Here is a 54,809-nt window from a genome sequence, read left to right on the forward strand (position 1 = left end):
GCTGGAACAGCTCCCACAACCCGTCCGGCACCATGCGTTCGACCATCACCACACGGTGCAGATTACCCAACACTCCAAATGAGACGGCGTCTAAGCCCGCGATCGCAGGAGGGCAGGTCGAGCACGATCTCCTGGTAGGCCAATTCCAGGGTGCTCACCTGCTCGTGGGCGCCCTTCTCGACCAGGGCGGCACGAACCACCGAGTGAACGCCGTCGCAGCCGATGATGTGCCGGCATGGGATCCACCGCTCGGCGGTGCCGGCCCGGACCAGCAACGCCGGTGCCTCCAGGTCGACGGCGAGGACCGGGCGCTCGAAGTGGAGATCTACTCCCGGCTCAGCCTCGGCCGCGTCCAGAAGCAGCCGGTGCAGTCGGTTCCGTTCGACCGCCCAGATGGGTGCTCCGTCACGGCTGTAGGGAGTCACTACGGTACTGCCGTCCGGCAGATGACCGCAGCGGGCCGTGAGCGGAACACAGATCCGGCGTACGGCCTCTTCCAGGCCGAGTTCGCGCAGCACACGCCACCCTCGGTGAGACAGGATCACCGTGAGTGACCGGCTCTGCCCGGCCGGGATGCGACGGGTGTCGGCGTGCCGTTCCAGCACGGCGACCCGGCCGAACCGCCGGGCCAGGTAGATCGCGGCGACTGGACCGGCCAGCCCGGCCCCGACCACCACGATGCCGCTCCTAGTCGCGGGCGCGGCCGTGCGCGGGTCGTGCATGTTGGGCTCCTCCTGAGACGGGGCGGACATGGGGTCCGGCTACCAGGCCACCGGAAGCTCACGGACGCCGTAGGCCACACCGTCGTACTTGAACGCGACGTCGGCGAAGTCGGTGGCGAGACGCAGGGTGGGGACGCGCCGGTAGAGCGTGCCGTACACCACCTGGAGTTCAAGGGTGGCGAGGGGGCGGCCGAGGCAGTGGTGGGGTCCGAAGCCGAAGGCCAGGTGGTGCGCGGCGTCGCGGGTGATGTCCAGGCGGTCGGGGTCGGGGAAGTGCTCAGGGTCCCGGTTGGCCAGCTCGCTGGCCAGGATGATCCCCTCTCCCGCGCGGATCGTGATGTCCCCGAGAGGGATGTCCTCCAAGGCCACACGTCGGCGGCCGGAGTGCGAGATGTTGAGGTAGCGGATCAGTTCGTCGACCGCGCGGTTGATCAGTGACTGGTCATCGGTCTCCCGCAGGAGCGCCATCTGGTCGGGGTTGCACAGCAGGGCCAGCGTGCCCAGGGCGATCATGTTCCCGGTGGTCTCCAGGCCGGCGACCAGCAGCGTCATGGAGATGTACGACAGTTGCTCAGGGCTCAGTGCGCCGGTGCGGACCTGGGTCTCGATCACCGAGGAGATCAGACCGTCCGCGGGCTCCTTCATCTGCCGGTCGATCAGTTCCCGGAGATATCCGCGTAGGGCCTCCTGGGCGCCCACGACCATCTCGGGTGAGCTGTCCCGGTGCAGCATCAGGGTGCTCTGTTCCTGGAAGAACTCGTGGTCGGCGTAGGGCACTCCGAGCATCCGGCAGATCACCTGGGTGGAGGTGGGAAAGGCGAACCGGCTGACGAGGTCGGTCGGGTTCGGCCCGGCAAGCAGGTCATCGATCAACCCGTTGACGATGGCGGTGACATCGCCCCTGAGGGCCTCGATGGAGCGGATGGCGAACGGCGAGGAGACCATGCGGCGTTGGCGGGCGTGTTCGGGGTCATCCATGGCCACGAACGAGCGTCCGTCCTTGCGGCGCTCGCGGCTGCCCAGGTCGAAGTGCGGATAGCCGGGCGTGGTCGAGTCGGCGCTGACCCGGGGATCGACCAGGAGCTTGCGCCCGAGGTCGTATCCGGTGACCAGCCACGGCGTGCTGCCGTCCCAGAGCCTGACCTGCACCGGGTCGTCGAGCGCGCGCATGGTGGACGGCGGGTCGAAGGGGCAGGCCGGCTCCTTGAGGATCGGGAACTGGACCAGCTTCTGGGTCACGGAACTCTCCATTTCTGCCGTACCGGGACCGCGGCCCCGGTGCGGCCGATCTTGGTGTGTCACCCGTTCAGGGACTGGGCGATCTCCCGCAGGTCACGCGCGCCCAGCACCACCCGGATGGGCACGCGCACACCCAGCTCCTCACGCAGCGAGCCGATCAGCCGGCCCGCGAGCAGGGAATTGCCGCCGAGGTCGAAGAAGTTCGCCTCGGGGTCGGCCATCGGCAGGCCGAGCAGCCGGGCGACCGTCTCGTACAGCCGGTCCTCCAGCGTGTGGGCCTCCTGTAAGGCACCGGTCCGCTGCCGCGCGGCGGTGGCGTCCCGGGCGGCCAGGGCACCTCGGTCGACCTTGCCGTTGGGCAGTGTGGGAAAGGCGTCGAGCATCTCGATGCGGGTCGGCACCATGAATTCCGGAAGGGTGGCGGCCAGCCGGGCCCGCAGCCCGGAGGGGTCGACGAAGCTTCCGGGGCGGGCGGTGACGTACGCGACGAGACGGGCGTCGGCGAGTTCTCCCTCAACGACCACTGCGGCCAGGTCGATGTCCGGCTGATCCGTGAGAAAGGCCTCGATCTCACCCAGTTCGACGCGAAATCCGCGCAGTTTCACCTGGCCGTCGGCCCGGCCGGCGAAGTGGAACCGGCCCTCGGTGTCCCTTCGGCCCCGATCGCCGGAACGGTACATGCGGCTGCCGGGCGGCCCGAAGGGGTCGGGCAGGAACCGCGCGGCGGTCAGGCCCGGACGGCCTACATAGCCGCGGGCCAGGCCGGAGCCGGCGAGGTACAGCTCACCCTCCTCGCCGTCGGCCACCGGCCGCAGGTGCTCGTCCAGCACGTACACCCGGGCCCCGGTCCACGGAATGCCGATACCGACGCCGTCCGCCTCGGTGACCGGGCCGGCGATGGTGCAGCCGACCGTCACCTCGGTCGGGCCGTAGCCGTTGAACATGCGCCGACCCGCCGCCCACGTGCGCAGCAGCGCAGGGGTGCAGGCATCACCCGTGGACATGATCGTGCCCTGGGGCAGCACTCCCTGGCTCTCGGTGACGCTCAGTGCGGCCGGCGGCAGCACCGCATGATCGATCTCGTACTTGACCAGGGTCTCGTGCAGGGAGTCGCCGGGCAGCAGATCCTCGTCGTCGGCCACCACCAGGGTGCCCCCATGCAGCAGGGCGAGCGCGAGGTCCCAGAATCCCGCGTCGAAGCTGACCGAAGCCCAGGCCAGGACGCGCTCGCCAGGAGCCGGCCGGAAGCGGTCCGCCTGGGTGGCGACCAGGTCGGCGACGCCCTCGTGCGTGACCGCGACACCCTTCGGTGTCCCGGTCGAGCCGGAGGTGTAGATCACGTACATGAGGTGCAGGTCCGACAGCGGCTCGGGACGTTCGGCCTGGCGCACGTCCTCGGTGCTGTACCGGGAGCAGGCCTCGGCGCACGCCCTGGAGTCGAGCACGACCTCGTCCAGTTCCGCCTTTTCGGCCGAGCCCGCTCCGGCACGTACGAGCAGGACCGGGGCTGCGTCCTGGACCATGAACGCCTTGCGGGCGGTCGGATAGCGGGGATCGAGAGGGAGATAGGCGCCGCCTGCTTTGAGAATCGCCAGCAGTGCCACGACCAGTTCCGGAGAGCGCGGCACGGCCAGCGCGACCAGGCGGTCGGGGCCCACGCCCCGGTCGATCAGCAGCCGGGCCAGCTGGTTGGCGCGCTCGTTGAGTGCGCGGTAGGTGAGCGAGGTGTCCTTGTACAGCACGGCCGGAGCGTCTGGGGAGCGCGCCGCCTGCACCTCGAACAGTTCGGGCACCGTGCGGCCGGTCGGCCTCGCGGTCACCGCGTCCCGCCCAGGTGAGGGCGGACCTCGGACGCGAACAGCTTCAGGCTGCGCTCCATCGTCTCCGCGGGCTGCTGACCGTAGTCGAGCTGGAACAGGACGATGTCCGCACCGAGTTCGCGCTCGATCTGCCGCAGCTGCTCGACCGCCCTGTCGGGCGAGCCGATGACCGCCAGTCCGGCGGCCTCGCTCGGGCCGGCCTGGTGCTTGTCCACCACGGCCTCGCGGTACCCCTGGTACGACGTCGAGGTGCGGTTGCGCCACGAGGCGGCGGCCGAGCCGAAGGTGTCCCAATGCCGGCGCAGCGCCGCGGTGCCCTGCTCCACCGCTTCCTCGTGCGAGTCGGCCAGGTACAGCGCGACACTGATCGCGACCCGGGGCCGCTTGCCGGCGTTCTTCGGCGCCGCGGTGAACCTGCTGCGGTACACCTCGATCATTTCGCGCACCTGGTGCACTTGCTCTCGGCTGGGCGCCGAGGCGATCAGGAGGTTGTAGCCGGAGTCGCCGATCCACTCGAAGCTGGAACGGGTGAGGAGCGCGGCGGCCCACACGGGAGGGTGCGGGTCCTGTGTCGGCAACGGCAAAGAGTTGGCTTCCTGGTAACGGAAGTAGGGCGTCTCCTCGCTCACGCCGGCTTCGGTCCACAGCCGGACGACCGCGTCCACGGTGGCGCGGAAGCGCCCCGTGCTGCCGTCCATCTCGATGCCGAAGGAGTCGAACTCGTAGGGCAGGAAAGCACGCGCGAAGCCGACGTCCAGCCGGCCGCCGCTGAGCGCGTCGAGCTGGGCGGTGCGTGCAGCGAGCTGGATCGGATGGTGGAAGGAGGCCTGGATGCCGCCTGTCATCAGCCGGATCCTGCTGGTGCGTGCGGCGACGGCCGACAGGAAAGCGAGCGGATCGGGGCAGTACCCGCCGTAGGGGTGCAGGTAGTGCTCGGTCATCTTGACGTAGTCGAGTCCGAGGTCCTCGGACAACTCGGACACCGTCAGCAGGTTGGCGTAGTAGTCCTTGGCGCTACGCTGCTGCGGGAGGGTGTCCGGCAACAGCGATATCCCGTAGCTCGTCATTCGTTCCTCTCCATGTCCGGGTTCGAGGGGTGGCCCGGTTACGGGTTGGGGCGGGAAGCGGCACCGGTGTGGGCGAGTGACCAGTACTCGCGCATTCCGTAGACCAGCGGGCGTGGCCGTGCGTCGTTGCCAGTGGTGACCCTGAAGACCTCACCGAAGACGACGACGTGATCGGCGACGGGCACCGAGCCGGTGACGCGACAGTCGGCGATGGAGTGGGCGTCGTGGGCGAGATGTGGTCCGCCGCAGCCCGGTCGCGCGGTCCACGCCACGTGCTCGAAGCGGTTGGGCCTCTGGCTGGCGAACAGTTCGGCGACCGCGCGGGCCCGGTCGTCCAGCAGATTCACGGCGAAACTGCCGGTTCTGCTGAGGACGGCGAGGGTGCGGCTGGAGTGCTGGATGCAGACCAGCAGCGTGGGCGGACTGACGGACACGCTGGAGACGGCGGTGCAGGTCATCCCGTGCTGCTGTCCGCCCTCGTCGGCGGTGGTGACCACCGCGACGCCAGCGGGGAAGGCCGCCATCAGTGTTCTGTACGCGGTTGCGGAGACCGGTTCGGCCGTGGTGCGGCTGTCGGGATCCGCCCTGGTGACAGGCATGGGCAACGCACCTCCTGGCAGGCCGTCAGACAGTGGGCACCAGGCGCCCGGTCATGGCGTCATCGAATCCGGCGGCCTGGTGGACGAGGTACTCGTGCTGGCTGGGCAGCCGGTCGATCAGTGCGGAGGCCTGGGCCCGGACCCGCTGGAACTCGCGGCGCGCCGCGGTCGCGTCCAGTCGGCCGAGCGCAGGCAGCGGCCGGACCTCGAGTCCACCGAGTCCGAGGATCATGGCCGTGTACGAGTACGGCTCGAAGCCGTGGAAGCGCGGGAAGACCGAGTTCTCGTCGGGCAGCGTGCAGCGCCACTGCTCGAGGCGTTCGGCCAGGCCGTCGGGCATGGTGCGGGTCTTCGCGTCCCGCCAGTAGGCGTTGTCCGAGCGGGCGGCGGCGTAGTAGTGGAGGAAGAGGAACTCCCGGACGCCGTCCATGACGTCGCCGACCTGGCGGTTGTAGGAGCGGCGCAGCGACTCGTCGTCACGAGTGTCGGGGAAGTGTTTGACCAATTGCTCGACGGCGTTCTGGATGAAGAAGATTCCGGTTGACTCCAGTGGCTCGACGAAGCCGCTGGACAGGCCGATGGCCACGCAGTTCTTCACCCAGGACTCGGCGCTGCGGCCGATCCGCATCTTGATGTGGTTGGCGGGCAGGTCGACGGCCTCGGGACCGACGAATGCCCGCAGCGTCCGTTCCGCCTCTTCGGGCGTGGTGTAGGCACTGGAGTACACGTAGCCGGTGCCGATCCGGTCGAGCAGGGGGATGGTCCAAATCCAGCCGGCATCTTGGGCCGTGGCGGTCGTGCACGGCCGCATGCCGCGGGTCGCGACGTCCACGGGGACGCGCAGGGCCACCGCACTGTCGTTGGGCAGGGACTCCTGATAGGAGACGAACCGCACGCCAAGAGCCTTGTTCAGCAGCAGTCCGCGGAAGCCGGTGCAGTCGACGAACAGGTCCCCGCCGATGGATCCGTGATCCTTCGTCAGCACCTCGGAGATGAAGCCGTCCTGGTCGAGGCGCACGTCGAGGACGTCGTCCCGGATGTGCCGCACGCCGCGTTCCACCCCGTACTCGCTGAGGAACTGGGCGAGCAGGGTGGCGTCGAAGTGGTAGGCGTACGGGAACTGCGTCCCCTGGCTCTCCGGGATTGCCCGGGCCATGTCCCGCGCCTCCCCGGCCTCGAAGGCCTCCTCGAACAGACCGCCGCCAAGGTGGCGGGGCGAGCGCTTGGCGTCGCACAGCGCGGCCAGCACCGAGCAGTCCTGGTCGAAGCGGTCGCTCGGGCCGTCGTGCCGCCACCAGTCGGCGAGCGAGAACCCGTCGACCACGCGGGGACGCTCGAAGGGATGGTAGAAGTGATGGCCCTTCTCCCTCCAGTTCTCGAACCGAATGGCCAGCTTGTACGAGGCGTGACAGCGGGGCATCCACTCCGGCTCGCTCAGCCCGAGGTGCCGGAAGAAGTTCCGCACCGTGCTGAAGGTGGCCTCGCCGACGCCGATCGTCGAAACCGCCTTCGATTCCACGAGCGTGACGCCCAGTCGGTCACCGAAACTCGCCTTGAGATACGTGGCTGACATCCAGCCGGCTGTACCGCCGCCGACGATCACTATGTCCTTGACCATGATTTCCGTCCTGATGGTGCGGCCAGATCCTTGGACGTTGCACGCAGACTTTTGCACGTGCCGCAGCAGGGCCGCCCCGCAGGAAAGAGATTTACGAAAGAACACACTCCGCCCGGCCGACCGGACGGAACGACGGCGGGCCGCGCTCACGCTTCGGGAAGCAGCCTGATGCACAGACGCCTGAGCCGGGCGGGGTCCGCAACCAACTCGTACTCCTTCACCAAGCCGCCCTCGATGCTGAAGCACACGGCGAGGCGAAGCCGGCCCCCGGGTGCCACGAGCAGGCCGACCCTGCCGTCTATCAAGGCGGGTTCCGAGTGCCGTGCCGCGCCCCCGAACCGGCTGACCTCATGGGCGACCGAGTCTGCGCCGTTCAGCCTGGCCGGGCGGCCCGACGACAGGGCTGCCGCGTCGGCGCGCCGCACCACGTCCGGGGCGAGGCGGGCGGCAATGATCCCGGTGTCCCCGGTGCAGGCCGCGACCTGAAAGGCAGCCACGACCTCGCGGTGCTGGTCCGCCTCCACCAGATGCCGCTCACGCGGGGCACGCACCTTTTGCCGGGCGCGGCTGGCGAGCTTCTTGGCGGTCGTCTGGCTGCGGTCCAGGATCCGGCCGATCTCGTCGAAGGGGACGCCGAACATATCGTGCAGCACGAACGCAACGCGCTCGGCGGGGCTCAGGGTGTTGAGCACGACGAGCAGTGCCAGGCCGACGGATTCGGCTTCGAGCACCTCGTGCTCGGGGTCGCCCTCGCCCGTGGCCGCGGTGGCCGACGTGAGATCACCGTTCCAATCGTCCTCGCATCCCCCGTGCCGACCGCGCAACATGTCGAGGCAGACGCGGGACGTGACCGTACGCAGCCAACCCGGCAGGTTCCACACCGCCGTCGTGTCGGCACGGTCCAGGCGCAGCCAGGTCTCCTGCACCGCGTCTTCCGCCTCCTCATGGGAGCCGAGCATGCGGTACGAGAGTCCGAGCAGGGCCCTGCGGTTCTCCTCGAAGCAATCCGCCAAGGATTGACGCGCGTCCATCGGTCACCTTTCCGGTTCACGGTCCGTCGTACTCATGACCCGTAAATTGCGGGCCGTGTGACGCGCAACCGATGAGGAGAGGCAGTATGACCGAAACGGTTTCCGAGATCATTCCTGGCTACACCGCAGGGACCTGGACCATCGACACGTCCGACTCCGAAGTGCGGTTCGCCGTCCGCCATCTGGGCGTGACTCGGGTACACGGTCGTTTCAACGTCTTCGACGGCACCATTACCACGGGAGAAAGCGTCGAACAGTCCTCGGTGACCGCCCGCATCGAGGCGGACAGTATCGACACCGGGTACGCGGCCCGCGACGGCTACATCCGCGGCGCGGACGTCTTGGCGGCCGACCAGCACAAGGAGCTGTTGTTCCGTTCCACGCGGGTGCGCCACCACGAGGACCGGTTCCTGATCGACGGCGAGTTGACCCTGCGGGGAGTGGCCAAGGGCGTCACCCTGGTCGCCGAACCGGGTGGATTCGGTACCGACCCGGTGCGCAAGCTGCCGGTGCTCGGTGTCAGCGCCTCGGTGACGATCAACCGGACGGACTTCGGTCTCGCCCCGCACATCCCCGCCGCCGTGGTGGGTGAGACGGTGCGGATCACCCTGGACGTCCAGGCCTCGCTCGTGGGCTCCTGAACCAAGGGGGCCCGTCATGGACAGCCCTCTGCCCGTCTGGCGTACGGGCAGAGGGCACACGGAGCGACCGGCTGCTGCCGGGAAAACGCGATGCGCGTCAGGCGGTGGCAGCCTCGAGGATGTAACCCCGGCCCCAGACGGTGCGGATGCTGAGGCCGACCGAGGCGATGCGGCGGCGCAGCCGCATGATCTGCAGATCGAGGGCGTTTCTGGTGATCTTGCCGGTGTCCTTGGCCAGCCGTTGTTCGAGCTCCGACCGGTAGACCACCTCGCCGTAGTGGGCGACGAAATGCTCCATCATTCCGATCTGGGTATTGGAGATGGCCACGGAATCCGTGCCGAAGCAAAGGATGCCGGTGGAGTCGAGGGCGGGTGTCTTCCGCCCGTAGGCACGCTGGGCCAGCGCCTGGATTCGTGCTTCGACGTCGCCGCGGGGCGCCGGTGCTCGTATCCAGTCCTCCCTGGGGTCGACGCAGACGGGAGCGTCGTTACCTGCCTCCACCACCAGCAGCCGGGGAATTCCGGCTCTTCTGCAGTGATTCCGCGCATCGGCTTCTACGGGCCAGCGTATTAACTTGACGCCTTTGCTCAAGAGTGTCTCCCCGTAGCAAACAGGCAATGTTGCGATTTTTGCCTTTTGGACTCGGCGAAGGGTGCACCCGGGACGGCAGAGGTGTCATGGCGGTGCGGCCTGTGTCAGGCGCTCACCGACGTCCTCGGACGGATGGGTCCCGGGAGCGATCGCCTGTTCTCACTGACGCAGTTGTCAAGCCGGGCGCAGGTCGGCGTGCCCGGGCCGTCACGCGGCGCGGGCACGCCGACCTGGCGGATGGATCACCTCCATCCTGCCCTCAAGGATCTCCAGTGCATCGTGATGCGGATCACTGGCTCGCCCGATGGGGTTCATTTCCGGTCATGGCGGTCTCCTCCTCGGCCGCCGCCTCCGGGTGCGTGGCGCCCTCCGGCTGCACGGCCCGGTGCCGGAATCCCGTCCAGGCGAGGCCCGCGGCCACGGCGGTGCAGGCCGCAGCGATCCCCACGGCCAGCTGGTAGCCGTGCAGGAACGAGTCCACGGTGGCCTGCCGGAAGGAGCTGCCGAGCGTGTCCACCACCGTGTGCACCCGGCCGCCGCCCACATTGTGGCCCTGCCCCAGCGCCGCCGTGCGGAGCGCCCCGTCCAGCCCGGACACCTTGCCCTGCCAGGCGGAGGTGGCCGCGTTCACACCCACGGTGCCGAGCACCGCAAGGCACACCGAGGAGCCGATCTGCCGTGACGCGTTCAGCACCCCGGACGCCGCACCGGAGACGCCGGAGGGCACGTCCCGCATCGCCACATGGGTCACGGCGGGTACGAATGTGCCGAAGCCGCCGCCGTACAGCGCGTACCCGAGGGCGCTGACGGCGAACGGAGTGGTTCCCGCGCGGCTGAGCAGGAACACGCCGACCGCGGCCACCAACGTCCCCCAGGTCGCCACCACCGATGACCGGAAGCGGGAGTCCAGCCGCCCGCCGAACTGCGCCATGGTCAGGAAGGGAATGTTCATGAACAGCCAGGACAGTCCGGTGCGCAGCACCGACCAGCCCGCGACGTTCTGGAAGTACAGGGTGACCCAGAAGAGCGCGCCGCTCATCCCACCGTAGGTCAGCATGTAGATACCCGAGGCGCTCGCGAAGCTCCGTGCCCGCAGCAGGGCCGGCGGCAGCATGGCGTGCGTGGCACGGCGCTCCCACCAGAAGAAGGCGATCAGCAAGCCCGCCCCGGTGACCAGGGGTACTGCCACCAGGGCCCCGCCCCACGGCCGGTCGGACGATTCGACGAAGCCGAGCGTCAGGCAGACCAGTCCCAGCGAGCTCAGTGCCATCCCCGGCAGGTCCAGCCTGCGGGCCTTGGAATTGCGCGATTCGCGGACCGCGACGGCCGTGCAGGCGATGCCCAGTGCCGCGAAGGGCAGGTTGATCCAGAACACTGACGGCCACGTGAAGTAGGTGAGCAGAATCCCGCCGCCGACGGGGCCGGCGCCGAAACCTGTGCCTCCGATCGCGGCCCATGCCCCGATCGCGCCGGCCCGCTGCTCCTGTGGGTAGGTCTCCGTGAGGATCGAGAGCCCCAGGGCGAGCATCGCGGCGCCGCCTGCGCCCTGCACGGCGCGGAAGACGACGAGGGAGGCGGCGTTCCATGCCACGGCACAGGCGATCACGCCGACCAGAAAGACGACCATGCCGGTCAGGAAGACCCGCTTGCGGCCGTAGCGGTCGCCGAGCGCCCCACTGGCCGGGATGATCGCGGCCAGGCTCAGTGAGTACGCGCTGATCGCCCACTCCAGGTCTGCCGCGCTCATGTGCAGTTCACTCTGCATCGACGGCAGTGCCACGTTCACGATGGTCAGGTCCAGTGAGGTCATGAAGGTGGCCATGCACATCGCGAACAGGGTCAGCCGGCGCCGCCGCGGTTCGGTCAGAGAAAGGCTCATGTCACCCACCCCCGCGAAGTCCGTGTGATATGCAATGAAGAAGTGATCATCAGTGCTCCAAGTCGGGTCCACATGCATCGGGGTCGGCTAGCCGCCCACTAGTGATGACCCGTGACGACCGAGGAGTGTGACCGTGCACGACGACGATCGGCTGGCGGATCGGTTCGAGAGCTTGCGGCCGCGCCTGAGGAATGTCGCGTACCGGATGCTGGGTTCACATGCCGAGGCCGAGGACGCCGTACAGGAGACGTGGATCAGACTCAGCCGCAGCGACGCGGACGCGGTGGACAACCTCCCCGCCTGGCTGACCACGGTGATCAGCAGAATCTGTCTGAACACCCTGAGGTCACGCGCCGCCCGGCCGGAGGATCCGGTTGGCGTGCACCTGCCGGACCCCGTCATCGGGCCCGAGCCGTCCCACGGCCCCGAGGACGAGGCTCTGCTGACCGACTCGGTCAGCCTCGCGCTGCTGATCGTGCTCGACGCGCTCGCCCCGGCAGAACGGGTCGCCTTCGTGCTGCACGACATGTTCCATCTGACCTTCGACGAGATCGCGGCCGTCATCGGGCGTACGACCGTGGCGACCCGGCAGCTCGCCAGCCGGGCGCGGCGCCGGGTCAAGCACGCCCGCGAGGCGGACTCCTGCGGTGACTTCGCCACCCGGCGCATGCTGGTGGACGCGTTCTTCGCCGCGGCGCGCAACGGCGACCTCGACGGGCTGGTGTCCGTACTGGACCCGGATGTCGAGCTCTGCGCGGACGGCGGCCCGGCCCTCGCCTCCGCCACAGCCGCGATCCGTGGTGCCCGGCTCGTGGCGGAGCGCGCCGCGCTGTTCCGTCAGCCCGGCGTGACGGTGACCGCCGTTCTCGTCAACGGCTCCCCCGGCGTCCTGGTCGACCGCGGCGGCGTACCTGTGTCGGTGATGGGCTTCGCCGTGCGCGAGGACCGGATCGCGCAGATTCAGATCCTGCTCGACCCGGAGCGCCTCGCCGCGATCGACTTCGCCGCCTTCACGGCGTAGAACGGGACCGGGCGTCTCCTCAGGAGACGCCCGCCAGGTCCCTCTCGCTCTTGAGACGCGCCCGTTCGTCGTCGCTGAGCGCGATACGGCGCACCGCCCTGCGCAGTACCAGGGGTGCCATCAGCGAAGTGCCGACCGCGACCAATACCACGACGGTGTACGAGGCGGTGTTCAACACCCCCAGCCGCAGACCGATTCCGGCCACGATGATCTGGATGACTCCGCGCGCGTTCATACCGGCGCCGAGCGCCAGGGCCTCATGGCGGTCGAGACCGGCGACGCGGGCGCCGAGCAGCGCCCCGGCGAACTTGCCGACGGTCGCCACGACGAGCGTGCCCAGCGCGGCGAGCGCGATCACCGGGGTGCCCAGCGCGAGCAGATTCATTCGCAGGCCTGCCTCGGCAAAGTAGAGCGGGGCGAGGACGGAGAGCGTGACGGAGCGCAGGGGCGCCAGTGCCCTCCTCGTCTCCGGTCCGGCGGCGCCGACCAGCAGGCCGCCGACAAGGGCCCCGAAGGATGCCTCCAGGGACATCGCCTGCGTGACCGCCGCACACCCGACGATCAGCACGGTCGCCGTGCCCGTCATGGTGTGCTGGTGCCGCGCACGGGCCATCATCCATCGGACCGCCGGCCGGCCGAGGAGCAGGGCACAGACCGTGACCAGCACCAGCCGGATCAGTGGCGCGGCGACCGACCCCAGCGTGAGCGCGTTCGCCGCCGTGGCCGAGGCCACGGACAGCAGCATCCAGCCCGCGACGTCGTCCACCACACCCACGGCAATGGTCAACTGGGCGATGTCGCGGTGCAGCAGCCGCATGTCGGACAGCATCTTGGCGATCACCGGCAGGGCGCTGACGCACATGGCCACGCCGACGAAGAAGACGAACAGCCCGCGCTCGCGGCCGACCGGCCACAGGGCCGCCGGCGCCAAGTACGCCCAGGCGCAGCCGAATCCCAGAGGGATCAACAGGCCCAAGGCGCCCACGGTGAGGGACACCCGGCCGGTACGCCGCACCAGAGTGAGGTCGATCTCCAGGGCTGTCGTCCCCACGAGGAGGACGACACCGAACTGACCCACCGCGTCCAGGAGATGAAACTGGGACGTCTGCGACATCCCCAGCCAGTGGTGCGAACCGGGGGCCAACCGGCCGACCACTGAGGGACCGAGCAGGATGCCGGCCATCAACTCGCCCGAGACGGCCGGAAGTCCGCAGCACATCGCGAGCCGCCCCAGCAGCAGTGCAGCGGCGAGCAGCAAGGAGGCCTGGACCAGCAGAACCAGCAGCGCGTGCCCGCCCAGCGGCGGGGCGATGGCGTCCGTCACCCCGCCTGGGCCCCAGCGTCCCGCTGTGCCGTGATCGCCCGTGAGGGGCAGACCTCGGCGGCACGGCGCACCCGGTCCCGGAGCTCGTCCGGCACATCCTCCCTCAGCAGGCGGACAGCGCCGTCCTCCTCCCGCTGGTCGAACACCTCACCCACGGCGAGGACACACATTCCCGAGCCGATGCAGCGCCCCTGGTCGACCGTCACACGCATGTCGTTCCTCTTCTCGGTTCGCATTTCCGTCGCCCTTGTCCGCCGTGCCCTCATCCCGGGAGAAAGCGCACCGGCAGCGAGCTGTAGCCGTTGAGGAAGTTGGACTCGATCCGGGTGGCCGGCCCGGTGATCTCCACGTCCTGGACCGTCCTGGCGAGGACGCTCAGCAAGGCGCGCAGTTCGGCCCGGCCGAGAAAGGCGCCCAGGCAGTAGTGCGGCCCGTGGCCCAGGGCTACGTGCTTGTTCGGTGAGCGGGACAGGTCGAGGGTGCGCGGCTCGGCGAACGCCCGCTCGTCGTTGTTGGCCGAGATGTTCCACAGCGTCACGATGTCCCCCGCCCGGATCCGCCGACCCCCGATGACCTGCTCACGGGTGGCGGTACGAGCGAAGTGGAACGAGGGCGTCGCCCACCGCAGGGCCTCCTCCACGGCCGTGTCCAGAGCTACGTCGCCGGCCCGCAGGGCCCGCCACTGCACAGGGTGCTCGGCGAGGGCCTTGACGGTACTGACGGCGGAGACCCGCGAGGACTCGTCGCCCCCGATGATCAGGCTGTAACAGTTGAGTGCGACCTCTTCGAGGCTCAGCGGCTCCCCCTGGATCAGCCCGGTGGCGATCGTGCTGATCACGTCGTCACCGGGGTCGGCGCGCCGCCGCTGGGCCAGGTCCATGAAGTACAGGACGAGTTCGTTGCGCGATTCCAGGGAGTCGAGTTCGTCGGCGCCGGTCAGGGCCCCTTTGCTCCACCGGAGCAGATCGGCCCGATCCGCGTCGGGGATCGACAGCAGGTCGCAGATAGTGTTCATGGGCACGTGTTCCGCGACCCGGGTGGCGAAGTCGAAGGGCTCCGGTCCGAGGGCGTCCCCGACGAGCGCGGCCGTGCGCTCCTCGATCTTCAGCGCCACTCTGCCGAGCACCTTCGGTGACAGGGCGCGCCACATCAGGGCCCGCAGTTCCCGGTGGCGCGGCCGGTCGGTGACGGCCAGCATCCTGCCACCGGCGGAGTCGTCGCCGCGCAGCAGCACGTCGAGCACGGTGCCCCGGCCCGAAGCCAGGGCGTCGCAGGCACCGTAACAGGAGATGACGTCGGTGTACCCGGCCACCACCCAGAAGCCGGGGAGGCCGTCCGACGACGCGTGCCAGTACACGGGCTCCCTCGCCCTCACCTCGGCGAAGAACTCGAGTGGATCGTGCTCCATGAAGGTGCGCGCGTCGGTCAAATCGAGCGAAGCGACCGCTGTTCGGCTCATCGTCCGCAATCCCCACTGAAGACGGGAAACGCACTGCTCGCAGTGCCTGGCACCGGCGCCGGTACGCAGATCGTCACAGACGGCCGAACGGGCCCGCTCCAGTTGTGTCAGAAGTCTTTCGTGGCCGGCCGGGGCGGTGACGGAGAGCCGAAAGATTGCTCTGACGGCCCCGTGAGCCGTGAGAGCTTACGAAGACACCCGAACCGGAGGAGCACCTCATGCTTCGTACACGCCGGGATCACTGCCTGCGGACGCTGGTCCAAGCGCCCACACCCATCGCACGGATCGTCTGCCTTCCGCACTCCGGCGGTACCGCGGCCGGATACGGAGCATGGGCCGCCGGGATACCGGCGACCGTGGAGTTGCTCGCGGCGCAGTACCCGGGACACGGCGACCGCTTCGCCGAGCCACTGTCGACCGATGTGCGCGCGCTGAGTTCGGAACTCTCCTCCGAACTGCTGCGCCTGCCGCCGCTGCCCACCGTGCTGTTCGGGCACAGCCTCGGTGCCCTTGTCGCCTACGAGACCGCCCTGACCCTCGGCACGCTGGGCCGAGCACCCCGCGGTCTGCTGGCGTCGAGTTGTCCGGCTCCCGGCGCGCAGGGCCGGATCAGGGCCAGGGGACTCTCCGACGGCGAACTGTGGTCCCTCATCGGCTCCCTGGGCGGAATCGACCCCGCAGTCGCCCACGAGCCGGAACTGGTGGAGGTGCTGCTCCCGGTACTGCGTGCGGACATCACGGCGCACGAGGGGTACCGGCCCGAGCCGGGGGCCGCCCCCTTGTCCTGCCCTGTCCGTTGCTACCACGGCATCCGGGATCCGCTCGTGGACGCCACCCTGCTGGCCGGCTGGGCCTCGGTGACCACCGGGTCGTTCAGCCTGCTCGAACGGGAAGGGCATCACTTCCATCCGTTCCAGAACGCCGAACACCTCCTCGCCGACATCACCGGCTTCCTCGACTCCACACTCCACCCGGACTCACTGACGCGGAGCTGATCATGGCTGAGTTGAACTACTCCTCCTACCTCCAGACGGACGTGCTGCTGTCGCTCCAGAAGACGCAGATACCCGAGACGGCCGACCGGACCGTGGTCCTGGCCGAACACTTCTTCATCGTCGCCCACCAGTCCTGCGAGCTGTGGCTCAAGCAGGCCGTGGCGGACCTGAGCCTGGCCAGGGACCTGCTGTCGCCAACCGGTCAGCCGGCCGACGCGATGGACAGCAGCGTGGAACTCCTCGAACGCGCCGCCGAACTCCTCCGCGTCCTGCACGAACAGGTACTCGTCCTGGAACGCCTCCCGCTGCGGCACTTCGTCCAGTTCCGGCCCTATCTCGGCACGGCCAGCGGGGCGCAGTCGCAGCAGTTCATGCTCCTCGGCAGGCTGCTCGGGGACGGCGGTGAAGAGGGCGAGCTGTACCGGGCGTTCGAGGCCTGCGCCGAAGGTCAGGGCTGCACCGTGGCCGATGTCTGCCGGCTCGGGATCGCCGGCGGCGGCCTGCACCGGGTGGCCGAGGCGCTGCTCGACGTCGGCAACGGCTACTGGCGCTGGAAAGTGGCCCACCTCGGCCTGATGTCAAAGATGGTCGGAGGCCAGCGGGGAACCGGAGGCACGTCGGGTGAGGAGTTCCTCATGCGCCGCATCACTCTGCCCTTCCCCGAGCTGCGGCGGTTGCGCGGCGCCCTGCACGCTGAGGAACTCGCGCCCAGCCCGGCGTGAGACGCACGGCACCAGGACCCCCATCCCCTCCCCACGAGACGAAGGCGGCTTTCATGACAGCGGACGAGACCACCGGCCTCCATCACGTCGTCGTCAACCATGAGCGGCAGTACTCGGTCTGGCCGGCGGGCCAGGCGATCCCGGCAGGCTGGTCGCCCGTCGGGGTCACCAGCACGCTGGACGCGTGCCTCTCCTACATCGACCGCGAGTGGACGGACCTGCGCCCGCACAGCCTTCGGGCTTCCGGCCCGGTACAGCCCGTCGCCGACGAAAACGGCTGATCCATGATGGACATCGACGTAGCGGACATGACGGTGCGGCAGCGCGAGCGATTGCTGCTGTGGAGCGTAGTCCCCCGGCCGGTGGCCATGGTGAGCACGGTCTCCCCGCACGGGGCGATCAACCTGGCCCCCTTCTCGTACTACACAGCGGTGGGATACTCCCCCATGGCCCTGCTCTTCTGTGTCGGCCGCCGGCCCGACGGCAGCGAGAAGGACTCGTGCCGCAACGCGCGGGTGCCGGCCGAAGGGGGTACGGGGGAGTTCACCGTCAACGTGCTGATCGAAAAGCATGCCGAAGCAGCCACCGCCTCGGCGAAACCGCTGCCGTACGGACAGTCGGAGTACGAACCGGCCGGGTTGCGTCCGCTGTCCGGCCGGAGAGTCCGCTCCCCTCGTATCGACGGGTCCCCCATCGCCTTCGAATGCCGGACATCTGCGGTGGTTCCGGTCGGTGACCACTTCATCGTCATCGGGGAGGTGGTCCATGTCACCGCGGAGGAGGGGCTGATCGACGCAACCGACTTCCACGTCGACCTGGACCGGTTGGGATCCGTTGGCCGTATGGGCGCCGCGGACTACGTCCGCACGGCCGATCGCTACGTCGTGGACCGCGCATCGTGACCTGATCACACCACCCGGATGTCACCTCCGATCGTTTCGGACCGTTGAGAAGTGTGCGCTGCTCGGCACAGGGAGCAGCGCGAAGGCGGCGAAACGATACGGGAGGGTGTGGCCGTTGGATGTCTACGATGCGGTGGCCACGCGTCAGGCGGTGCGGGGGTTCACTCCTGATCACGTCCCCAAGGAGGTTCTTGAGAGGGTGCTCTCGGCCGCATCCAGGGCACCGTCAGGGGCGAATCTACAGCCATGGCACACCTATGTCCTCACCGGTAAGCGGCTGGAGAAGCTCAAGGAACAGGCCGTCGCGCGGGCCACGGCGGGAGATCCAGGGGACGAACCGCAGTACGAGATGTACCCGCGTGATCTCACGTCCCCCTACCGAGAGCGCCGTTGGGCTGCCGCCGAGAGGCGGTATGGCGCTCTCGGTATCCCTCGCGACGACCGAGCAGCACGGCACAGGGCGGTCATCGCCAACTGGCACTGCTTCGGCGCCCCCGCTGCTCTCTTCTCTTACATCGACCGTGGCATGGGCCCGCCCCAGTGGGCCGATGTCGGCATGTACCTGCAGACCATCATGCTGCTGCTGCGGGCCGAGGGACTTCACAGCTGCCCGCAGATGGCATGGTCGGTTTACCACCGAACGGTTGCAGAGATCGTGTCTCCCGCCGAGTCGCTCATCCTCTTCTGCGGCATGGCGGTGGGCCATGCGGATCCGGCCAGACCTTGCGTCCGCGTGGACCGTGCCCCCCTCAACGAGACGGTGACCTTCCTTGACTGACTGTCGGCGGCCGGCGCTGCCTCCCGCTGAGCAGGTACCAGCCCAGGAACCTACGCCGGCGGGACGGCCACAGGGTGTCGGCGATGGTTTGCCCGTCTCTTAGATGTAGGCGCAGGGCACAATAGGAATAGGAATACGAAACAGGTTCGAGTCCCGTCACTCACCCTCACCGACCAGCCGGTGACTCCCTCGTAGTCACCGGCTGTTTCGTGTGCGGGCCGTCACCTCTGCGGCAGCCGTCCGATGTCGGACACCGGTCCGAGGTGACCGAGCTTGTCGGGGTTGGAGACGGCGCGGATCGCCCGGACCGCGCCGTCGGCGATGTCGAGCTCGACCACGCTGGCCACCCGCCCCTCGGCGTCGTAGGCCACGGCGCCCGGCCCGCCGTTGATCCACGCCGCCCGCATCGAGGCGCCGAGCATCCGGACTCGGCGAAGGCCCCCGACCAGCAACTGTGCGACGTGCCGCGGGTCGGTCACCGACCTGGCGAGCGCCCGTGCCTTGCCGCCGCCGTCGCCGTGGAACACCACGTTCGGGGCGAGCATGTCGAGCAGCGCGTCCATGTCGCCGCCCTCGGCGGCCGCGAAGAACCTACGGGCCAGCTCCTCGGCCTCCGCCCGACGCACCGGGCCCGACGGCGTCACGACCGGCTGCCCGTCGGGAGCGATGCGCTTTCGGGCCCGGGCGAAGATCTGCCGGCAGTTCGCCTCGGACTTGCCGGTCAGCCGCGCCACCTCCGGGTAGCCGTACCCGAAGACCTCACGCAGCACGAACACCGCCCGCTCCACCGGGGAGAGGGCCTCCAGCAGCACGAGGAACGCCATCGACAGCGAGTCGGACAGTTCGGCGTGCTCGGCAGGGCCGGGCCGGTCGGCGGACACGACGACCGGCTCGGGCAGCCAGTCGCCCACATAGGTCTCCCGCCGTACCCGCGCCGAGCTGAGGTGATTGATGCCCAGCCGTGTCACCGAGGTGGTCAGGTACGCCTTCGGGTTCTCGACCGTGGTCCCGGCCCGGCGCGCCCGGGTCAGGCCGAGGAAGGCGTCCTGCACGATGTCCTCGGCGTCGCCCACGGATCCGGTCATCCCGTAGGCGATGGAGAACAGCAGCGACCGGTATCCGTCCGCGTCCGTTCCAACCGCTGTTGCCGGCACGGATTCCCCCTTCGAACATCCGCAAGACGTCCAGCAGCGTATCCGCTCCTGTCACAGACCGCCGGGGTGCCCTGTCTCAGAGGGCCGACAGCGAACGACGGGAACAAGGGGAACAGGTCATGAACCTCGCACTGTGGATCGTCACCGGACTGCTCGCCCTCGCCTACCTGCTCAGCGGCGGCGGCAAGGTGGTCGTGGCGAAGGAGAAGATCGCCGCGTTCGGGCCCAGTGCGCAGTGGGTCAACGACTTCAGCGGCGGCGGTGTGAAGGCCATCGGGGCGCTGGAGGTGCTGGCCGCGGTGGGGCTGGTCCTGCCCGCCGCGCTCGACATCGCGCCGGTCCTGGTGCCGTCGGCCGCCCTCGGACTGGTGATCCTGATGATCGGCGCGGCGATCACCCGGCTCCGGCGTCACGAGGTCCGGTTCATGCTGGTGGACGTGGTCTACATCGTCCTGGCAGCGTTCGTCGCCTGGGGCCGCCTCGGCCCCGAGTCCTTTGTCCACTGACGATTTGTGCACTGACGAGAGGAGACCGCGGCCATGGGGTTGTCGACGGCGTTCACACGGTTGTTCGGGGTCGAGCATCCGATCGCCCTGGCGCCGATGGGCGGTTCGGCCGGCGGGGCGCTGACCGCGGCGGTCTCGCGCGGCGGCGGGCTCGGACTGCTGGGCAGCGGCAACGGCGACCGGGACTGGCTGGCCCGCGAACTGCCCGTCCTCGCCGCCGAGGGCGCCGGAAAGCCCTGGGGCGTCGGCTTCCAGGCGTGGGCCACCGATGTCGGTGCGGTGGAGTGGACGCTGGGGCACGGTCCGGCGGCGGTGATGCTGTCCTTCGGTGACCCGAGCCCGTTCGCCGGGCGCGTCCGCGACTCCGGTACGGCGCTGATCCTTCAGGTCACCGATATGGAGGAGGCCCGCAGGGCGGTGGACCTGGGCGCCGACGTGATCGTGGCGCAGGGCACCGAGGCCGGCGGCCACGGGGCCCGGCACGGGCGGTCGACGCTGCCGTTCGTGCCCGTCGTGGTGGACCTGGCGGCGCCCGTGCCGGTGCTGGCGGCCGGCGGGATCGCCGACGGCCGCGGGGTGGCGGCCGCCCTGGCCCTGGGGGCGGCGGGCGCCGTGCTCGGCACCCGCTTCCAGGCCACGGCCGAGGCCCTGGTCGATCCCGCGACCGCCCGGGCCCTCGTCGCGGGACGCGGCGAGGACACCGAGCGCAGCCGGGTGCTGGACATCGCTCGCGGCTCGCGCTGGCCGGCCGAGTACACCGCCCGTACGCTCCCGCATCCCTTCCTGGACCGCTGGCGCGGCCGGGAGACGGAACTCGCCGCCGGCCCCGAGGCCGGGCCGTCGTACCAGGACGCCGTCGCACGCGGTGACATCCCCGCGCTCCCGCAGTGGGCCGGCGAGGGCGTGGACCTCATCACCGACCTGCCCTCGGCGGCCGACCTGGTCGCCACGCTGGCGGCACAGGCGGAGGAGGCACTGAACCGGGCCTTGGGCCGCTGACCCGTGTGTGCCGGCGCTGTCCGCGTCCGCCCGGCCACCCTCTCCGGCCCGGCTCGCAGGCGCCCGGCCTCGTGCGGAACGCGAGCGAACACACGCGAGTGAACACACGGGGACGCTCGCAGGCGAGCGAACACACGCGAGCGAACACACGGGGACGCTCGCAGGCGAACGTAGGCGGACGCGACCGGCGTTACGAGGACGCCCGCCCCACCAGCTCCGTCGGCAGCACCGCGTGCCGCCGCTCCAGCCCCCGGGACACGGGCGGGCGGCGGTCGGCGATCTCCGTGAGGAGGAGGTCGATCATGGCGCGGCCCATCTCCTCGATGGGCTGGCGGACGCTGGTCAGCGGCGGGTCCATGTGGCGGGCGATGGCGGAGTCGTCGTAGCCGACCAACGCCACGTCGTCCGGGATACGGCGGCCCGCCTCGCGCAGCACCTGCCGGGCGCCGGCCGCCATCACGTCCGAGCCGGCGAACACGGCGTCCAGGTCAGGGCGCCGGTCCAGGAGCACCGACATGGCCCGGCGGCCGCCCTCCTCGGTGAAGTCCCCCGGTTCGACGAGGAGTTCGTCCACCTCCCGGCCCGCGTCGCGCAGGGCGTCGCGGTAGCCGTCGACGCGGCGCTGGGCGCCGTAGACGTCGAGTCGGCCGGTGATGTGCGCGATGCGGGTACGGCCGCGGGAGAGCAGGTGCTCCACGGCCGAGCGGGCGCCGCCGTAGTTGTCCGAGTCCACCGAGGTGAGCGTCTCACCGGCCGAGCGGGGGCCGCTGATCACGGCCGGGATCTCCAGCTGGGCCAACAGGTCCGGGAGGGGGTCGTCGGCGTGGACGGAGACCAGCAGGACGCCGTCCACCCGGTGGGCCGCCAGGTACTGCGCGAGGCGTCGGCGCTCCCGGTCGCTGCCTGCGAAGATCAGTAGCAACTGCATCTCGGTGTCGGAGAGTTGGGAGCCGACTCCGCGCAGCATGTCGGAGAAGTAGGGCTCCGCGAAGAAGCGGGTCTCCGGCTCGGGGACGACCAGCGCGATGGCGTCGGTGCGGTTGGCGGCGAGGGCGCGGGCGGCGGTGTTGGGGACATAGCCGAGCTCGGCGACCGCCGCCTCGACCGCGGCGCGGGTGGCGTCGCTGACCCGGGGCGAGCCGTTGATCACCCGCGAGACCGTGCCCCGGCCGACCCCGGCCCGGGCGGCGACCTCCTCGAGCGTGGGCCGGCCCCCGCTCCGGCCCCGCGCTCCGTGGCTTGCCATGGGCTCCGCCTCTCTCGACCGACTCCTGGTGCTGGGCTGGAATGTAACAGTCCCGTCCGCTGCAGTGACCGTCCCAGGGGCTGCCGCCCCCGGACCCCGGCTCATCGGCCTTCGGCCTCGTCCTCGATCGCCGGACGGGCTGGATTGCAGCCCAGTTAACGCTCAGATAACTGAACGCAGTTGTCCTCGTCCGTTCCCTTGACACCCCGCCGCCAACCGGCGACTCTTCAACACATCACTCATGGGAGCGCTCCCACACTACCTGGCACCTACACATCCCGCACGTTCCCCGCCCGAGCCGCAGCGAGTACGAACGGGCCCAATTCCATGCAGTTGGCCGGGGGGTCGGCACGTCAGGCAACAGGAGGACGCAATGCGCACGAGCATCCGCCGGTCCCAGCGGCTGATGGCCCTCGCGGCCGTCGCCGCGTTGACCACGGGGCTGCTGGCCGGCTGCGCCAAGGACTCGAACGACGGCTCGTCGGACGGCTCCGGCGGCGGAAACGGCAGTGGCAAAGGCAAGATCACGCTGACCATCGGCACCTTCGGCGTCTTCGGCTACAAGCAGGCCGGCCTCTACGACGAGTACATGAAGCTGCATCCGGACATCAACATCAAGGAGAACGTCACCACCCGCACCGACGTCTACTGGCCGAAGGTGCTCACCCGCCTCCAGGCCGGCTCCGGCACCGACGACGTCCAGGCCATCGAAATCGGCAACGTCACCGAGGCCGTGCAGACGCAGGCGAGCAAGTTCGTGGACCTCGGCAAGGAGGTCGACAAGTCCCAGTGGCTGGACTGGAAGAACGCCCAGGCCACCACCAAGGACGGCAAGCTCATCGGACTCGGGACCGACATCGGGCCGATGGCCATCTGCTATCGGAAGGATCTGTTCCAGAAGGCGGGACTGCCGACCGACCGGACCAAGCTCGCCGAGATGTGGAAGGGCGACTGGGCCAAGTACGTCGACGTCGGCAAGCAGTACATGAAGAAGGCGCCCAAGGGCACCAAGTTCGTGGACTCCGCTGCCTCCGTCTACAACGCGGCCCTCGGCGGCGGCGACGAGCGGTACTACGACAAGGACGGCAACGTCGCCTGGGACAAGTCCGACGGTGTGAAGAACGCCTGGAACGTCGCCATGGACGTCGCCACCAGCGGCATGTCGGCGAAGCTGAAGCAGTTCGACCCGACCTGGGACCAGGGCTACGCCAACGCCACCTTCGCCACGGTCGCCTGCCCGGCGTGGATGATCGGCTACATCGAGCAGAAGTCCGGTGACTCCGGCAAGGGCAAGTGGGACGTGGCGGCGGCGCCCACCGCGGCCAACTGGGGCGGCTCCTTCCTCGGCGTGCCGCTCGCGAGCAAGCACCAGAAGGAGGCCGTCGCACTGGCCAAGTGGCTGACCGCGCCCGAGCAGCAGGCCAAGGTCTTCGCCAAGCAGGCGAGCTTCCCGTCGACCCCGTCGGCGTACGCGAGCCTGAAGCCGGCCGCGGACACCACCGCGTACTTCTCGAACGCGCCGCTCACCCAGATCTTCTCCGACTCGGCGAAGACGATCCCGACCCAGTACTTCGGCATCAAGGACCAGCCGATCAACTCCGCGATCACCGATGTCGGCATCCTCCAGGTCGAGCAGAAGGGCAAGTCGCCGTCCCAGGGCTGGGACGCGGCGTCCAAGGAGATCAAGGACGTGCTCGGCCAGTGACCAGCCCCAAGCAGGCTCTCGCGCATCCCGCGTCGAGCGCCGACACCGCGCCCGGCACCCCGCCGGGCGCGGCGCGGGGCGCTCACGGTCGCGGTGCGCCGGCGGGTGCCGACTCCTGGCGCAGCCGGCTGTACCGCTGGGACATGAAGGCGTCGCCGTACGCGTTCGTGTCCCCGTTCTTCATCCTGTTCGGGGCGTTCACGCTGGTCCCGCTGCTGTACACGGCCTGGTACTCGCTGCACGACGTGCAGTTGTCCTCCCTCGACCACCAGAGCTGGGCGGGCCTGGACAACTACAAGAACCTCTGGTCCTCGGATTTCTTCTGGAACGCGCTGAAGAACACCCTGACCATCGGTGTCATCTCGACCGTGCCGCAGTTGCTGGCCGCGATCGGGCTGGCGCATCTGCTGAACTACCGGCTGCGGGGCTCCACCGTCTGGCGTGTGGTGATGCTGACCCCCTACGCCACCTCGGTGGCCGCGGCGACCCTGGTGTTCACGCTGCTGTACTCGTGGGACGGCGGCATGGTCAACTGGATCCTGCACTTCTTCGGGGTGCACGCCGTCAACTGGCGCGAGTCCGACTGGGGTTCGCAGTTCGCGGTGTCGTCGATCGTGATCTGGCGGTGGACCGGCTACAACGCGCTGATCTACCTCGCCGCCATGCAGGCGATCCCGACGGATCTGTACGAGTCGGCGGCGATCGACGGGGCGAACCGCTGGCAGCAGTTCCGGCATGTGACGATCCCGCAGCTGCGCCCCACGATCCTGTTCACGGTCGTGGTCTCCACCATCGGCGCGACCCAGCTCTTCGGCGAACCGCTGCTGTTCGGCGGGGTCAGCGGGTCCAAGGGCGGCTCGGAGCACCAGTACCAGACGCTCGGCCTGTACATGTACGACCAGGGCTGGATCATCGGCAACCTCGGCAAGGCGTCCGCGATCGCCTGGTCGATGTTCCTGATCCTGCTGGTCATCGCCGCGGTCAATCTGCTGCTCACCCGACGGCTGAGGAAGTCCCGATGACGACGAGTGAACTGACCCTGCCCGCGAGGAAGGCGCCGACGGCCAGGCGTCGCCGGGTGATGGGCGCCGGCAAGCAGCTGCACGCGGGTCCGGTGACGTATGTCGTGCTCACCGTCTTCGCGCTGGTCTCGCTCGCTCCGCTGGTATGGACGGCGATCGCCGCCTCCCGCACCGACCGGCGGCTCGCGCAGACACCGCCGCCGCTGTGGTTCGGCGGCAACCTGTTCGAGAACCTGCAGACGGCCTGGGACCAGGCGGGGCTGGGCACCGCGATGTTCAACTCGGTGATCGTGGCGGGCACGATCACGGTGAGCACGGTGCTGTTCTCGACCCTCGCCGGCTTCGCCTTCGCCAAGCTGCGGTTCCGGTTCTCCAGCCTGCTGTTGCTGCTGACCATCGGCACGATGATGATCCCGCCGCAACTCGCCGTCGTACCGCTGTACCTGTGGATGTCGGACCTCGGCTGGTCCAACCAGCTGCAGACGGTGATCCTGCCGAGTCTCGTCACCGCCTTCGGTACGTTCTTCATGCGGCAGTACCTGGTGCAGGCGCTGCCGACGGAGCTGATCGAGGCGGCCCGGGTGGACGGGGCGAGCAGCATCCGGATCGTCTGGCACGTGGTCTTCCCTGCGGCGCGTCCGGCCATGGCCGTGCTCGGCCTGCTGACGTTCGTGTTCGCCTGGAACGACTTCCTGTGGCCGATCATCGCCCTGAACCAGCAGAACCCGACCGTGCAGGTGGCCCTGAACTCGCTCGGCACCGGGTACGTCCCCGACCAGGCGGTGATCATGGCGGGCGCCCTGCTGGGCACGCTGCCGCTGCTGATCGCGTTCGTCCTGTTCGGCAAGCAGATCGTGGGCGGGATCATGCAGGGCGCGATCAAGGGCTGACCGCCTGCTGCCCAGGGGCCGGGCCACCGCCGCCCCGGCCCCTTCGTACCTCCGCCTCACCTACTACGCCAGGTCTCCTACGACCCCAATGGGAGCGCTTCCATGCCTGAATCCGTTACCTCCGTGACCTTTCCTCCCGCCTTCCTCTGGGGCGCCGCGACCTCGGCGTACCAGATCGAGGGGGCGGTGCGGGAGGACGGCCGCACCCCCTCGATCTGGGACACGTTCAGCCATACACCGGGCAAGACGGCCGGCGGCGAAACCGGTGACATCGCTGTCGACCACTACCACCGCTACCGCGACGACGTGGCGCTGATGGCGGAGCTGGGCCTGACCGCGTACCGCTTCTCGGTCTCCTGGTCCCGGGTGCAGCCCACCGGCCGGGGCCCCGCGGTCCAGCGCGGCCTGGACTTCTACCGCCGCCTGGTGGACGAGCTGCTCGCGAAGGGCATCAAACCGGCGCTCACCCTCTATCACTGGGACCTGCCGCAGGAGTTGGAGGACGCGGGCGGCTGGCCGCAGCGGGACACCGCGTTGCGGTTCGCCGATTACGCGCGGCTGGTCGGCGAGGCGCTGGGCGACCGGGTGGAGCAGTGGATCACCCTCAACGAGCCCTGGTGCAGCGCCTTTCTTGGCTACGGTTCGGGCGTCCACGCCCCCGGCCGCACCGACCCTGCGGCCTCGCTGCGCGCCGCCCACCACCTCAATCTGGCGCACGGCCTGGCGGCGTCGGCTCTGCGCTCGGTGATGCCGGCCCGCAACGAGATCGCGATCAGCCTCAACTCCTCGGTGGTTCGGCCGCTTTCCCAGGACCCGGCCGACCTGGCCGCGGCCCGCCGGATCGACGACCTCGCCAACGGCATCTTCCACGGCCCGATGCTGCACGGGGCGTACCCCTCGTCGCTGCTGGAGGCCACGTCCTCGATCACCGACTGGTCGTACGTCCTGGACGGCGACACGCGCGCGATCAACGTCCCGCTGGACGCGCTGGGCCTGAACTACTACACCCCGGCCCTGGTCTCGGCCGCGTCCGGCGAGGTCAAGGGCCCGCGGGCGGACGGCCACGGCGCCAGCGAGGACTCCCCCTGGCCGGGCGCCGACGACGTGCTCTTCCATCAGACGTCGGGTGAGCGCACGGAGATGGGCTGGACGATCGATCCGACGGGCCTGTACGACCTGCTCCTGCGCTACACGCGCGAGGCCCCGGGCCTGCCGCTGTACGTCACGGAGAACGGCGCGGCCTACGACGACAAGCCCGACCCCGAAGGCCGCGTCCACGACCCCGAGCGCATCGCCTACCTGCACGGCCACCTGTCCGCGGTCCGCCGTGCGATCACCGACGGCGCCGATGTCCGCGGCTACTACCTGTGGTCCCTGATGGACAACTTCGAGTGGGCGTACGGCTACGGCAAGCGGTTCGGCGCGGTGTACGTGGACTACGCGACGCTGAAGCGCACGCCGAAGTCGAGCGCCCGGTGGTACGGGGAGGCGGCTCGGACGGGCACGCTGCCGGGGGTGGAGCCGGCGGCCTGACAGACAGGCGCGGCCCGCCGTGGGGGGGCGGGCCGCGCCGGACGGGGCTACGCCGTGGCGGGGTCGGCGGCTGTCACGCCTGCGCGAACAGTTCCTCGCCGCTCGTGACGGAGAGCGCCCGGTCGAACCAGATGCCCAGGACGTCCAGGTCCTCGCAGCACATGACGCGATCCCGATCGGCTTCGGAGATCTCGATGCCTCGCACATCGAGGATGCGGAGAATGTCCTCGGCACGGCCCTTGGCACGGCCTTCGACACGGCCCTTGACACGCCCCTCGGCAAGGCCCTCGGCAAGACCCTTGGCAAGGCCCTCGTTGAGTGCTTCCTCGATGATGGTGCCGCTGCCGGGGAAACGGGGGGTGTATGTGGCCATGAGTCGCCTCCACAGTGCACGGGCCGGGGTGTCGCCCAGGCCGACTTCGGTGAATTCCGCCCAGCGCTTCGCGGTCTCGCCGCCGGTGTCGGCCACCGCCTCCGCCAGCGCATCCAGTATCGCAGGCAGGTCCGGATCCTTGGCGTGGGCGAGCGCGGAGAAGACGGCGAGGGCGAGGTCCTCGACCGCCTCTTCCGGGTCGGTGACCGCGGGGACGTTGCCCGGGCCCAGGACGAGAGGGAAGACCGCGATGCTGGTGTGGCCGGGCAGGCCGACGCGGACGGGTTCCGCCGCCCAGGCCGCGGTCGCCTTGTCCCGGCAGACCACCAGCAGGACCGGAGGCAGCTGGTACCTGGCGTACACGTGCGCCAGGTAGTAGGTCCAGCTGCTCGGCTTGTCCCGGTCCGGCTTGCCCTGGGCATCCACGGCGAGCAGGAAGCCCCCGTCCTCGGCCGTGTCGACCAGTAAGAGCGTGTCCACACGGCGCGCCAGCGGTCTGATCTCGGTGAGGTCCGTGTCCAGGGGCTGGATCCCCGTGTGCTCGGGGAAGGGGATGCCCGCCCTGGGGAGGGCCCGGGCGAAGAGCCCCGGGTCCTCCCGGAAGATCTGGTGCATCGCCTCGTGCGCTGAACTGACCATGCGACGGAACGTAGGCGAGGTGTCCGGCGCGGCGACGGCGGTTCCGCTGGGGATTCAGCCGTATGGATGAATGTGCCCCTGGCCTATGCCAAGCCCTGGTGTCAACGTCCCGGTCCACAGAGTCAGTTGAAGGCGCCGAACGCCTTCGAGAAAGCGAACTCGTCCTGGACGATGGAGCTGCAGGTGGGGTCGGCGGAGTTCTTCGCGCCGCCTGCGCACTGCTTGTCGCGGGCGGCGGACCACATGGACAGACCGCCGAGGCCCTTGGACTTGGCGAAGTTCACCAGCTGGGTGGCGTCGTCCACCTTGAAGATCTCGGAGGAGACGTCGTTGACTCCGATCATCGGGGTGACGGCGACCGTCTTCCAGGCGGCGGAGTCGGACAGGCCGAGGACGCTCTTGACCTGGGCCTGGGTGGCCGTGGCGGCCTGCTGGGCGTAGTCGCCCATGTCGCCGTTGTACGAGGCGCCGTAGTCCATCGCCATGATGTTGACGGTGGAGATCTTGACGCCGTTGGACTTGGCGTTGGACAGCAGGTTCACACCGTCCTGGGTGAGGCCCTCGGGCATCACCGGGAGGGTGAAGGAGACGTCCAGGTTCGGGTGCTGGGCCTGGAGCTTGGCGATGGCCTGGGCGCGGCGGGTGTTGGCCGCGGTGTTCGGCAGCGCGCCGCCCTCGACGTCGAAGTCGACCTTGGTCAGCCTGAACGCGTCGACCGCCTTGCCGTACGCCGCCGCCAGCGCGTCGGCCGAGGAGCAGGTGGTGGCCAGTTCGGAGCCGGAGGCACCGCCGAAGGAGACCCGGACGTCACCACCCTTGGCCCGCAGGGAGCCGATCTGCGCGGCAACGGCGTCGCCGGTCAGGTCGGTCACACCGCCCCACTTGGGGGTGCAGCCGCCGCCGTCGGTGATGAACGCGAGGTTGTAGTTCTTCACGCCGGTCGCGTCGGCCGCGCCGGCCAGGTCGAAGGCCGGGTAGAGGGACGTGTCTACGTACGGGGCGAAGCCGGCGGAGGCGGTGGTGCCGGTTCCGCTGCCGCTGCCGGTCGTCCGGGAGGCGGTCGGGGCGGGGGTGCCGCTCTTGGTCGGGGCGGCGGTGGGGGTCGGCGACTGGGTCGCGGTGGGGCGGCCGCTGGGCTCCGGCGTGGCGCCGCCGTCCGCGGAGCACTGGGCGTCGTCGATACGACAGCCCGTCGGGTCGCCGCTGCCGTCGACCACGAAACCGACGGTCACCGACTTGCCGGGCGCGAGGCCCTCGGTGTCCCACTTCGCGGGCTGCACGGTGACGTGCGAACCGCTGACGCGCGACTCGCCGTTCCACAGCGAGCTGAGCCTGGCGCCCGCCGGGAGGTCGAACTCCAGGGTCCAGGTCTTCTCGGCTTGGCCGCTGTTGTTGGTCACGACGTACTGCGCGGTGTACCCGGTCGACCAGTCGCTGGTCTTGGTGTACGCGGCGTTCACTCCGGCCGCGTTGGCGGTGCCGGTGAGCAGGAGCGCGCCACCGCCGACCACAGCCGCGGCCACGAGACCGCCGATCGCCTTGTTCCTGCCGCTGATCCTGCGCCGGTGCGTGGTCATGCGCGTGCCTGCCTTCGCTGTTCACGGGGGTGAGGTGCGGCAGCACGCTAGCGATCCGGAATCGGGCAAACCGCCCGATCGGGGCGGCCGTTGCAGACCTTAGGGTTCGCTTAAGGAAGGGATCGGGGACGATTAATGGTCGAGACCAGTGGGGACCGGTTTGCCCGCCCGGCGTCTTCGGACACGACCCCGCGCCATCGGCCGCCGCCCGTCCAGCTGGAACCAGATCCGCACCTCGGTGCCGCCCAGCACCGAGGAGCCGATCCGGACGTCCCCGCCGGTGGACTCGGCGAGCCGGCGCACGATGTCGAGCCCGAGACCGGTCGAACCGGCGTTCCCGGAACCGCGGCCACGGGCCATCGCCGCCTCGGGGTCCGCGATGCCGGGGCCCGCGTCGGAGATCAGCACGATCACCGCGTCCTCGCCGTTGTGCACGTCGACCGCGAAGGCGGTGCCCTCGGCGGTGTGCCGGAACACATTGCCGAGCAGCGCGTCGAGCGCGGCGGCCAGATCGGCGCGGGCCACGGGTATGCGCACCGGCCGCTCGACCCCGGCCACCCGCCACTTGCGGCCCTCGTCCTCGGCGAGCGCGGACCAGAACTCCATGCGCTCACGCACCACTTCGGCCGCGTCGCACCCGGCTCCGGGGCCGAGGGCGGCCGTCTGCGGCTTGGCCTCCCGGGCCGTACGGATGATGGTGTCGACCTCGCGCTCCAGCTGGGCGACGGCGGCCCGGGTCTGCTCGGCGGCCGGTCCGCCGCCCAGGGAGGCCGCGTTGAGCCGCAGCACGGTCAGCGGTGTGCGCAGCCGGTGCGAGAGGTCGGCGGCCAGCTCTCTTTCGTTCGCGAGGAGTTGGACGACCTGGTCGGCCATGGCGTTGAAGGCCACGGCCGCGAGCCGCAGTTCGGTCGGACCGTCCTCCGGCACCCGGGCGCCCAGCTTGCCCTCGCCCAGATCGTGCGCGCCCCGCACCAGCCGCTGGGCGGGCCGCACCATGCGCACCCCGAGCCGGTCGGCGACCGCGACCGAGCCGACGATCAGCGCGAGGCCGACGGCCGCGAGCACCGCCCAGGCCGTGCGGACGCCGTTGGTCATCTCGGACTCGGGGACGTACACCTCGACGACCGCGATGTCACCGGAGCCCAGCGCGACCGGCTGGAGCAGTGTGGAGCCGCCAGCCACGGAGGTGGTGGAGGCCCGGCCCAGTTTCCGTACGGCCTGGATGTCGCGGTCGGCGGCGCGCTGCCGGCCGAGGTCCAGCGCGGACCGGCCGCCGCCGGCGGGCAGGTGCACGGCCATCCCGGAGTCGGCGCCGGCTGAGGCCACGACGCGCTCCAGCTTGTCCTGGTCGGTGGTGATGGACAGCGCGGGCGCGACCGCGGCGGCCTCCCGCTCGGCGTTGGAGAACGCCCGGTCGCGGGCCATCTCCTTGACGACCAGGCCGAGCGGGACCGCGAAGGCGACCACGACCATGGTGGTGACCGCCAGGCAGACCTTGACCAGGGCCCATCTCATCGCACCGGCTCCCCGTCCGCGGCCGGTTCCATGGGCGGTTCGAGCTTCACGCCGACACCCCGGAGCGTGTGCAGATAGCGGGGCCGGGCGGCCGTCTCCCCCAGTTTCCGGCGCAACCAGGACAGGTGGACGTCGATGGTCTGGTCGTCACCGTAGGACTGCTGCCAGACCTCGGCGAGGAGTTCCCTGCGCGGGACGACCACCCCGGGTCGGCCGGCGAGGAAGGCGAGCAGGTCGAACTCGCGGCGGGTGAGGTCGAGGCGGACCCCGTCCAACTCGGCCTGGCGGCGCAGCGGGTCGACCGTCAGGCCGCCCACGCGCAGGACGCTGGACGGCGGGGTCTCGCCACCCGCCGAGCGGGCCCGGCGCAGCACGGCCGCGATCCGCGCGGAGAGATGCTCGACGGAGAACGGCTTGGTCAGGTAGTCGTCCGCACCGGCGTTGAGCAGCCGGACGATCTCCGTCTCGTCGTCCCGGGCGGTGGCGATGATCACCGGCACGTCCGTGATGCCGCGCAGCATCTTCAGCGCCTCGGAGCCGTCCAGGTCCGGCAGTCCGAGGTCCAGGATGACCAGGTCGAAACGGAAATGGGCGACCTCGCGCAGCGCCTCAAGTGCCGTACCGACGCTGCGCACGGTGTGTGCGGCGTCGGTCAGACGCCGGATGAGCGCGGAGCGTACGAACTGGTCGTCCTCGACCACGAGCACACTTGCCATGCGCCGCACCGTACGCCATGCGGCCCACCCCGGACCGGCGGCTGTGGATAACTCGGAGCATGTGCGCACGGCGGTCCCCCTGGGGCAGTATGGCCCGCGATGCGCAGAGGACTCGTACACGTACTGGCGTGGCTGCTCGCGACCGGAGCGGCGGTCACGCTGTCGTGGTGGGGTGTGCACACGGTGATGGCCGGGACGGCGTACGACCCGCCGCGCGCCCTGCCGGTCACGGCCGCCGACGCGACGACCCAGGGCGCGAAGGCCCTTCCCTCGCCGGCACGCCGGCCGGCCCCGTCGCACCGGCCGTCGGCCGGCCAGGCGCCGCCGAATCCGGCCGCCCCGCGGTCCCCGAGCCCTTCTGCCTCCCCCAGCGCGTCCGCGTCCGGCCAGGTCAAGTCGTACAACACCGACGGCGGCCGGGCCGTGTTCGACCTGGGCCCGTCCAGTGCCACGCTCGTCTCGGCGACGCCGGGGACCGGCTGGTCGATGCAGGTGTGGAAGACGGAGACCTGGATCCGGGTGGAGTTCAGCCGGGGCACGGACCGGGTGTCGGTGATGTGCACCTGGCACGACGGGCCGCCGCATGTGGACATCGGCACCTACTGAACCGGTTGAAGGACCGCTGAACTCACCGGAACACCGAGGGCGGTGGGGCCGGCGAGGCCACGGCCGCCGCGTCCGTCACCGGGACCGCGCCGCCCGTGAAGTCCATGAGCGGCTTGCCGTGTTCGACCCGGCCCGGGTGCGGGTCGGAGGCGGCACGGCGGGTGAGTTCGGCGACCGGGAGCGGGGCGTCGGAGGCGACCAGGACGGCGTTGCCGAAGCGCTTGCCGCGCAGCACGGCCGGGTCGGCGATCAGCGCGAGCTCGGCGAACCGGGCGGCGGCGGTGGCGATCTGGCCGCGCAGATGGGCGAGCGGCGGGCCATCGGCGAGGTTGGCGGCGTAGACCCCGGACGGCTTCAGGGCTCGGCGGACCTCGTCCAGGAACTCGGTGGAGGTGAGATGGGCCGGGGTGCGGGCGCCGCTGAAGACATCCGCGATGATCAGGTCCGCCCAGCCGTCCGGCACCTTGGCGAGGCCCGCGCGGGCGTCCGCCGTCCTGACCCGGATCCGGGCGTTCGGGTCCAACGGCAGCTCCCGGCGGACCAGTTGGACCAGACTCGCGTCCCGCTCGACGACCTGCTGGGTGGACCGGGGCCGGGTGGCGGCGGCGTACCGGGCGAGGGTGAACGCGCCGCCGCCGAGGTGCACGACGTGCACGGGCCTGCCGGGCGGGGCGACGAGGTCGATGACATGGCCGAGCCGGCGCTGGTACTCGAAGGAGAGGTACCCGGCGTCGTCCAGGTCGACGTGGGACTGGGGCGCGCCGTCGATCAGCAGCGTCCAGGCGCGGCCCCGGTCGGGGTCGGGCACGAGCTGTGCGAGCCCGCCGTCGACCGCCTCCACGACGGCTTCCTCGGCCGCCGATCTGCGCCGTGTGTTCCTGGACCTGCCCATCCGACCATCTTCGCAGCCCGTCGGGGCGCTCGCCGCATCGGCGGCGGTCGGCTCGGGCGCCGGGCCCGGGCCGCTTCACTGGCAGCCGTCGGCCGCCTCGATCATCCGGGCCGCCTCCCCGAGGGCCCGGCGCAGCACCACCGGGTCGGTGGCGAGATCGGCCTCGCCGGGCGGCAGCAGCCAGTCGGAGCCCGCCACCGGCGGCTCGGGGTTCAGCCTGAGCCCGCGGCCGTCGGTCTCCGTGCAGATGCTGCCCGGCACGTCCCAGCCGGCCGCCGTGCCCGCCGGGACCAGGAAGCCGAGGGTCGCGCAGCCGCCGTCGTGCAGCACGGGCCCCATCGCCTCACCGGCGCCCCGCCGCAGGATGTCGACCGCCTCCAGGCCCTGCCGGAACGGTACGGTCACGAGGTCGCAGGCCGCCGCGTCCGGGTCGTCCCCCTCGCCCGACGACGGCGACGTACAAGGTTCGTTGCTCTGACTGGACTCCCTGGTCTCCATGCCGGCCTCCACACAGCCCTGTCGCGGTCCATGCAGCCCAACGCTCGAGGGCGTCAACGGCTACGGCACAAGTGCGCCGCAAAGGATGGCACTTCATGGCAGATCGTGGATGAGATATCCGGTTTGTAGCTAAACACAGCGTGGCGGGTCCTTCACAGCAGGTACGTTCATGCTCGCCGGAACCAGGGCGTCACTCGGACAACTCGTCCCGAATCCGCCCCGGCACCGGCATGGTTCGACGGTTCGCACGAGAGGACCCGGCCATGGCGTCGTCAACCGAGACCTCGTCACAGCCCGAACGGCCACCCCGGCCGAACCTCGCCTTCCGGCGACTGCGCGGCAGGCGTTCACCGGCCGAGTTCGCGGCGCTCGTACGACGCGCCGCGCGCGAGATCGGTGAGCGGGTGAGCTGTGACGCGCGTTACGTCGGCAGGGTGGAGGCGGGCGAGATCCGCTGCCCCAACTACGCCTACGAACGGGTGTTCCTGCACATGTTCCCCGGCCGTACCCTCACCGACCTCGGCTTCGCGCCCCGTTCGGCCGTCCGCGGCCGTGCGGCGCGTACGGCGGTGGAGGTGCCCGGGGCAGCCGTGGGCGCGCAGGCGTCCGGTGAGTCACGGGGGGCCTTCGAACCGTATGACACGCAGGACCCGTGCGGCGCGCCAGAACCGTACGCGAAAGACCATCTGAACCACGAGGAGAGCGACGTGCTGCGTCGCGCATTCATGACCGGCGGCGGCGCCACGGTGGCCGCCGCCACGCTGGGCCCGCTGGGGCTCACCACGGACGCCGCGGCCGCGGTCCGGACCGCTCGCCGGCCCGGGACCCCGGAGGCGCTCGCCCTGGAGGAGGCCGTCCGCCGGATCCGGCTGCTCGACGACCGGCACGGCGCGGACGGCCTGTACCGGCGCGCGGCGGCTCCGTTGCGCGCGGCCTACGCGCTGCTCGACGCGGGCGCGACCCGGCAGACCACCGCGGAACGGCTCCACTCGGGCGCCGGTGAACTCGCCATCTCCGTGGGCTGGCTGGCGCACGACTCCGGCCGCTTCGACGACGCCCGCTCGCACTACGCGGAGGCGCTGGCCACGGCCCGGATGACCGGGGACCCGGCGCTGGAGGCGCACGCCTTCTGCAACACCGCGTTCCTGGCGCGGGACGCCGGCCGCCCCCGGGAGGCGGTCCGCGCCGCGCAGGCCGCCCAGCGCGCGGCCGCACCGCTGGGTTCGGCGCGCCTGATGTCCCTGCTCGCGCTGCGGGAAGCCGGCGGCTGGGCGGGGCTCGCCGACCGCACCGGCTGTGAACAGGCGCTCGTGCGGGCCCAGACCCTCTTCGCGCGGGGCCGCTCGGAGGCCGACCCCGAGTGGATGAGCTTCTACGGAGAGGCCGAGCTGGAGGGGCTGGAGGCGCAGTGCTGGTCCACGCTGGGCGACTGGCGGCGGGCGGCCCGGCACGCGCGCCGGGCGGCGCATCTGCAGGATCCGCACTTCACGCGCAACATCGCGCTGTACACCGCGGAACTGGCCGACGATCTCGCGCGTGAGGGCCGGCCGGACGAGGCGGCCGCCGCGGGCTTGCAGGCGCTGGCCCTGCTGGACGAGGTCCAGTCCTCGCGTATTCAGAGCATGCTGGCGGGAACGGCGCGGGTGCTGCTGCCGCACCGGCGGGCGTCGGGGGTCTCCGAGTTCCTTGACCGGCATGCCGCCGTGCCGAGAACGGGGAGGGCGTAAGCGGTACGGGAGGGGTACGACTATCCCGCCAAGTGCCCCAAGTCGTTCCAGCTCTCGATCGCCGGCTCCCCGTACGCCCAGCCCAGCACCGACAGCGAGGTCGGGTTCAGGCGTATCCGCGCGGCGAAGTCCAGCGGGAGACCCAGCCAGCGCGCGCCTATGGAGCGCAGGATGTGGCCGTGGGCGAAGACCAGGACGTCGCGGTCGGCCGAGCGGGCCCAGGACACCACCTCGTCCGCGCGTGCGGTGACGTCGGCGAGGGTCTCGCCCGCAGGGACCCCGTCCCGCCAGATCAGCCAGCCCGGCCGCACGGCCTGGATCTCGTCCGGCGTCATGCCCTCGTAGGCGCCGTAGTCCCACTCCATGAGCGTGTCCCAGGTGGTGGCCCGGTCGCCGAAACCGGCGAGTTCACACGTCTCACGCGCGCGTGCCAGCGGACTGGTGCGCACCTCCACCCCGGGAAGTCCGTCCAGCGGGGCCCGGTGCAGTCGCTCGCCGAGCAGCTTGGCTCCCCGCCGGCCCTCCTCCAGCAGCGGCACGTCGGTCCTGCCGGTGTGCTTGCCGGACAGTGACCATTCCGTCTGTCCGTGCCGGGCCAGCAGGATGCGCGGTGCCATGAGAGACCTTTCCGGAAGCGAAGCGGACCTTCTCATCATCGCTCACCCCCGGCCGGGGCAACCCGGGGGGCGATCTCGGCGTCTTTGTGGGCCGGAGCGCCCTCATGGGCGGGGATACGGACACCGTAAGGTGACACGGTCGCCCTCCGGGGCGCGCCGCACAGCGACAAGGGGGAGGGCGATCGGATGCCGCAGACCGAGACACCGGGCACCGAGGGGGCCCCGCGTACCCGGCTGCGCTGGTGGACCGAGCTGCCCCTGATCCTCCTCGTCTACGGCTGCTACTCGGCCGGCCGCCTGCTCGCCCGCGGTGACGTCTCCTCCGCCGTCGACCACGGCCTGGCGATCCTGCGCATCGAGAAGGCCCTGAGCCTCAACGCCGAGCACCCGCTCAACCGTGTGTTCACCCGCGAACCCTGGCTCGGGATACCGGCCGACTTCTGGTACGCCTCGCTGCACTACCTGGTCACGCCCGCCATCCTCGTCTGGCTGTTCCGGACCCGCGCCGAGCACTACCGGCGGGCCCGCACCTGGCTGATGGCGTCCACGTTCATCGGCCTGATCGGCTTCACCCTGCTGCCGACCTGCCCGCCCCGGCTGCTCTCCGCGGACCACGGCTTCGTGGACACCATGGCCCACTACAGCTCGTACGGCTGGTGGGGCGGCGAGGCGAGCGCGCCGCGCGGCATGGGCGGGATGACCAACCAGTACGCGGCCATGCCGAGCCTGCACGTCGGCTGGGCGCTGTGGTGCGGGGTGATGCTGTGGCGGCACGGCGGCACGCGCGTGGGGAAGATCCTCGGCGTCCTCTATCCGCTGGGCACCGCGCTCGTGGTCATGGGCACCGCCAACCACTACTTCCTCGACGCGGTCGCGGGCGTCGCCGTGATGGGCGCCGGCCTGCTGCTCGCGCCGCGCGTGACATGGGCCGTGGACCTGGTCCGGGCCCGCCTGTTCCCGCGCCGCACAACGGTCACGGACGGCACGGGTTCCCCGATTGTCAGTGCCGGATGCCAGACTTCCGCGGGTGAGCGAATTCCACGGCAGCGCGAGTCGCAGCTCGACGCCGGGGCCGAACCGGACGCCTCCCCCAGCGACGCGGGAGAAGGGGCTCCGGCACCGGCTCGCTGAGCTGCGCGGTCCCGACGTACCGGCCAAGGCGCTGGACGCGCGCGCCCTCGCGGCGCTCGCCGCGAACCCCGGGTGCGAGCGGCGGGCGATCCTGGACGGCGCCGGGGTGGACAAGGCGCGGCTGGCGAGCGCGCTGGGCGCGCCGTCCGGCTTCGGGCAGTCGCAGTTCGCGCTGACGCGTGGGAACGCGTTCGAGGCGAAGGTGAAGGCCGACGGCGGCGCGGAGCTGCTGCGACTGGCACACGCCCGCCTGGATCCGGGCGCCGAACCGCCCCAGGGCGCCGCCGTACCCGACCTGACCGCGCACGGCCCCGAGGGGCGTACGGCCCGTACGGCGCTGGCGCTGCGCGAGGCCACGCGGGCGGGCGGTTGGACCCTGCTGGACCATCCGATGCTCGCACTGGACGTGGCGGGCTCTCTCGCCTTCCTGGAGCCGGACGCGGTGGTGGTGCACCCGGACGGCAGTTGGTCGGTGGTGGAGATCAAGTCGTTCCCGATGCTGGACGGTTCGGCGGACCCGGCGAAGGTCGGCGCGGCGGCCCGGCAGGCGGCGGTGTACGTGCTGGCCCTGGAGAACCTCGCGGCGCGGCTCGATCCCGCCCCGGTCGTACGGCACCGGATCCTGCTGGTGTGCCCGAAGGACTTCTCCAACCTGCCCGCGGCGTCCGCCGTCGACGTCCGCAAGCAGCGCGCGGTCACCGCCCGTCAGCTGGCCCGGCTCACCCGGATCGAGGAGATCGCCGAGACCCTGCCCGAGGGCGCGTGCTTCGCGCCCGACCGCAGCGCCGAGGAGCTGACGGCGGCCGTGGCGGCGGTCCCGGCGACGTACGCGCCCGAGTGCCTGTCCGCGTGCGAACTGGCCTTCCACTGCCGGGAACGCTCCCGCGAGGAGGGTGCCGTCACCCGCCTGGGCCGGCCGCTGCGCGCGGAACTGGGCGGTCTGACCACGGTCGAGGACGTCCTCGCGGCGGCCCGCGGCGAGAGCGGCGACCCGGCCGACCCGGCGGTTGTGGCCCTGCGCCGGGCTGCGGCCCTGCGCGCGGAGGCCCTGACGGACGCGCCGCGCCAGGAGGTCGCCCCGTGTCCCTGATCGCCACCCTCGCCCGGCTGGAGGCCGTCAGCAGCGGCCGGGCCCAGCCCGCCGCGACCGTCCGGCACCGCCATCTGTCCCCGCGCCCGCTGGTGTTCGTGCCGCTCACCACCGCCGGCGAGGCGGGCGCCCCGCTCGGCGCGCTGGTCGGCACCGACCGGGACGCCCCCCGCCTGCTGGTCGTGCCGCAGCCCCGCGACCGCGATCTGCGCTTCTCCTTCCTCGCCGACCTGGCCGATGTCGTCCTGCCGTACATCGACTCCTACGCCGAGTCGGTGGAGGCGGCCGAGCGCACCGAGACCGACCCGGAGACCGGCAAGCGGGTCAAGGTCGAGGTGGAACTGTGCGCGGACGCTCCCCAGCTGATCGTCCCGAGCCGCGCCGGCCTGGACCTCGTACGGCTGCTGGGCCGCTCGATGCGGTTCCGCCGGACCGCCGAGCAGGACCCGGACGCCCCCTACCCGGCGCCGCCGCGGGTGCCGCTGCTCGGCCGCTGGCTCACCCACTACGGCGAGCGGTCGCGCGTCCCCGGCTCCTCGCTCCTGCTCGCCCTGACCGATGTGCTGTCCCGGCACTGGGCGACCGGCCAGTCCAGTCTGGAGGACCAGCACCTGGGCGCGCTGCTCGCCTGGATCGACCCTCCGGAGGGCACCTCCGGCGCCGAGGCCGCGCGCCGGGCCGAGCTCGCCCGCGACTCCGCCGGCCAGTTGCTGTGCCCGCCGGCCGGACCCGCCACCGACCCGGCGTTCGACAACAAGCTGCTGGCCCCGGCCATCGAGCGCTACGACCGCGCGCGCACCGCACTCGCCGCCGCCGAGGACGCCCTGGCCGCCGACGACCGGCTGGCCGCGCTCACGGCGGCCGAGCGGGAGATCCGCGACCTGGTGGCAAGCCGCACCCGGCCCACCTGGGACGCGGTGTGGCGGGGCCTGGACCTGCTGCGGGCACTGCCGGAGGGCGCGCACGTGGAGGAGCGCTGGACCCGCGACCGCTGGTCCTTCACCGGGCACCGCGACCGGGTGCTGGCGGGCGAGCCCCCGCAGCCGCGCCGGGACGACGCGGTGACGGCTGCGAACAAGCTGGCCACGCGCGAGCGCGAGCAGGCCCGGCTGGAGGCGCAGGAGGCGCTGGACGACCCGCTGGTGATGGCGGGCCGGCGGCTGGCCGGGGAGGCGTTCGCGGGCGAGGTGACCGATGTCGTCATGGCGTACAGCGAGGGCAAGCGGCCGAGCCCGCGCCCGCTGGTGACGGTCCGCACGGACGACCGGCCGCATCTCGCCGAGCGGACGAGGGTGTACCGCTCGCTGGGCGGCAAGCCGCAGTCGGCGGAGTTCGCCGGGTACGAGGGCTCCTCGGACGGGGGTGTGCTGGTCCTCCGCGTCCTGGACAAGATGGGGCGCGGCAGGGAGCCGGAGCCCGGTTCGGTGCCGGAGCAGGGCGACCGGATCTGCTTCACCCTGTTCGAGCACGAGCAGCGCGGCGGCGCGAAGCTGCCCGACCCGGAGGAGACCCCGTGGACCCACGGCGGCCCGCCGGGTGAGGCCGTCCAGGAGGCCGCCGATCCCATCACCGAGGAGGACGTGCTGTGACGACGGTCGACTTCGACCCCGGAGCCGCTGCCGCCCGCGCCACCGACGCGATCCTCCATGACACCCTGCACGGCACCGAGCGCGGTGTGGTCGTGGACTCCCCGCCGGGTGCCGGCAAGTCGACGCTCGTGGTCCGCGCGGCCCTCGAACTGGCCGGGGCGGGCCGCCCGCTGATGGTGGTGGCGCAGACGAACGCCCAGGTGGACGATCTCGTCCTGCGGCTCGCCGAGAAGAACCCGGACCTGCCCGTCGGCCGCCTGCACAGCAGTGACACCGACCCCTACGACAAGGCGCTGGACGAGCTGCCGCAGGTCCGCACGTCGGCGAAGGCGGCGGATCTGAACGGCCTGCCGGTGGTCCTGTCCACGGCCGCGAAGTGGGCGCACGTCAAGGTGGACGAACCCTGGCGGCACGCGATCGTGGACGAGGCGTACCAGATGCGCTCCGACTCCCTGCTGGCCGTGGCGGGCCTGTTCGAGCGGGCGCTGTTCGTCGGCGACCCCGGGCAGCTGGACCCGTTCGCGATCGTCGGCAGCGAGCAGTGGGCGGGCCTGTCGTACGACCCCTCGGCCTCCGCGGTGACCACCCTGCTGGCCCACAACCCCGGCCTGCCCCAGCACCGCCTACCGGTCTCCTGGCGGCTGCCCGCCTCGGCGGCGCCCCTGGTCTCCGACGCGTTCTACCCGTACACGCCCTTCCGCAGCGGCACGGACCACGGGGACCGCCGCCTGACCTTCGCCGTCCCCTCCGACGGCTCCGGCCCGGACCAGGTGATCGACGAGGCGGCGGAGTCCGGCTGGGGCCTGCTGGAACTGCCCGCCCGGCGCACCCCGCGCACGGACCCGGAGGCGGTGCGGGCGGTGGCCGCGGTCGTGCGCCGCCTGCTGGACCGAGGCGGCGCGGCGGTCTCCGAGCGCTCGGACGATCCCGCTCCCCTCACCGCCGACCGCATCGCCGTCGGCACGGCCCATCGCGACCAGGCGGCGGCGGTCCGTGCGGCGCTCGCCGAGCTGGGCGTGGCGGACGTCACGGTGGACACCGCGAACCGTCTCCAGGGCCGGGAGTACGACGTCACGGTCGTCCTGCACCCGCTCTCCGGCCGCCCCGACGCCACCGCCTTCCACCTGGAGACCGGCCGCCTGTGCGTCCTGGCCTCCCGGCACCGCCACGCCTGCATCGTGGTCTGCCGCGCGGGCGTCGGCGACCTCCTGGACGACTACCCGTCCACGGAACCGGTCCAGCTGGGCACGCTGGTGAAGTTCCCGGACGGGTGGGAGGCGAATCACGCGGTGCTGGCGCATCTGGCGGAACACCGGGTGAGCCGGCGAACGTGAGCGGATCCCGGCGCCGGACGCGCACCCTCCGCCGGACGGAGTCCGGCACGCCGCCGGAGGCGGCCGATGAACACAGCCCGGACGGGTGGGAGGCGAATCACGCGGTGCCGGCGCATCTGGCGGAACACCGGGTGAGCCGGCGAACGTGAGCGGATCATTGGGTTCCGGTCCCCCGCGAGAACCGGCCATGACGGCCTCTTGCGTGGGCGCGGGACAATGGACGGTGGCCCACCTGAAGGCGGCGCCCAGCGAACCGTACGAGGAGGAGACAGGACATGGCGGAGCCCACGCCGCGTCGTAACGAACCGCGGCTACGCCCCGCGCCTCTGATCTTCGAGCCCGCGGAGGCGGCCGGCGATCCCGAGCACTTCTTCGACCTGGAGTCGATCGAGGATCCGCGGTCGCTGCTGGCCCGGGCCACGGAGCTGACCCAGGCGTTCCGCGCGGCCGCCGACCGGGCCGTGGAGTTCCAGGCCATCGCGGCGGCCCAGCTCGCCGACCCGCGCCGGTTCGACCGGCTGACCCCGGCGGACATCGCCGAGCGCGCGGAGTGGACCGAGGACTACGCGAAGAAGATGGTCGAGTACGGCCGGGACCTGATGCGGGGGAACGCCGAGGGCCGGACCTATCCCGATCCCGTGTGATCCCGGGATCTGAGCGAGCCCGCCAGTGAGCCCGCCTGGCATATGCCAGGCGGGCAAGATACTCCTCCCCCACCGTCTCTGTCCCGGTTTTCGGCAACTCAGAAGAACTGCCCGCTGACGCCCGGTACATCTGGGTGGCATGAGCAGCGCACCGAACGTCAACCGAGTCACCTCCGACGGCGTCGCCTGGCTCGCCTCGGCCGGCACCTATCCCCGGAGCATGCCGGCCCTCTGGGACGAGCGCCCGGACGCACCGGTCGTCCTGCCCTGCGGCACCGTCTTCGACGTGGTGAGCGCACCGGCGGTCTTCGGCCGCCGGATGCTGGACCGGTTGTGGGACGACGGCCCCGGCTCGGGCCCGGTCGCGATGTTCCGGGGCCGTGTGCTGCTGTTCGCCGCGCCGGGCACGGCCCAGCGGCTGCCCTCGCTGCTGGCGTGGGAGGAGTGGGGATCGAACCGTACGGAGGCGGTGCCGCCGCTGCTGTGTCACGGCACGGGCGACGCCGTGACCGTCCCGGCGCCGGCCGGCTCCGACGCCCCCGGCGACTCCCGCTGGCTGGTCGCCCCGGACACGCGTCATCCCTGGCTGCCGGGGCCGGAGGTGGTCCTCTGGGCGGCCGTGCGGGCGGCCCGCGCGGCAGTGCGGATATCGATTTTTCCTCCCGCCGACCAGGGTGCTAAGGTCTACGACGTCAGCAGGCGCCGCTAGCTCAGTTGGTTAGAGCAGCTGACTCTTAATCAGCGGGTCCGGGGTTCGAGTCCCTGGCGGCGCACGATGACGATGGCGAGGCATGTCCGCGGAGGGCGCGGACCTGGCTCGCCATCTCTGTTTGTTGCGTGGCTTCGCCGCGCGTTGTGGGGGCTTCGCCACCCACACCCCCACCAGGTCGGTCCGGTGGGCGTGGGTCGCGAGCGCGTCGATCCAGGTGACCGGGGACCCGGAGCGCGTCGGCCCGCGCCGGGAGGTCAGCCGGTGATGCCCGGGGTGATCTGCACCGTCCAGGCGCCGGACATCGTTCTCCCCTCCACCTCCACCTTGACGCCCTGGCCGGGCACGGTGAAGGTCTCGCCCAGGGCGACCGGGGCGTCGGCGAGGGGTGGGTAGACCGAGTTCTCCCAGCAGGCCTCGGTGTGAGGGTGGGCGTCGACGACCTCCACGGGGCCGCCGCCGGACTCCGTGCCGCTTCTGATCCGGTACACCAGGACACCCTGCCGGCAGATGGCCCGGTCGTTGCCGGCCGCTCCGCGCGCCTCGAAGGCCAGAACGCTGTCCGGTCCGGTGCGCACGATCGCCAGCTTCACCCCGTGTCCGAGGCCGAAGGCCGCGGCGCCCGCCGTGCCCAGCACCGGGAGACCGGGGCCGGCCTCCAGCGGCTCCAGGGTCAGCCGGGTCGGCCGCGCGCCGCGCACGCACACCACCTGGCGCGGATCCAGCCAGCCCAGCTTCCACTTGTGCCAGGCGAACAGGTCCGGCGACAGCCCGAACTGGCTGCCCATCAAGTCCCAGTCGCCGACGAAGGTGTCCCAGTCGCCCTTGCCGTCGACCGGGCGGTGATAGAGATCGGGCAGGTCGAACACATGGCCGGTCTCGTGGGCGAGAACGAGACGGTCCGGCGGGTGCTTCTCGAAGACCGTGACGACCCGCCGGACGTCCGTGCCGTCCACGTGGACGGGCGTGTCGAGGTTCACGACCTTCGTGGCGTCCGAGTCGACGCCGGGCGCGTCCGGGTCGGCGACGAAGTACACGACCTGGTAGCGGGAGAAGTCGACCTCCTTGTCGGCCACCGCGAACGCGTCCCGCACATAGGCGGCCCGGTCGTCCTCGTCCCAGTCCCGCTTTATGGCGTACGCCGTGGACGGCCGGGGCATGCGCAGCCAGTGCTTCAGCGGGTGCGGTCGGATGGTGAACCTGCCGTAGGAGGCCTGCTGGTAGTAGCGGCTGGTGGCCGGGAAGTGGTCGGCGGTCAACTCGGCGGGGTTGGTGCGCGGGGTGGCGTCCGGGAAGGAGAGGAACACCAGCACGGCGTCCTCCGCGCCGGCCGCACGTCCGTAGTCGGCGTTCCAGGTGTCCAGGCCCTCGGAGTGGTGGGCGTCGGTCCGGTGCAGGGCGCAGGGGGTCGTGGAGAAGGGCTCGGCGACCGCCGGGCCACCGAGGATCGAGGTCGCGGCGAGCGCCGACAGCGTGGTGCACACGGCGGCGGTGCTGCGCAGCTTGGGCACGGGCATGACCTCCGGACGCGTTCGCGGGGACCCGCATCCAGATTGCTGGTATTCATTGGGATATGCCCTGTTCGTCTGCACCACAAGGGTGAGTGCGCCCCCGGGGTGCGCCGGCGCACCATGGCGCCCGACACCCCGAAACACTCACGGAACGTCACAACTGGTCGGGGACCCCAAGAACCCGTCCAGGTGCGGGCAGAAACGATCTGTCAGAAACTGTGCTCCGTCCGGGACACTGGAGAGTGGCTGGAAGGGCCCGGGGCCAGCCTCTATGATCGGCACACTTTCCGGCACGGACATCGATCGAGTGCACTGCAGGAGCGAGCGGTGAGCGGAACGTCCGAAGGGCCGACGCCCGCGGCAGACCTCGACCGGTCAGCCGTCACAGACAGTGACCACACTACCTACCACCGTGTCTTCGCGGCCGCCCCGCTCGCCATGGCCGTCGTGGACCGCGCCGGACTCGTCGCCGGCGCCAACGCGGCCTTCGGCGAGCTGCTCGGCACCGATCCGGACACACTCACCGGACGGGTCGCCGCCGACCTCGTCGACCTGGCCTCGGACGCCCGCAGCTGGCACGCCTACCGCGAGGTCCTGCGCGGCCGGCAGGCGAAGCTGCGCTGCACCCGCCGGCTGAAGCACCCCGAGGGGCACTCCGTGTGGGTGCAGGTGACCGTGGCGCCGCTGAGCGGCGAGCCCGGGGTGCTGCTGTCCGTCGCCGACATCAGCGCCCGCCGCGAACTCCAGGCGCGGCTGCGGCACTTGCAGATGCACGACCCGGTGACCCGGCTGCCCAACCGCACGCTGTTCTTCGAGCGGCTGACGGCCGCGCTGGAGGCGGAGTCGTACGAGCAGAGCGGCACCGGCCGGATCGGCCTGTGCTATCTGGACCTCGACGGCTTCAAGGCGGTCAACGACACCCTCGGCCACCGCGTCGGCGACCGGCTGCTCGCGGCCGTCGCCGAGCGCCTGACCCGGGTGGCCGACGAGGCCGGCTACGCCCGCGCGGTGACCCCGCTGGTGGCCCGGCTCGGCGGCGACGAGTTCGCGCTGCTCGTGGAGGACTCAACCGGCACCGAACAGCTCGCCGATCTCGCCGAGTCGGCGCTCAAGTCCCTGGAGGAGCCCTTCGATCTGGCGGGCCAGCGGCTGTCGTTGACCGCTTCCATCGGAGTCGTCGAACGCCATGCCGCCGGCACGACCGCCACCGGTCTGATGCAGGCCGCGGACACGACCCTGTACTGGGCGAAGGCCGACGGCAAGGCCCGCTGGACCCTGTTCGACCCCGAGCGCAACGCGCACCGGATGACCCGTCAGGCGCTGTCGTCCACCCTGCGCCCGGCCATCGAGCGCGGTGAATTCGCTCTGGAGTACCAGCCGTTGGTCGGGATGGAGGACGGACGTCTGTCCGGGGTCGAGGCGTTGATCCGCTGGAATCATCCTCAGTTCGGCACACTGACGCCGAATCGGTTCATCGGACTGGCCGAGGAGGACGGTTCGATCGTGCAGCTCGGCCGCTGGGCGCTCGCCACAGCCTGTCGCCAGGCCCGCCGCTGGCAGTTGGACCATCCCGCGGAGCCGCCCATCTTCGTCAGCGTCAACGTGGCCGTACGCCAGGTGTGGGACTCCGACCTGGTCTCCGACGTGGCGGAGATCCTCACCGAGACCGGACTCGCCCCGCATCTGCTGCAGTTGGAGCTGACCGAGTCGGCGGTGATGGGCTCGGCCGGCCGCCCGCTGCAGGCACTCCAGGCCCTCAGCGACATGGGCGTCCGCATCGCCATCGACGACTTCGGCACCGGCTACTCCAACCTCGCCTACCTCAGCCGCCTGCCGGTCTCCACTCTGAAACTGGACGGTTCCTTCGTACGCGGCTTCCAGTACGAGGCCGACAAGGACACCGCGATCGCCCCCAACCCGGCCGACGAGGTCATCGTCGAGGCGATGATCCAGCTCGCCCACCGGCTCGGCATCACCGTCACCGCCGAGTGCGTGGAGACCTCGGCCCAGGCCACCCGGCTGCGCCGCATCGGCTGCGACACCGGGCAGGGCTGGCTGTACTCCCGCCCGGTGCCGCCGGATCGTATCTCCGAGCTGCTCGGCGAGCAGACCTACGCGGTCGGCAAGCCGTAGGCGTCCGCGATCAACTCATAGGAGCGCAGACGCAGTTCGCCGCGATGGGCGTGGGAGACGAGCATCAGCTCGTCGGCACCGGTGCGCTTGTGCAGATCGTCCAGGCCGGAGCGGACCTCGTCGGCGGTGCCGTGCACGATGTTGGAGGTCCAGGAGGCGATGAACTCCTCCTCCATGGGGCTGAACTCGTGCTGCTCGGCCTCGTCCGGGTCGGGGAAGAGGCCGGGCCGGCCGGTGCGCAGCCGGAGCATGTTGAGGGCCATCGCCCGGGTCTGGCGGCGGGCCTCGCGCGCGTCGTCGGTGGCGAGGGTGGAGACGCCGATCAAGGCGTAGGGCTCGTCGAGGACCGCGGAGGGGCGGAAGGTCTGCCGGTACAGGTCGAGCGCCGGGATGGTGTTCTGCGCGGAGAAGTGGTGCGCGAAGGCGAACGGCAGGCCCAGCAGACCGGCGAGGCGGGCGCTGAAGCCGGAGGAGCCGAGCAGCCAGACGGGCGGGCGGTGCGGGGACTGGACGCCGCCGGGGGCGGTGGCCTGGACGGGCCCCGGGATCGCGTGGATACGGCGGTACGGGTGCCCGTCGGGGAAGTCGTCGTCGAGGAAGCGGGTGAGCTCGGCGAACTGCTCCGGGAAGTCGTCGGCGCCCTCGTTCAGGGTGTCGCTGCGGCGCAGGGCCGCGGCCGTGGCGCCGTCGGTGCCGGGGGCGCGCCCGAGGCCGAGGTCGATGCGGCCCGGGGCCAGCGCTTCCAGGGTGCCGAACTGCTCGGCGATGACCAGGGGCGCGTGGTTGGGCAGCATGACGCCGCCCGAGCCGAGCCGGATGCGCTCGGTGTGGGCGGCCAGGTGGGCGAGGATCACGGCGGGCGAGGAGGAGGCGACACCGGGCATGGAGTGGTGCTCGGCGACCCAGTACCGGTGGAAGCCGCGGGCCTCGGCGAACCGGGACAGCGCCACGCTGGTGCGCAGGGCGTCGGAGGCGGTGCTGCCCGCGCCGACGGTCACCAGGTCCAGTACGGACAGGGGGACGGGGGCGGTGCCGTGCGTCGTTCCCCGGATCTCGTCTGCCTCGTCTGCCGACACGTGTGGGCCTCCTGTTTGTGGCGTGCGCTGTCCTGGGCGGCTTAACAGGAGGCAGTCTCCGTTTATTCCGGGGTTCGTGCCGCCCGGGTCAGACCTGCACGATCGGTTCCCTCGTGAACAGCGTCCCGAGTGTGGGCGCGTTCACTCGCCGGTCGGCCAGCCGCAGCCCCTCCCACACCGTCACCTGGTTCGCGGTGAGCACGGGCTTGGACAGCGCCTTCTCCAGCAGCGACAGATGCGCGGCCGTGTGCAGGGCCGTGTCCGGCAGCAGGACCGCCTCCGCGTCCGGGACGTCGGCCGCCCGGGCCAGCGTCAGCACGTCCTCCTCGCCCCACGTGCCGACCTCGGCCGCCGTGATGATCCCGGAGGACCGGACCCCGGCCACCTCCAGCCCGCCGGACCGCAGGAAGTCCGCGAACAGCGCGGCGATGTCGTCCGGGTAGGTCGCGCCGACCGCGACCCGCCGCACCCCGATCTCCCGGGCCGCGTGCACGAAGGCGAAGGACGTCGAGGACGCGGGCATCCCGGCCAGCCGGGCGAGCGTGCGCACCTGGTCCTGGGCGCCCTCCCAGCCGTGCACGAAGCCACCGCTGGTGCACGCCCAGACCACCGTCTCGGCCCCGGCGAGCCGCAGGCTCTCCATGCCCGCCCTGAGCCGCTCGGTGGACCCCATCTCGCGCAGCGCCGCCACCCGGTGCGCGTCCTCGCCGATGTCGGTGTGGACCAGGTCCACCCGGATGTCGCTGCCCAGGAGCTGCTCTATGCGCGGATAGTCGTCCTCGGCGGAATGGCCCGGGTAGAGGAATCCGAGTGCGGTCATGTCCAGCCTTCCTGCGTCTCTTCCGGCGTGTCTTCCGGCAGTGCGGAGGGCCAGGCGCGCGCCGACTCGTCCAGCAGCGCCTGGTACGGCCCCACGGCTCGGGTACCCAGTCGGCGCAGCGCAGCCCACATCGTGACCTGGTTGGCAGACAGCACGGGAATGCGCAGCTCGGCCTCCAGCTGGGGGATCACGTCGTACGTCGGCAGGTTGGTGCAGGAGATGAAGAGCGCGTCGGCGGTGCCGGGGCGGACCGCCTGCCGGGCCATGGCGACGACGTCCCGGTACGGCACCCGCCAGATGTGCCGGGTCAGGCCCATGAAGGCGCACCCGGTGACCTGGACGCCGGCCTCGGCGACGAAGTCCTCCAGTGCCCGGGTCACCGACACGGTGTACGGCGTGACCAGCGCGACGCGCCGGACACGCAGCTCCTCCAGCGCCTGGAGCAGCGCGCCGGACGTGGTCACGGAGGGCGGCGCGCCCGCGAGGCTCATCGCCGCGCACATCGCCCGCTCCCCGGCGATCCCGCCGACGAAGCTGCCGGAGGCGCAGGCGTAGGCGACGGCCTCGGGCGCGACGGCGGTCAGCGCGCGCACGGCGTCGCCGAGGGTCTCGTGCTCACTCACCAGCCGGGCCAGGTCCAGGCTCACCTCGACCGGCACGAACGGGGTCCGGGTCAGATGCAGCGACACGTCGTCGGGCACCCAGCGCCACAGCTCGCGATCCAGGGCGAAGTCGAAGGGGGCCACCACGCCCACCCCGCGCTGGGGGCGGGGGCCGCCGAGAAAGGAGACGTGCATCGCTGGCACCGGCCTCACGCTGGGAGACGAGTGGGCAACGGATCGCGAATGCGCCCGTGTTGACGAAGGTAGGTTCGGGTGCGAGCGTGGTCAATCCGCGGTTAATCCGCGCATGTCAGACGCTCGATCCGCGCTCGTCGGACTCCCGTGGTCCGCGCACGTCAGACGCTCGGAGCCGCCCCGTATGACGACCCTCCCGACCCTCCTGGTGCTGGACGCCGACCCGCCGCCGCGCCTCGGCCGGCTGACCGGCCGCGCCCGGATCGTGCACACGGACGCGGCCCGGCTGGCCGAGCGGCTGCCGCAGGCGGACGTGCTCCTGGTCTGGGACTTCACCTCGCACGCGGTGCGCGAGGCCTGGCCCGGGGAGGGGCCCCGCCCGCGCTGGGTGCACACGGCGAGCGCGGGCGTGGACCATCTGCTGGGCCCGGAGCTGGCGGCCTCCGACACTGTGGTCACGAACGCGCGCGGGATCTTCGACCAGCCGATCGCCGAGTACGTGGCGGCCCTGGTACTGGCGGTCGCCAAGGATCTGCCGCGCACGCTGGAGTACCAGCGGGAGCGGACCTGGCGGCACCGGGAGGGCCGGCGGGTGGCGGGCACGCGCGCGTGCGTGGTCGGCTCGGGCCCGATCGGCCGGGCGATCGTACGCACCCTGAAGGCCCTCGGCGTGACGACGGCGCTGGTCGGGCGGGTGCCGCGGACCGGCATCCACGGCCCGGCCGACCTGGACCGGCTGATCTCCCGCGCGGACTGGGTGATCGCGGCGGCGCCGCTCACCGAGGAGACGTACGGCATGTTCGACGGCCACCGCTTCGGCGTGATGCAGCCCTCGGCCTTCTTCGTGAACGTCGGCCGCGGTCAGCTCGTCGACGAGGACGCCCTCGCCCACGCCCTGACCCGGCGCTGGATCGCGGGCGCCGCGCTGGACGTCTTCACCGCCGAACCCCTCCCGCCGGACAGCTCGCTGTGGGGGCTGCCGGGGCTGATCGTCTCCCCCCACATGAGCGGGGACACGGTCGGCTGGCGGGACGAACTGGGCGCGCAGTTCGTGGAGTTGTACGAGCGGTGGGCGGCGGGCAGATCACTGGTCAACGTGGTCGACAAGAAACGCGGATACGTCCCCGGTCACTGACCGCCCGGATCCTTGGAGGGTGCATGCAGCTCACCGACCTCACCGCCGTCCAGCTCCTCGACGGTTACCGCAAGGGCGAGTTCAGCCCCGTGGAGGCGACCGGACAGGCCCTGGAGCGGGCGCGCCGGATCCAGCCGGAGGTGAACGCGTTCGTACGCCTCACCGAGGAGGACGCACTCGCCCGGGCCCGGGAGTCGGAGGAGCGCTGGCGGCGCGGTGAGCCGGCCGGGCTGCTCGACGGGGTGCCGGTGACGGTGAAGGACATCCTCCTGCTGCGCGGCCACCCGACCCTGCGCGGCTCCAGGACGATCTCCGAGCAGGGCAGTTGGGAGGAGGACGCCCCCTCGGTGGCCCGGCTCCGCGAGCACGGCGCGGTGTTCCTGGGCAAGACGACGACCCCCGAGTTCGGCTGGAAGGGCGTGACGGACTCCCCGCTGTCCGGGATCACCCGCAACCCGCACGACCAGTCCCGCACCGCCGGCGGCTCCAGCGGGGGCAGCGCGGCGGCCGTGGCGCTCGGCGCGGGCCCGCTGTCGCTGGGCACGGACGGCGGAGGCAGCATCCGTATCCCGGCCGCGTTCTGCGGCATCTTCGGGCTGAAGCCGACGTACGGCAGGGTGCCCCTGTATCCGGCGAGCGCGTTCGGCACGCTGTCGCACACGGGTCCGATGACCCGGGACGCGGCGGACGCGGCCCTGCTGCTCGACGTCATCGGCGCGCCCGACCCACGCGACTGGTCGGCCCTGCCGCCCGCGCCGGGCTCCTTCACCGAACACCTGAAGGAAGGCGTGCACGGCCTCCGGGTGGCGTACTCCCCCTGCCTCGGCGGGCAGGTCGCGGTCCAGCCGGCGGTCGCGGCGGCGGTACGGCGGACGGTGGCCACCCTCGCCGAACTCGGCGCGTACGTCGAGGAGACCGACCCGGACTTCAGCGAGCCGGTGGAGGCCTTCCACACCCTGTGGTTCAGCGGCGCGGCCCGGCTCACCGAGCGGTTCTCCCCGCGCAAGCGGCAGCTGCTGGACCCCGGCCTGCGGGAGATCTGCGTACGGGGCGCCCGCTACAGCGCGCTGGACTATCTGGCCGCGGTCGACGTCCGTATGGACCTCGGCCGGCGCATGGGCCGCTTCCACGAGCGCTACGACCTCCTGGTCACCCCGACCCTGCCGCTGACGGCGTTCGAGGCGGGCGTGGAGGTGCCCAGGGGCTCGGCTCACCACCGCTGGACGGGCTGGACGCCCTTCACCTACCCGTTCAACCTCACCCAGCAGCCCGCGGCGACCGTCCCGGTGGGCACGGACGCGGACGGTCTCCCGGTGGGCCTCCAGCTCGTCGCCGCCCGGCACCGGGACGACCTGGTGCTGCGGGCCGCGCACGCGCTGTACGAGGCCGAGGCGGCATCGGCGCCCACGGTCACCGCCGTCCGGTAGCCGGGCGGGCCTCACGCCCGACGGAAACCGAGCGTCTCCCCGGCCGCCCCGCTGCGCCACAGGTCGTTGCAGGCCTCGGCCATTGCCTCCAGCCCCTCCACCACCTGTCCCCACACGATCCCCGGCACCCACCCCACGTCACCGTTGAGCAGCAGGTTGTTGCGCTCGTAGAACAGGGCCAGGTCGACCACCGTGGTGCCGGGGCGGACCTCGCGGTCGTAGCCGTAGGCCCGGGTGCCCAGTTCGGTGCCGGCGAAGGAGAAGTAACAGAGGTCGCCGGGAATCGGGGTGACCGTCGGGTTCTCCAGTGGGGGTTCCGTGGAGGCGAACGGCGGGAAGAGGGCGTAGATCTCGTTGCGCGCGTATTTGGCGTGATAGACGTCACCCGCGAGCGGGAGCGCGTCCCATACCGCCGCGCAGGTCAGGGGTGCGCGGTCGGCCAGCAGTCGTGCCGTGCAGTGCACGTCCCGCTTCTCGAGCGAGACGGTGACGAATCGATCGGCCATGAGAACAAGGGTGCATAGCCCGGATGCGCTTGGGTAGCCGCGCCGCCATGGCTCCACCACTTGGGAACGACGTACACACATTCCGGTCGGAACTCAGACACGCCGGGCACACCCGGCGTTCGGTGCTCGGTGGCCTCGCCGCCCTCGGTGTGCTGGGCGCGGCGGGCTGCTCCCGGGTGGCCGAGGCGTCCGGCAAGGAGGGCGGCGACCTGCTCGACCGCCTCCGCGCGCAGGGCGTCGTACGGCTCGGGATCGCCGGTGAGGTCCCCTTCGGGTACATCGACAAGGACGGGCAACTCACCGGTGAGGCGCCCGAGCTGGCCAAGGTGATCTTCAAGCGGCTCGGGGTGGACAAGGTCCAGCCGGTGCCCACCGAGTTCGGCTCGCTGATCCCGGGGCTGAACTCGCAGCAGTTCGACGTCGTGGCGGCCGGGATGTACGTCAATCCGGAGCGCTGCCAGCAGGTGATCTTCGCCGATCCGGACTACCAGATGCTGGACTCGTTCATCGTGCGCAAGGGCAACCCGCTGGGGCTGCACTCCTACAAGGACGTCGTCGCGAAGAAGGCCAAGTTCGCCACCGGCACCGGATACGCCGAGATCGAGTACGCGGTCGGGGCCGGGTACAAGCAGAGCGACATCCTGATCGTCCCGGACCAGGTCGCCGGGCTGAACGCCGTCGAGGCGGGCCGCGTCGACGTCTTCGCCGGTACGGCGCTCACCACCCGCGAGGTGGTGAAGAAGTCGAGCAAGGCGGAGGCGACCCAGCCGTTCGCGCCGCTGGTCAAGGGCAAACCGCACGTCGACGGCGGCGCGTTCGCGTTCCGGCCGACCGAGACGAAGCTGCGCGACGCGTTCAACGTCGAGCTGCGGAAGCTGAAGAAGAGCGGGGAGTTGTTCCGGATCCTGCGGCCGTTCGGTTTCACCAGGGCCGAGATGACCGACCTCACCGCGAAGGAGCTGTGCGGCGGATGACCTCGGGACTGTGGGAACTCGTACTCAAGGGCGTCTGGACCACCATCCAGCTGCTGGTGTTCAGCGCGCTGCTGGCTGCCGCGGTGTCCTTCGTCGTGGGCATCGCGCGCACGCACCGGCTGTGGATCGTGCGCTTCATAGCCGGCTTCTACACCGAGGTGTTCCGCGGCACCTCGGCGCTGGTGATGATCTTCTGGGTGTTCTTCGTGCTGCCGGTCGCCTTCGGCTGGCAGCTGGTGCCGATGTGGGCGGGCACGCTGGCGCTCGGCCTGACGTACGGCGCGTACGGCTCGGAGATCGTGCGCGGCGCGCTGCAGTCGGTCGATCCGGCGCAGCAGGAGGGCGGTATCGCGCTCAGCTTCACCCCGGCCCAGCGGCTGCGGCTCGTTCTGCTGCCGCAGGCCGTGCCGGAGATGATCCCGTCCTTCTGCAATCTGCTGGTCGAGCTGCTCAAGGGCACCGCGCTCGTGTCGGTGATGGGCATGGGCGATCTGACGTTCAGCGCGAACCTGGTCCGGCTGGCGCTGCAGCAGAGCGCGGAGATCTACACGTATGTGCTGCTGATCTACTTCGTGATCGCCTTCCTGATCACGCGGCTGATGCGCTCCCTGGAGAAGCGGCTGAAGGCGGGGATCGGCAAGGACGCCGGGACCTTCTCGGCGGCGCGTGAGCTGAAACACGCGCAGACGACCGGAGTGGGGGGTCGCGTCGCATGAAGTGGGACTGGAACGCGGTGAGCGGGTTCATGCCGCACTTCTGGGACGGGCTGCGGGTCACCCTGGAGGCCCTGGCCCTCGGTTCGCTGGTGTCCTTCAGCCTGGGCCTGGTGTGGACGCTGCTGATGCGGACGCCGAGCCGCTGGGTGCGCTGGCCGGTCGGGGTGGTCACGGAGTTCGTGCGCAACACCCCGCTGCTGGTGCAGCTGTTCTTCCTGTTCTACGTGCTGCCCGAGTGGAATGTGACCTTCTCCGCGCTGACCACCGGTGTCTTCGCGATCGGCCTGCACTACTCGACGTACACCATGCAGGTCTACCGGGCCGGTATCGAGGCGGTGCCCGCCGGCCAGTGGGAGGCAGCGACCGCGCTGAACCTGCCCCGGCGGCGGACCTGGACCGCGGTGATCCTGCCGCAGGCGATCCGCCGGGTGGTGCCCGCGCTCGGCAACTACGTGATCTCCATGCTCAAGGACACGCCGATGCTGATGACGATCACCGTACTGGAGATGCTCGGCCAGGCCCGGCTCTTCTCCCAGCAGCACTTCCAGTTCACCGAGCCGGTCACCGTGATCGGTGTGGCCTTCATCCTCATC

The 54,809-nt window shown here is 71.1% G+C and carries 53 protein-coding genes and 1 tRNA gene (1 of these 54 running past the window's edge); 28 read left to right on the plus strand and 26 right to left on the minus strand.

Features of this window, described 5'->3' with window-relative positions; translation table 11 throughout:
• Positions 1-62: 62 nt before the first annotated feature.
• From ACZ5NH_RS39520 to ACZ5NH_RS39550, 7 genes are all read right to left on the minus strand, one after another.
• Complete coding sequence (locus ACZ5NH_RS39520; RefSeq protein WP_468782466.1) at positions 63-752, minus strand: FAD-dependent oxidoreductase; 690 nt, start codon at positions 750-752, stop codon at positions 63-65.
• Between the two features lie 9 nt (positions 753-761).
• A complete protein-coding gene (locus ACZ5NH_RS39525) occupies positions 762-1,973 on the minus strand; it encodes a cytochrome P450 (RefSeq protein ID WP_468782468.1) in 1,212 nt (403 codons plus the stop codon).
• A gap of 47 nt (positions 1,974-2,020) precedes the next feature.
• A complete protein-coding gene (locus ACZ5NH_RS39530) occupies positions 2,021-3,781 on the minus strand; it encodes a non-ribosomal peptide synthetase (protein ID WP_468782470.1) in 1,761 nt (586 codons plus the stop codon).
• Positions 3,778-4,848, minus strand: a complete 1,071-nt coding sequence (locus ACZ5NH_RS39535; RefSeq protein ID WP_468782472.1) for an LLM class flavin-dependent oxidoreductase — start codon at positions 4,846-4,848, stop codon at positions 3,778-3,780. Before ACZ5NH_RS39535 ends, ACZ5NH_RS39530 begins: the two co-directional genes overlap by 4 nt.
• A gap of 38 nt (positions 4,849-4,886) precedes the next feature.
• A complete protein-coding gene (locus tag ACZ5NH_RS39540; protein ID WP_468782474.1) occupies positions 4,887-5,447 on the minus strand; it encodes a flavin reductase family protein in 561 nt (186 codons plus the stop codon).
• Between the two features lie 25 nt (positions 5,448-5,472).
• The gene (locus ACZ5NH_RS39545) at positions 5,473-7,065 is read right to left on the minus strand and encodes a tryptophan halogenase family protein (protein ID WP_468782476.1); all 1,593 of its coding nucleotides are present in this window, start codon (positions 7,063-7,065) and stop codon (positions 5,473-5,475) included.
• A 146-nt stretch (positions 7,066-7,211) separates the two neighbouring features.
• Positions 7,212-8,096, minus strand: a complete 885-nt coding sequence (locus ACZ5NH_RS39550) for a sigma-70 family RNA polymerase sigma factor (protein ID WP_468782478.1) — start codon at positions 8,094-8,096, stop codon at positions 7,212-7,214.
• An 86-nt stretch (positions 8,097-8,182) separates the two neighbouring features.
• Between ACZ5NH_RS39550 and ACZ5NH_RS39555 the strand changes: the two genes are divergently transcribed.
• Complete coding sequence (locus ACZ5NH_RS39555) at positions 8,183-8,737, plus strand: YceI family protein (RefSeq protein ID WP_468782480.1); 555 nt, start codon at positions 8,183-8,185, stop codon at positions 8,735-8,737.
• Between the two features lie 97 nt (positions 8,738-8,834).
• Here ACZ5NH_RS39555 and ACZ5NH_RS39560 read toward each other — a convergent pair whose 3' ends face one another.
• Positions 8,835-9,329, minus strand: a complete 495-nt coding sequence (locus tag ACZ5NH_RS39560; protein ID WP_468782482.1) for a winged helix-turn-helix domain-containing protein — start codon at positions 9,327-9,329, stop codon at positions 8,835-8,837.
• Positions 9,330-9,618: 289 nt separating this feature from the next.
• On the minus strand, positions 9,619-11,208 hold the full coding sequence (locus ACZ5NH_RS39565) for an MFS transporter (RefSeq protein WP_468782484.1): 1,590 nt from the start codon (positions 11,206-11,208) through the stop codon (positions 9,619-9,621).
• Between the two features lie 133 nt (positions 11,209-11,341).
• Between ACZ5NH_RS39565 and sigJ (ACZ5NH_RS39570) the strand changes: the two genes are divergently transcribed.
• Complete coding sequence (sigJ, locus tag ACZ5NH_RS39570; protein ID WP_468782486.1) at positions 11,342-12,229, plus strand: RNA polymerase sigma factor SigJ; 888 nt, start codon at positions 11,342-11,344, stop codon at positions 12,227-12,229.
• A 19-nt stretch (positions 12,230-12,248) separates the two neighbouring features.
• On the opposite strand, the gene ACZ5NH_RS39575 is transcribed toward sigJ (ACZ5NH_RS39570), so the two are convergent.
• Genes ACZ5NH_RS39575 through ACZ5NH_RS39585 form a run of 3 tightly spaced genes read right to left on the minus strand, consistent with a single transcriptional unit; the run spans position 12,249 to position 15,012 of the window.
• Positions 12,249-13,553, minus strand: a complete 1,305-nt coding sequence (locus ACZ5NH_RS39575; RefSeq protein WP_468782488.1) for a cation:proton antiporter — start codon at positions 13,551-13,553, stop codon at positions 12,249-12,251.
• Positions 13,550-13,765, minus strand: coding sequence for a ferredoxin (locus ACZ5NH_RS39580; RefSeq protein WP_468782490.1), 216 nt, complete (start codon positions 13,763-13,765; stop codon positions 13,550-13,552). The genes ACZ5NH_RS39575 and ACZ5NH_RS39580 overlap by 4 nt, the downstream gene beginning before the upstream one ends.
• A 50-nt stretch (positions 13,766-13,815) precedes the next feature.
• Positions 13,816-15,012, minus strand: a complete 1,197-nt coding sequence (locus tag ACZ5NH_RS39585; RefSeq protein WP_468782492.1) for a cytochrome P450 — start codon at positions 15,010-15,012, stop codon at positions 13,816-13,818.
• 218 nt (positions 15,013-15,230) lie between these two features.
• Between ACZ5NH_RS39585 and ACZ5NH_RS39590 the strand changes: the two genes are divergently transcribed.
• The 5 genes from ACZ5NH_RS39590 to ACZ5NH_RS39610 all read left to right on the plus strand — a co-directional run bounded on the left by ACZ5NH_RS39590 (position 15,231) and on the right by ACZ5NH_RS39610 (position 18,409).
• A complete protein-coding gene (locus ACZ5NH_RS39590; RefSeq protein ID WP_468782494.1) occupies positions 15,231-16,007 on the plus strand; it encodes a thioesterase II family protein in 777 nt (258 codons plus the stop codon).
• A 2-nt stretch (positions 16,008-16,009) separates the two neighbouring features.
• A complete protein-coding gene (locus ACZ5NH_RS39595; RefSeq protein ID WP_468782496.1) occupies positions 16,010-16,729 on the plus strand; it encodes a tryptophan 2,3-dioxygenase family protein in 720 nt (239 codons plus the stop codon).
• 53 nt (positions 16,730-16,782) lie between these two features.
• Positions 16,783-17,010, plus strand: a complete 228-nt coding sequence (locus tag ACZ5NH_RS39600) for an MbtH family protein (protein WP_468782498.1) — start codon at positions 16,783-16,785, stop codon at positions 17,008-17,010.
• Positions 17,011-17,013: 3 nt separating this feature from the next.
• Positions 17,014-17,631 carry a flavin reductase family protein gene (locus tag ACZ5NH_RS39605; protein ID WP_468782500.1) on the plus strand — a complete coding sequence of 206 codons (618 nt, stop codon included), beginning with the start codon at positions 17,014-17,016 and terminating at the stop codon, positions 17,629-17,631.
• A 115-nt stretch (positions 17,632-17,746) separates the two neighbouring features.
• Positions 17,747-18,409: a nitroreductase gene (locus tag ACZ5NH_RS39610; protein WP_468782502.1), complete on the plus strand. Its 663-nt coding sequence runs from the start codon at positions 17,747-17,749 to the stop codon at positions 18,407-18,409.
• A 221-nt stretch (positions 18,410-18,630) separates the two neighbouring features.
• On the opposite strand, the gene sigJ (ACZ5NH_RS39615) is transcribed toward ACZ5NH_RS39610, so the two are convergent.
• A complete protein-coding gene (sigJ, locus tag ACZ5NH_RS39615) occupies positions 18,631-19,563 on the minus strand; it encodes an RNA polymerase sigma factor SigJ (RefSeq protein WP_468782503.1) in 933 nt (310 codons plus the stop codon).
• Positions 19,564-19,682: 119 nt separating this feature from the next.
• On the opposite strand from sigJ (ACZ5NH_RS39615), the gene ACZ5NH_RS39620 reads away from it, so the two are divergent.
• Positions 19,683-20,069, plus strand: a complete 387-nt coding sequence (locus ACZ5NH_RS39620) for a DoxX family protein (protein WP_388627564.1) — start codon at positions 19,683-19,685, stop codon at positions 20,067-20,069.
• A 33-nt stretch (positions 20,070-20,102) separates the two neighbouring features.
• Entirely contained in the window at positions 20,103-21,068 is a 966-nt protein-coding gene (locus ACZ5NH_RS39625; RefSeq protein WP_468782505.1) for an NAD(P)H-dependent flavin oxidoreductase, read from the plus strand.
• Between the two features lie 190 nt (positions 21,069-21,258).
• Here the strand turns inward: ACZ5NH_RS39625 and ACZ5NH_RS39630 are convergent, their stop codons facing one another.
• Positions 21,259-22,314 carry a LacI family DNA-binding transcriptional regulator gene (locus ACZ5NH_RS39630; protein ID WP_388627561.1) on the minus strand — a complete coding sequence of 352 codons (1,056 nt, stop codon included), beginning with the start codon at positions 22,312-22,314 and terminating at the stop codon, positions 21,259-21,261.
• Positions 22,315-22,687: 373 nt separating this feature from the next.
• On the opposite strand from ACZ5NH_RS39630, the gene ACZ5NH_RS39635 reads away from it, so the two are divergent.
• From ACZ5NH_RS39635 to ACZ5NH_RS39650, 4 genes are all read left to right on the plus strand, one after another.
• Positions 22,688-24,019 (plus strand): ABC transporter substrate-binding protein, encoded by a 1,332-nt coding sequence (locus tag ACZ5NH_RS39635; protein ID WP_388627559.1) that lies wholly within the window; start codon positions 22,688-22,690, stop codon positions 24,017-24,019.
• Positions 24,016-25,041: a carbohydrate ABC transporter permease gene (locus ACZ5NH_RS39640; protein ID WP_468782507.1), complete on the plus strand. Its 1,026-nt coding sequence runs from the start codon at positions 24,016-24,018 to the stop codon at positions 25,039-25,041. Before ACZ5NH_RS39635 ends, ACZ5NH_RS39640 begins: the two co-directional genes overlap by 4 nt.
• Positions 25,038-25,931 carry a carbohydrate ABC transporter permease gene (locus tag ACZ5NH_RS39645; RefSeq protein WP_468782509.1) on the plus strand — a complete coding sequence of 298 codons (894 nt, stop codon included), beginning with the start codon at positions 25,038-25,040 and terminating at the stop codon, positions 25,929-25,931. Before ACZ5NH_RS39640 ends, ACZ5NH_RS39645 begins: the two co-directional genes overlap by 4 nt.
• Positions 25,932-26,033: 102 nt before the next feature.
• Positions 26,034-27,464, plus strand: coding sequence for a GH1 family beta-glucosidase (locus ACZ5NH_RS39650; protein ID WP_468782511.1), 1,431 nt, complete (start codon positions 26,034-26,036; stop codon positions 27,462-27,464).
• Between the two features lie 73 nt (positions 27,465-27,537).
• Here ACZ5NH_RS39650 and ACZ5NH_RS39655 read toward each other — a convergent pair whose 3' ends face one another.
• The 4 genes from ACZ5NH_RS39655 to ACZ5NH_RS39670 all read right to left on the minus strand — a co-directional run bounded on the left by ACZ5NH_RS39655 (position 27,538) and on the right by ACZ5NH_RS39670 (position 32,284).
• Positions 27,538-28,476 carry an RpnC/YadD family protein gene (locus ACZ5NH_RS39655; RefSeq protein WP_468782513.1) on the minus strand — a complete coding sequence of 313 codons (939 nt, stop codon included), beginning with the start codon at positions 28,474-28,476 and terminating at the stop codon, positions 27,538-27,540.
• Positions 28,477-28,598: 122 nt separating this feature from the next.
• Positions 28,599-30,053 (minus strand): glycoside hydrolase family 18 protein, encoded by a 1,455-nt coding sequence (locus tag ACZ5NH_RS39660; RefSeq protein WP_468782515.1) that lies wholly within the window; start codon positions 30,051-30,053, stop codon positions 28,599-28,601.
• A gap of 132 nt (positions 30,054-30,185) precedes the next feature.
• On the minus strand, positions 30,186-31,568 hold the full coding sequence (locus ACZ5NH_RS39665; RefSeq protein WP_468782517.1) for a sensor histidine kinase: 1,383 nt from the start codon (positions 31,566-31,568) through the stop codon (positions 30,186-30,188).
• Positions 31,565-32,284 (minus strand): response regulator transcription factor, encoded by a 720-nt coding sequence (locus ACZ5NH_RS39670; protein ID WP_468782519.1) that lies wholly within the window; start codon positions 32,282-32,284, stop codon positions 31,565-31,567. The genes ACZ5NH_RS39665 and ACZ5NH_RS39670 overlap by 4 nt, the downstream gene beginning before the upstream one ends.
• A 99-nt stretch (positions 32,285-32,383) precedes the next feature.
• Between ACZ5NH_RS39670 and ACZ5NH_RS39675 the strand changes: the two genes are divergently transcribed.
• Entirely contained in the window at positions 32,384-32,890 is a 507-nt protein-coding gene (locus ACZ5NH_RS39675) for a hypothetical protein (RefSeq protein ID WP_468782521.1), read from the plus strand.
• Between the two features lie 22 nt (positions 32,891-32,912).
• Here the strand turns inward: ACZ5NH_RS39675 and ACZ5NH_RS39680 are convergent, their stop codons facing one another.
• Positions 32,913-33,782 (minus strand): spermidine synthase, encoded by an 870-nt coding sequence (locus ACZ5NH_RS39680; protein ID WP_468782523.1) that lies wholly within the window; start codon positions 33,780-33,782, stop codon positions 32,913-32,915.
• A 75-nt stretch (positions 33,783-33,857) separates the two neighbouring features.
• On the minus strand, positions 33,858-34,280 hold the full coding sequence (locus ACZ5NH_RS39685; protein WP_468782525.1) for a hypothetical protein: 423 nt from the start codon (positions 34,278-34,280) through the stop codon (positions 33,858-33,860).
• Positions 34,281-34,543: 263 nt separating this feature from the next.
• On the opposite strand from ACZ5NH_RS39685, the gene ACZ5NH_RS39690 reads away from it, so the two are divergent.
• On the plus strand, positions 34,544-36,007 hold the full coding sequence (locus ACZ5NH_RS39690) for a hypothetical protein (protein WP_468782527.1): 1,464 nt from the start codon (positions 34,544-34,546) through the stop codon (positions 36,005-36,007).
• Between the two features lie 20 nt (positions 36,008-36,027).
• On the opposite strand, the gene ACZ5NH_RS39695 is transcribed toward ACZ5NH_RS39690, so the two are convergent.
• A complete protein-coding gene (locus ACZ5NH_RS39695; protein WP_388627538.1) occupies positions 36,028-36,624 on the minus strand; it encodes a histidine phosphatase family protein in 597 nt (198 codons plus the stop codon).
• Between the two features lie 186 nt (positions 36,625-36,810).
• On the opposite strand from ACZ5NH_RS39695, the gene ACZ5NH_RS39700 reads away from it, so the two are divergent.
• The 7 genes from ACZ5NH_RS39700 to ACZ5NH_RS39730 all read left to right on the plus strand — a co-directional run bounded on the left by ACZ5NH_RS39700 (position 36,811) and on the right by ACZ5NH_RS39730 (position 43,185).
• A complete protein-coding gene (locus ACZ5NH_RS39700; protein WP_388627537.1) occupies positions 36,811-37,755 on the plus strand; it encodes a phosphatase PAP2 family protein in 945 nt (314 codons plus the stop codon).
• Entirely contained in the window at positions 37,652-38,845 is a 1,194-nt protein-coding gene (locus ACZ5NH_RS39705; protein ID WP_468782530.1) for a hypothetical protein, read from the plus strand. Before ACZ5NH_RS39700 ends, ACZ5NH_RS39705 begins: the two co-directional genes overlap by 104 nt.
• Positions 38,836-40,434 (plus strand): hypothetical protein, encoded by a 1,599-nt coding sequence (locus ACZ5NH_RS39710; RefSeq protein WP_468782532.1) that lies wholly within the window; start codon positions 38,836-38,838, stop codon positions 40,432-40,434. The genes ACZ5NH_RS39705 and ACZ5NH_RS39710 overlap by 10 nt, the downstream gene beginning before the upstream one ends.
• Complete coding sequence (locus ACZ5NH_RS39715; RefSeq protein ID WP_468782534.1) at positions 40,431-41,768, plus strand: AAA domain-containing protein; 1,338 nt, start codon at positions 40,431-40,433, stop codon at positions 41,766-41,768. The genes ACZ5NH_RS39710 and ACZ5NH_RS39715 overlap by 4 nt, the downstream gene beginning before the upstream one ends.
• 275 nt (positions 41,769-42,043) lie before the next feature.
• Positions 42,044-42,412: a hypothetical protein gene (locus ACZ5NH_RS39720; RefSeq protein ID WP_388627530.1), complete on the plus strand. Its 369-nt coding sequence runs from the start codon at positions 42,044-42,046 to the stop codon at positions 42,410-42,412.
• Positions 42,413-42,551: 139 nt separating this feature from the next.
• Positions 42,552-43,121: a bifunctional DNA primase/polymerase gene (locus ACZ5NH_RS39725; RefSeq protein WP_468782537.1), complete on the plus strand. Its 570-nt coding sequence runs from the start codon at positions 42,552-42,554 to the stop codon at positions 43,119-43,121.
• Positions 43,112-43,185 (plus strand) — tRNA-Lys (locus ACZ5NH_RS39730). The genes ACZ5NH_RS39725 and ACZ5NH_RS39730 overlap by 10 nt, the downstream gene beginning before the upstream one ends.
• 193 nt (positions 43,186-43,378) lie before the next feature.
• On the opposite strand, the gene ACZ5NH_RS39735 is transcribed toward ACZ5NH_RS39730, so the two are convergent.
• The gene (locus tag ACZ5NH_RS39735; protein ID WP_468782539.1) at positions 43,379-44,638 is read right to left on the minus strand and encodes a M6 family metalloprotease domain-containing protein; all 1,260 of its coding nucleotides are present in this window, start codon (positions 44,636-44,638) and stop codon (positions 43,379-43,381) included.
• A 321-nt stretch (positions 44,639-44,959) separates the two neighbouring features.
• On the opposite strand from ACZ5NH_RS39735, the gene ACZ5NH_RS39740 reads away from it, so the two are divergent.
• On the plus strand, positions 44,960-46,765 hold the full coding sequence (locus ACZ5NH_RS39740; protein ID WP_388627526.1) for a putative bifunctional diguanylate cyclase/phosphodiesterase: 1,806 nt from the start codon (positions 44,960-44,962) through the stop codon (positions 46,763-46,765).
• Here the strand turns inward: ACZ5NH_RS39740 and ACZ5NH_RS39745 are convergent.
• From ACZ5NH_RS39745 to ACZ5NH_RS39755, 3 genes are all read right to left on the minus strand, one after another.
• Entirely contained in the window at positions 46,744-47,841 is a 1,098-nt protein-coding gene (locus tag ACZ5NH_RS39745; RefSeq protein WP_468782541.1) for an LLM class flavin-dependent oxidoreductase, read from the minus strand. The two genes, ACZ5NH_RS39740 and ACZ5NH_RS39745, sit on opposite strands and share 22 nt — an antisense overlap.
• Positions 47,842-47,929: 88 nt before the next feature.
• Entirely contained in the window at positions 47,930-48,661 is a 732-nt protein-coding gene (locus ACZ5NH_RS39750; protein WP_388627524.1) for a maleate cis-trans isomerase family protein, read from the minus strand.
• Entirely contained in the window at positions 48,658-49,458 is an 801-nt protein-coding gene (locus ACZ5NH_RS39755; RefSeq protein WP_468782585.1) for a maleate cis-trans isomerase family protein, read from the minus strand. Before ACZ5NH_RS39755 ends, ACZ5NH_RS39750 begins: the two co-directional genes overlap by 4 nt.
• Positions 49,459-49,642: 184 nt before the next feature.
• On the opposite strand from ACZ5NH_RS39755, the gene ACZ5NH_RS39760 reads away from it, so the two are divergent.
• Both ACZ5NH_RS39760 and ACZ5NH_RS39765 read left to right on the plus strand, forming a co-directional pair.
• Entirely contained in the window at positions 49,643-50,593 is a 951-nt protein-coding gene (locus ACZ5NH_RS39760) for a D-2-hydroxyacid dehydrogenase (protein WP_468782544.1), read from the plus strand.
• Positions 50,594-50,616: 23 nt separating this feature from the next.
• On the plus strand, positions 50,617-52,020 hold the full coding sequence (locus ACZ5NH_RS39765) for an amidase (protein WP_468782546.1): 1,404 nt from the start codon (positions 50,617-50,619) through the stop codon (positions 52,018-52,020).
• A gap of 11 nt (positions 52,021-52,031) precedes the next feature.
• Here the strand turns inward: ACZ5NH_RS39765 and ACZ5NH_RS39770 are convergent, their stop codons facing one another.
• On the minus strand, positions 52,032-52,526 hold the full coding sequence (locus ACZ5NH_RS39770) for a DUF3830 family protein (protein WP_451003684.1): 495 nt from the start codon (positions 52,524-52,526) through the stop codon (positions 52,032-52,034).
• Between the two features lie 47 nt (positions 52,527-52,573).
• Here ACZ5NH_RS39770 and ehuB point away from each other — a divergent pair, with 47 nt between their 5' ends.
• The 3 genes in view from ehuB to ehuD are tightly spaced (each overlapping or abutting the next) and all read left to right on the plus strand, a layout consistent with a single transcriptional unit that may run on beyond the window.
• A complete protein-coding gene (gene ehuB / locus ACZ5NH_RS39775; protein ID WP_468782548.1) occupies positions 52,574-53,500 on the plus strand; it encodes an ectoine/hydroxyectoine ABC transporter substrate-binding protein EhuB in 927 nt (308 codons plus the stop codon).
• Positions 53,497-54,216: an ectoine/hydroxyectoine ABC transporter permease subunit EhuC gene (ehuC, locus tag ACZ5NH_RS39780; RefSeq protein ID WP_468782550.1), complete on the plus strand. Its 720-nt coding sequence runs from the start codon at positions 53,497-53,499 to the stop codon at positions 54,214-54,216. Before ehuB ends, ehuC begins: the two co-directional genes overlap by 4 nt.
• Positions 54,213-54,809 carry the 5' portion of an ectoine/hydroxyectoine ABC transporter permease subunit EhuD gene (ehuD, locus tag ACZ5NH_RS39785; RefSeq protein WP_388627516.1) on the plus strand. Its footprint extends 54 nt past the window's final position, so only the first 597 of its 651 coding nucleotides appear in the window; its start codon is at positions 54,213-54,215; its stop codon lies beyond the right edge, outside the window. The genes ehuC and ehuD overlap by 4 nt, the downstream gene beginning before the upstream one ends.

The organism is Streptomyces sp. NPDC031426, assembly GCF_055581585.1.

What these genes read in the sequence shown, in the direction of transcription:
- ACZ5NH_RS39520 (WP_468782466.1), bottom strand. Translation starts at nt 752, where the DNA reads ATGTCCGCCCCGTCTCAGGAGGAGCCCAACATGCACGACCCGCGCACG.
- ACZ5NH_RS39525 (WP_468782468.1), bottom strand. Translation starts at nt 1,973, where the DNA reads ATGGAGAGTTCCGTGACCCAGAAGCTGGTCCAGTTCCCGATCCTCAAG.
- ACZ5NH_RS39535 (WP_468782472.1), bottom strand. Translation starts at nt 4,848, where the DNA reads ATGACGAGCTACGGGATATCGCTGTTGCCGGACACCCTCCCGCAGCAG.
- ACZ5NH_RS39540 (WP_468782474.1), bottom strand. Translation starts at nt 5,447, where the DNA reads ATGCCTGTCACCAGGGCGGATCCCGACAGCCGCACCACGGCCGAACCG.
- ACZ5NH_RS39545 (WP_468782476.1), bottom strand. Translation starts at nt 7,065, where the DNA reads ATGGTCAAGGACATAGTGATCGTCGGCGGCGGTACAGCCGGCTGGATG.
- ACZ5NH_RS39550 (WP_468782478.1), bottom strand. Translation starts at nt 8,096, where the DNA reads ATGGACGCGCGTCAATCCTTGGCGGATTGCTTCGAGGAGAACCGCAGG.
- ACZ5NH_RS39555 (WP_468782480.1), top strand. Translation starts at nt 8,183, where the DNA reads ATGACCGAAACGGTTTCCGAGATCATTCCTGGCTACACCGCAGGGACC.
- ACZ5NH_RS39565 (WP_468782484.1), bottom strand. Translation starts at nt 11,208, where the DNA reads ATGAGCCTTTCTCTGACCGAACCGCGGCGGCGCCGGCTGACCCTGTTC.
- ACZ5NH_RS39580 (WP_468782490.1), bottom strand. Translation starts at nt 13,765, where the DNA reads ATGCGTGTGACGGTCGACCAGGGGCGCTGCATCGGCTCGGGAATGTGT.
- ACZ5NH_RS39585 (WP_468782492.1), bottom strand. Translation starts at nt 15,012, where the DNA reads ATGAGCCGAACAGCGGTCGCTTCGCTCGATTTGACCGACGCGCGCACC.
- ACZ5NH_RS39590 (WP_468782494.1), top strand. Translation starts at nt 15,231, where the DNA reads ATGCTTCGTACACGCCGGGATCACTGCCTGCGGACGCTGGTCCAAGCG.
- ACZ5NH_RS39595 (WP_468782496.1), top strand. Translation starts at nt 16,010, where the DNA reads ATGGCTGAGTTGAACTACTCCTCCTACCTCCAGACGGACGTGCTGCTG.
- ACZ5NH_RS39600 (WP_468782498.1), top strand. Translation starts at nt 16,783, where the DNA reads ATGACAGCGGACGAGACCACCGGCCTCCATCACGTCGTCGTCAACCAT.
- ACZ5NH_RS39605 (WP_468782500.1), top strand. Translation starts at nt 17,014, where the DNA reads ATGATGGACATCGACGTAGCGGACATGACGGTGCGGCAGCGCGAGCGA.
- ACZ5NH_RS39620 (WP_388627564.1), top strand. Translation starts at nt 19,683, where the DNA reads ATGAACCTCGCACTGTGGATCGTCACCGGACTGCTCGCCCTCGCCTAC.
- ACZ5NH_RS39625 (WP_468782505.1), top strand. Translation starts at nt 20,103, where the DNA reads ATGGGGTTGTCGACGGCGTTCACACGGTTGTTCGGGGTCGAGCATCCG.
- ACZ5NH_RS39630 (WP_388627561.1), bottom strand. Translation starts at nt 22,314, where the DNA reads ATGGCAAGCCACGGAGCGCGGGGCCGGAGCGGGGGCCGGCCCACGCTC.
- ACZ5NH_RS39635 (WP_388627559.1), top strand. Translation starts at nt 22,688, where the DNA reads ATGCGCACGAGCATCCGCCGGTCCCAGCGGCTGATGGCCCTCGCGGCC.
- ACZ5NH_RS39645 (WP_468782509.1), top strand. Translation starts at nt 25,038, where the DNA reads ATGACGACGAGTGAACTGACCCTGCCCGCGAGGAAGGCGCCGACGGCC.
- ACZ5NH_RS39650 (WP_468782511.1), top strand. Translation starts at nt 26,034, where the DNA reads ATGCCTGAATCCGTTACCTCCGTGACCTTTCCTCCCGCCTTCCTCTGG.
- ACZ5NH_RS39655 (WP_468782513.1), bottom strand. Translation starts at nt 28,476, where the DNA reads ATGGTCAGTTCAGCGCACGAGGCGATGCACCAGATCTTCCGGGAGGAC.
- ACZ5NH_RS39660 (WP_468782515.1), bottom strand. Translation starts at nt 30,053, where the DNA reads ATGACCACGCACCGGCGCAGGATCAGCGGCAGGAACAAGGCGATCGGC.
- ACZ5NH_RS39665 (WP_468782517.1), bottom strand. Translation starts at nt 31,568, where the DNA reads ATGAGATGGGCCCTGGTCAAGGTCTGCCTGGCGGTCACCACCATGGTC.
- ACZ5NH_RS39670 (WP_468782519.1), bottom strand. Translation starts at nt 32,284, where the DNA reads ATGGCAAGTGTGCTCGTGGTCGAGGACGACCAGTTCGTACGCTCCGCG.
- ACZ5NH_RS39675 (WP_468782521.1), top strand. Translation starts at nt 32,384, where the DNA reads ATGCGCAGAGGACTCGTACACGTACTGGCGTGGCTGCTCGCGACCGGA.
- ACZ5NH_RS39680 (WP_468782523.1), bottom strand. Translation starts at nt 33,782, where the DNA reads ATGGGCAGGTCCAGGAACACACGGCGCAGATCGGCGGCCGAGGAAGCC.
- ACZ5NH_RS39685 (WP_468782525.1), bottom strand. Translation starts at nt 34,280, where the DNA reads ATGGAGACCAGGGAGTCCAGTCAGAGCAACGAACCTTGTACGTCGCCG.
- ACZ5NH_RS39690 (WP_468782527.1), top strand. Translation starts at nt 34,544, where the DNA reads ATGGCGTCGTCAACCGAGACCTCGTCACAGCCCGAACGGCCACCCCGG.
- ACZ5NH_RS39695 (WP_388627538.1), bottom strand. Translation starts at nt 36,624, where the DNA reads ATGGCACCGCGCATCCTGCTGGCCCGGCACGGACAGACGGAATGGTCA.
- ACZ5NH_RS39700 (WP_388627537.1), top strand. Translation starts at nt 36,811, where the DNA reads ATGCCGCAGACCGAGACACCGGGCACCGAGGGGGCCCCGCGTACCCGG.
- ACZ5NH_RS39720 (WP_388627530.1), top strand. Translation starts at nt 42,044, where the DNA reads ATGGCGGAGCCCACGCCGCGTCGTAACGAACCGCGGCTACGCCCCGCG.
- ACZ5NH_RS39725 (WP_468782537.1), top strand. Translation starts at nt 42,552, where the DNA reads ATGAGCAGCGCACCGAACGTCAACCGAGTCACCTCCGACGGCGTCGCC.
- ACZ5NH_RS39735 (WP_468782539.1), bottom strand. Translation starts at nt 44,638, where the DNA reads ATGCCCGTGCCCAAGCTGCGCAGCACCGCCGCCGTGTGCACCACGCTG.
- ACZ5NH_RS39750 (WP_388627524.1), bottom strand. Translation starts at nt 48,661, where the DNA reads ATGACCGCACTCGGATTCCTCTACCCGGGCCATTCCGCCGAGGACGAC.
- ACZ5NH_RS39755 (WP_468782585.1), bottom strand. Translation starts at nt 49,458, where the DNA reads ATGCACGTCTCCTTTCTCGGCGGCCCCCGCCCCCAGCGCGGGGTGGGC.
- ACZ5NH_RS39760 (WP_468782544.1), top strand. Translation starts at nt 49,643, where the DNA reads ATGACGACCCTCCCGACCCTCCTGGTGCTGGACGCCGACCCGCCGCCG.
- ACZ5NH_RS39765 (WP_468782546.1), top strand. Translation starts at nt 50,617, where the DNA reads ATGCAGCTCACCGACCTCACCGCCGTCCAGCTCCTCGACGGTTACCGC.
- ACZ5NH_RS39770 (WP_451003684.1), bottom strand. Translation starts at nt 52,526, where the DNA reads ATGGCCGATCGATTCGTCACCGTCTCGCTCGAGAAGCGGGACGTGCAC.
- ehuB (WP_468782548.1), top strand. Translation starts at nt 52,574, where the DNA reads ATGGCTCCACCACTTGGGAACGACGTACACACATTCCGGTCGGAACTC.
- ehuC (WP_468782550.1), top strand. Translation starts at nt 53,497, where the DNA reads ATGACCTCGGGACTGTGGGAACTCGTACTCAAGGGCGTCTGGACCACC.